A 57,671-nucleotide genomic window follows, 5' to 3' on the forward strand; every position below is an offset into this window, starting at 1 on the left:
TTTTTCATGGACTCGCCCTCGCTGTCGTTGGCTTCTTAAGAATGCCACCGTGGCGCTACTGACGCCTCGGCTTGGGCGAGTCCATCCAATTACGTGATCAAGATCAAGCTTGCAGGCAAACATAAAACCTCCCACAAGGGCTCAGCGCTCGGCTTACGGACCTCAACTCAACTGGCGCCGATGCGCGGGGAAGTGATCGAGAAGTAGTGGCCCCGCTTCGACCAGGGCTACACAACCCGTAGGGCCGGCTTTAGCCGGGAGGGCGTCAGAACATTCGCAGGATATCTTTCGGCAGAAATACCGCTCTCCCGGCTAAAGCCGGTCCTACAAGATCAAGCTTGCAGGCAAACATAAAACGCCCACAAGGGGCCAGCGCTCGGCTTACTGAACTCAACTCAACCGCGTCAAATACCCGGGCACTTCCTGTTCCGGCAACACCGACAGTACTTTCAGGCGTTGCAGCATGCGCTGTCGTGCGCGTAGCAAATGCTCCTTCAGGTTCAGTGCGGCGGCGTCGAATGCACCATGCAGCAGCAGTTCGATAATCAGGCGATGTTCAGCCAGCATCGCCTCGTCGGCACCGATGCCCAATAATCGGTAGAAGATCCGGCTGATAATCATCGGATTTTGACCTTGGCGAATCAGCGTAGCAATCTTGCGATTCTGCAGGCCTGACAGGCAATGCTGGTGCAGGTCTTCCTCGATGCGTTCGATATCTTCAAGGCTACAGTGTTCGGCGTTTTGCGCCTGTACGACCCGTTCAAGCATGGCTTCCAGCGTTTCACGACTCAGGCCCGGTGCTGTCTGGCGCAACGCCTCAGGCTCCAGGCAGGCCCGCAGTTCGTAGTCTTCGGTCACTTCGCGCGCCGTCAGCGGGCCGGCCAGCCATTGCGAGTAGGGTTCCTTTTCCACCAGCCCGCGATCACGCAAGCGCATCAGCGCTTCACGCACCACGGCGCGGCTGACGCCGTAATGCTCGGCAGCGTCTTTTTCGTCCAGCCGGTAGTGCCCGAAGGCCATGCAGCTTGAAAGCGCTGCACTGATTTCATCGTAAACGCGTTCGCCCAGCGGGCGGGTATCCACCAGCTCTTCACTGCTATCCAAGCCAAACTGTTTATGACTGAGGGTCAGGCGCAGTGGCTCAACCTCAATGCCTTCTGGATTGACCAGATACCCACGGCCATCAAACCGGCAGATCAGTCCCTCGTCATGCAGCAGGTTGAGCGCCTTGCGCACCGGCACGCGGCTGGTGCCGAAAAGGTCGGCCAGCGGCGCTTCGAGCAATACCAGGCCGGTGCTCGCCGCCCCGCTGACAATGGCTTCGCGTAACACTTCCCGGATCGTGGCATAGCGTGAGGCCGTGCGCGAATCGTCTCCTGACATCGGTTTCCTGAGCTTCTCTGATGATCGACGGCGGATTCTCGCACAGAAGTCCATTTGTCACCTCGAGCTACGTGCGATGCACATTCATAGGGCTCACTGTTACTAATGTGCACCTAAACGTACCTTTTATAAAATGTACATTTTTTGCGATGAAGATACGTTTTTGCCGGAATGCTCTCCTAAAACTCAATCATCCATCGCGATGAAAGGGCTCTGGCATAGCCATTTGCTGTGATTTAGAAAGTTTTGACGTTGCCGATGCTCGAAAGCTGACTCATATCTGGCATGGATTCTGCCTTTGTTAAATGTATATTTTATTAATAAGTACATTTAATAGGTGTGGCATGTCGATCATCAACACTGCTAGCCAAGGCAGGGCGATGGATGCCAGTGCAATGGCCGAGGAATATGCTTCGGGTCGCAATGATCCGGTGCAGGCCCTCGAACTGGCGCTGGAACAGGCCTTGTGCACTGATCACGTATTTATCTCTCTGAGCGTCGAACGTGCTCGCCGTGAGGCCCAGGCCTCTGCGGCTCGTTGGGGGGCGGGGCAGCCTCTAAGCCCCTTCGATGGAATACCCGTTGCCTGGAAAGACCTGTTTGATGTCGCTGGCACCGTCACCAGCGCCGGTGCCGCCGTGCGTAGCAATCTCGGGGCCGCGCTGCTGGATGCGCCCACTACCGGCCTTCTGGCGCGGGCGGGCATGGTCAGTTTGGGGAAAACCAACCTCAGTGAGTTTGCGTATTCGGGGTTGGGCCTCAACCCGCATTTCGGTACTCCGATCAATCCGTGCAGCGATGATCAACCTCGCATTGCGGGTGGATCGTCTTCCGGTTCGGCGGTCGCGGTCGCCGCGGGCATTGTGCCTATCGCCATGGGGACCGACACCGCAGGCTCGATCCGCATTCCGGCCGCTTTCAATGGCTTGGTAGGGTTTCGCAGCACCACTCGGCGCTACAGTCGGGACGGCATTTTTCCCTTGGCCCATACGCTGGACAGCGTCGGCCCGCTGACCCGCAGCGTACGCGACGTCATCGTTATTGATGATGTGCTGCGTGCTCGTAGCAAGCCGACTTCTCTGGTGCCGCGCAGTCTGGTCGGGCAGCGTTTCTGGGTTGATGAGACGGTTTTGCAGGATGAACGTATCGAACCTGCGGTGCGCAATAACCTGTTGCGGTCGGTGGCGCGGTTGCATGAAGCCGGTGCGCTGGTGGAGATGCGGCCATGCGCAGCCTTCCAGGCCACCTTGCAGCTGATTCAACAGCACGGCTGGTTAGGCGCTGCTGAGGCGTTCGCCCTCCACCAGAACCTGCTCGACAGCGATGCGGCCAGCCAACTCGATCCTCGAGTGCGCATGCGCCTTGAGACGGCCCGGCACATGCCCGCCAGTCAACTACTCAAGCTATATAGCGCCCGTGAGCAACTGCAGGAGCAAATCAGCCTGGAGCTTGACGGCGCTTTTCTGCTGACTCCAAGCGTGGCCCATGTGGCCCCTCCGCTGGCGCCTTTGCTGGCGGACGACGAGCTGTTTTTCCAGACCAATCTGGCCACCTTGCGCCTGACCATGCCTGGCAGCCTGCTGAACATGCCGGGTATTTCCTTGCCTAGCGGGCATGACGAACGCGGGTTGCCAACAGGGCTGTTGCTCAGTGCACCTGCGGGGGAAGACGCGCGTTTGTTGCGCGCCGCGCTGGCCGTCGAAGCGGCAATGACCGAGACCTGATTGACCTCGAACAGCAAAGCACTGGAACCCCGGCAGCCAGTACTGAATGCGTTAGCGCCGGTCTGATCAACAAGCAGGAGTAGCAAAATGGCTAAAGAAATCTTGTGTGCATTTGGCGTCGATGTTGATGCGGTAGCGGGTTGGCTGGGTTCCTACGGCGGTGAGGATTCTCCGGATGACATCTCCCGTGGCCTGTTCGCGGGTGAAGTGGGTGCGCCGCGTCTGCTCAAGCTGTTCGAGCGTTACGGCTTGCGCACCACCTGGTTCATTCCCGGCCACTCCATGGAAACCTTCCCCGAGCAAATGAAGGCCGTTGTCGATGCCGGTCATGAAGTCGGTGTGCACGGTTACAGCCACGAAAACCCGATTGCGATGACCCCGGAGCAGGAAGAGATCGTCCTCGACAAGTCCATCGACCTGATCACACAAATGACCGGCAAGCGTCCGACCGGTTACGTCGCACCCTGGTGGGAATTCAGCAACGTCACCAATGAGTTGCTACTCAAAAAAGGCATCAAGTACGACCACAGCCTGATGCACAACGATTTCCATCCGTACTACGTCCGGGTCGGAGACAAGTGGACCAGGATCGATTACAGCCAGCATCCCGATACGTGGATGAAACCGTTGGTGCGCGGTGAAGAAACCGATCTGGTGGAGATCCCGGCCAACTGGTACCTCGATGACCTGCCGCCCATGATGTTCATCAAGAAAGCCCCCAACAGCCATGGCTTCGTCAACCCTCGCCATCTGGAAGAAATGTGGCGCGACCAGTTCGACTGGGTCTATCGCGAGCACGAGCACGCGGTGTTCACCATGACTATCCACCCGGATGTCTCTGGTCGCCCGCAAGTGCTGTTGATGCTGGAGCGTTTGATCGAACACATCCAGAGTCATGAGGGCGTCAAGTTCGTCACCTTCGACGAAATCGCCGACGACTTTGTCCGCCGTAACCCACGTAACCGCTGATTCATTGCCCTGTACGAGGCGTCACTCATGTCCATTTACAGCAAGCTTGACCTGACTGGCTGGAAACCCCAGCAACTGACTCCAGACCAGGTGCGATTTGCCACCTGGATCGCGTTCTTCGCCTGGGTCTTTGCGGTGTACGACTTCATTCTGTTCGGCACGCTGTTGCCGGAAATCGGTCGGCATTTTGCGTGGAGCGAAGTCGAGCAGGCCGAGATTGCCACCTGGGTGGCGGTCGGGACCGCAGTGGTCGCCCTGGCCATCGGGCCGCTGGTAGATCGCCTGGGTCGACGCATGGGCATTATCTTCACCGTCAGCGGTTCGGCGATCTGTTCGGCGCTGACCGCGATCGGAGGTTCGTGGGGGAAATCACCGTTGATTCTGATTCGTTCTCTGGGTGGCCTGGGCTATGCGGAAGAAACGGTCAACGCGACTTACCTGAGTGAAATCTACGCGGCCTCCGATGACCCGCGTCTGGCTAAACGTCGCGGCTTTATTTACAGCCTGGTGCAAGGTGGCTGGCCAGTCGGGGCATTGATTGCTGCGGGATTGACTGCAGTGCTGTTGCCCATCATCGGCTGGCAGGGCTGCTTCGTTTTTGCGGCGATCCCGGCCATCGTCATCGCGATTCTGGCGCGCAAACTCAAGGAGAGTCCGCAGTTCCAGATCCATCAGCGCATTACTCAACTGCGCAAAGCCGGTGATGTGAGCCAGGCTCAAGCCGTGGCGCTGACTTATGGCGTGGATTACGAAGAGCACCGCACGGCGGGTCTCGCCGCAGCGTTTCGTGGCACATCGCGTCGTGCAACCCTGGTGATTGGTGCGGCCATTCTGCTCAACTGGGCAGCGATTCAGGTGTTCAGCGTGCTCGGTACGTCAGTGATCGTCAGTGTGCATCACGTCTCCTTCGAGAACTCGCTGATCATTCTGGTGTTGTCCAACCTGGTGGGCTACTGCGGTTACCTGAGCCATGGCTGGATGGGCGACAAGATTGGTCGCCGTAATGTGATCGGCCTGGGCTGGATGCTGGGTGGACTGTCCTTTGCTGCGATGCTCTACGGCCCAAGCAACATGCCCGTCGTGATCGGTCTTTACAGCCTGGGTCTGTTCTTCCTGATCGGTCCTTACTCAGCCGCGTTGTTCTTCATCAGCGAAAGCTTCCCGACCAGTATCCGCGCTACTGGCGGCGCGATCATTCACGCCATGGGGCCCATCGGCGCAGTGGTTGCAGGTTTTGGTGCCACCTCGGTGCTGAGCGCAGGCGGTGACTGGCAGACTTCTGCCTTGTACTTCGGCGCGCTGCCTTGCTTCCTCTCCGGCGCGTTGATGTTTGCCGCCCGCCACGTGCGTCCCGAAACCGTGAAATGAGGAATTGCACATGACCCGTAAAGTCGCAGTGATCACCGGTGCCGCCAGCGGCATCGGGCAGGCGCTGGCCGTAGCGTTCGCGCAAAAAGGCGTTGCAGTGGTTGGCGGTTTTTACCCCGCCGATCCTCACGATCCTCAGGAAACCATTCGTTTGGTAGAAGCAGTGGGGGGCGAGTGCCTGATGGCGGCACTGGACGTCACCAGCACGCAATCGGTAGATGCATTGGCCGATCAGGCGCTTGAGGTCTTCGGCCGCATCGACTACGCCGTGGCTAACGCAGGCTTGCTGCGCCGCGCTCCGCTGCTAGAAATGACAGACGAGCTGTGGAACGAGATGCTCGATGTGGACCTGACCGGCGTGATGCGCACCTTCCGCGCCGCGGCCAGGCACATGGGAGAGGGCGGCGCTTTGGTGGCGATCTCGTCTATAGCAGGCGGCGTCTACGGCTGGCAGGACCATGCTCACTACGCAGCCGCGAAGGCTGGTGTGCCAGGGCTGTGTCGATCATTGGCGGTGGAGTTGGCTGGCCGTGGTATTCGCTGCAATGCGGTGATTCCCGGATTGATCGAGACGCCGCAATCCCTGGACAGCAAAAACTCCCTGGGCCCGGAAGGTCTCGCTCAGGCAGCCAAAGCTATCCCGCTTGGTCGCGTAGGGCGGGCTGATGAAGTCGCCTCACTGGTGCGCTTCCTGTGCAGCGATGAAGCCAGTTACCTGACCGGACAAAGCATTGTGATTGATGGAGGGCTGACGGTGCGTTGGCCTGAGTGATGACTCTGCGCAGATGAGGTGTGGGAGATTCCATGTTTGCCTGCAAGCGTGCTCTTGATCTTGTAGGACCGGCTTTAGCCGGGAGAACGGTATATCGCCAAAGAAATCTAGCGAACACCCCCGACGTCCTCCCGGCTAAAGCCAGCCCCACGACATCGCGCAGAACCTGTGGGAGCGAATTCATTCGCGAAGGCGATGTGGGTCACACCGTGGGCTTTATGTCCGCCGGGCTGTGTTCTTCCCTGATAAATCTGTCCCACAGGATCGTGCGCCATTTCAAAAAGGAACCCATACATGCAACAACTCATTAACAAACGCGCTGTCATCACGGGGGCAGGCAGCGGAATTGGTGCTGCCATTGCCCGTGCCTATGCACTCGAAGGCGCAATACTGGTGTTGGGTGATCGTGACCCGCAGAGCCTGGCGCAAGTCGCCCAGGAGTGCCGACAACTGGGCGCGCAGGTGCGCGAGTGCGTGGCCGATGTGGGCAGTGTCGAAGGCGCGCAAGCCAGTGTCGATGCCTGCGTCGAGCATTTTGGTGGCATCGACATTCTGGTCAATAACGCTGGCATGCTCACTCAGGCGCGCTGTGTCGATTTGAGCATCGAGATGTGGAACGACATGTTACGTGTAGACCTGACCAGTGTATTCGTGGCGAGTCAGCGGGCACTGCCGCACATGCTGGGTCAAGGGTGGGGGCGCATCATCAACGTCGCTTCGCAACTGGGCATAAAGGGCGGCGCTGAACTCACGCATTACGCTGCGGCCAAGGCCGGAGTGATAGGTTTTACCAAATCGCTGGCGCTGGAAGTGGCCAAGGACAACGTGCTGGTCAACGCTATTGCCCCTGGCCCGATTGAAACGCCATTGGTGTCAGGCATCAGCAGCGCCTGGAAAACGGCCAAGGCTGCCGAGTTACCGCTGGGGCGCTTCGGTCTGCCGGCAGAGGTCGCGCCGGTAGCGGTGCTTCTGGCCAGTGAGCCGGGAGGCAATCTGTTTGTCGGCCAGACATTGGGGCCGAACTCTGGCGATGTGATGCCGTAGTCAGTCAATGAGGATCACCTGATGTGTGGATTGTGTGGCCTGCTCGGCGAAGACGTGCATTGGAGCGACCCGCTGGGCGGTGAATTGCCTCGGCGGCGTGAGCGCTTGCGGCGTATCGCGGCGATCAACAAAGTGGTGGCGCCATTTCGCCTCAGGGTTGAGGACTTTCAGGGCTCGTCGTACCTGTTGCTCGGTGCCACCGGCAAGCAGGCACTGGCGTCGGGCCTCGATCAACTGTGGGAGAAGGCCGAATTACTGATTGGTCGCCAGCTGGACCCGCTTGACCCCGTCGTGCTGGATCATTTGCAGAGGTCATCATGAGCATCGCGTTGAACGTTATCACCGGCTTCCTCGGCAGCGGCAAGACGACCTTGCTCAAACGACTGCTGCAGGACGAAAACCTCGGTGATACCGCGTTGCTGATCAATGAGTTCGGCGACGTGGGGATCGATCATCTGCTGGTCGAGGAGGTCGCGCCGGACACCGTATTGCTGCCCAGTGGCTGTGTCTGTTGCTCCATTCGCGGCGAACTGAAGGACGCGCTGCTGGGCCTGCTTGCCCGACGCGCCAAGGGCGAGATCCCGCCGTTTCGCCGGGTGATTCTGGAAACCACAGGCCTTGCTGACCCGGCCCCGATCCTCGCGACCCTGAGCAACGATCCGCAACTGCGCGGGCGTTTTCATGTGGGCCTGATCGTGACCCTGGTAGACGCCTGTCACGCCACTTTGCAGGAACGTTTGCACCCGGAGTGGCTGGCGCAAGTCGCGGCGGCGGATCGTTTGTTGCTGAGCAAGACGGATGTGGTGGATGAGCCATCGCTGACTGAGTTGCGAACACATCTACAGGCCCTGAATTTCTCCGCGCTCATGATGGATACCGCGCATGTCCACAGCGGCGATCAGTTATTGCTGGGCGAAGGCGTGCGCGATGCAGAGCCTTCTCAGGAGGTGGCGCGCTGGAAGCTCCATCAAGTGCAATCCAGAGCGTCACGGCATGGTGATGCGCAAGTGTGCTGCCTGAGGTTCGAGCAGCCGCTGGACTGGGTCGGTTTCGGGGTCTGGCTGTCGATGATGTTAAGATGCCATGGCGAACGAATCCTTCGAGTCAAGGGACTTCTCAACGTGAATGCCAGCCAGGCGCCTATCGTGATTCATGGTGTGCAGCATTGCCTGCATGCACCCGTGCACCTGTCGGCCTGGCCGGGGGACGATCACAGTTCGCGACTGGTGTTCATTCTGCGCGGTCTTGACCCTGAGCGGTTGCGTCGTTCGTTTGATGTGTTTGCCCGCAGCTTCGCTCCGGCTATCAGCGAGACGGCGGCATGACCATTACGCTACGCGTCCTGGGTACATCGGTCACCTTGCTTGAATCTATCCGCGAGCGTGCCGAGCAGGAACTGGGTATTCGCCTGGTGTACCAGATGCATGACGTGCAGACCGCGCAACGCATCGCGGTGATGCAGCCCGAGAGTTACGACCTCTACGATCAGTGGTTTCACAACGTCGACTTCGTGTGGCCGGCGCGTGCCATCCAGCCCATCGATACCCGTCGCATCGCTCTATGGCATGAGATCAACGACTTACCCAAGCGCGGCCGGTTGCGGCCCACGGACCGGCTCGGCAGTGGCAGCGTGCCCAGCGAGCGGCTGTTCGTGCAGCATGACGGCACGCTGGGCGGTACGGTGAGCGAGCGCATCAGCATGCTGCCGCTAACGCACAATGCCGACAGTTTTGCCTATCGCCCGGAGCGCTTGCCCGCCGGGCTGGACAGTGCCCATGAAAGCTGGGGCTGGCTGCTTGATCCCGCGTGGGCTGGACGTATTGCCCTGCAAAGCGACGCGGCGATTGGTGCGCTGGACGCAGCACTGGCGGTACAGGGCGCAAGACTGGCGCAGTTCAAAGACATCGGCAACATGAGTATCGAGGAAATCGACACGCTCGCCGATGTCCTGGTGCGTAAACAACAGGGAGGGCATTTCGGCGCGTTCTGGTCAGATGATGAAGAGGCCGCGGAGTTGATGCTTAGCCCGACTATCGATATTCAAAGCCTGTGGTCGCCGACTCTGGTGCGGCTGCATCGCGCTGGCGTGAAGTATCGCGTGGCGGTACCCCGTGAAGGCTATCGGGGCTGGTTTGGCGGTTTGTCGTTGTCGCGGCATGCCAAGGGACCTGTACTCGATGCTGCCTATGCGTATCTCAACTGGTGGTTGTCCGGCTGGCCGGGGGCAATCATGGCGCGCCAGGGTTATTACATCGGTAATCCTGCACGCAGTCGTGACCACCTGAGCGCCGCAGAATGGGATTACTGGTACGCCGGCCTGCCAGCCCGTGAGCAACTGCTCGGCAGCGACGGCCTGCCCCTGATCGATGCCGGAGAGGTACGTGATGGCGGCTCATATGAGCAGCGCATGAGCCATATTGCAGTGTGGAACTCGGTGATGGACGAGCACAATTATCTGGTCAGACGCTGGAGCGATATTTTACGGGCGGGGAACAAGGCTGGGGTTAAGTCGCGGTAGCTAAACGGATTGCTTGAACGAGGTTCTTGGAGGCCGAGCCTGCTCGCGATAAGGACGTTGCTGTCTACCCGTGAAATCACCGAGCCAGATTCGCGGGCAAGCCTCGCTCCGACAGATTCACCACATACCTCTGTATCAGCCGGGCTTGTTCGCGAGGCGTCAGGCCTGAACCACCGAGTCAAACCCTTTCGGCAACAAGTTACCTCCTACCGGACACGCCACTAACTGGTAGGAGCGAACTTGTTCGCGAGGCGTCAGACCGAACCACCGAGTCAACCCCTCTCGGCAACAAGTTACCTCCTACCGGACACGCCACTAACCGGTAGGAGCGAACTTGTTCGCGAGGCGTCAGACCGAACCACCGCGTCCAACCCTCTCGGCAACAAGTTACCTCCTACCGGACACGCCACTAACCGGTAGGAGCGAACTTGTTCGCGAGGCGTCAGACCGAACCACCGCGTCCAACCCTCTCGGCAACAAGTTACCTCCTACCGGACACGTCACTAACCGGTAGGAGCGAAGCTTGCCCGCGAAGAACGATAACGCGGTCCACCTGCCAAACCTCTGTGGGAGTAAGTCAGGCGACACTTCAGGCCGGGTCGAAAAATCTGCCACAAAAAAGGCGGCTATCTTTCGATAGCCGCCTTTTTCATTACCTCAGCGAACCATCAATCCGGCAGTTTGAACGCCATCACGTAGTCGCCTTGCTTGGTGCCCAGCGAGCCGTGACCGCCAGCGACGACGAGCACGTATTGCTTGCCGTCTTTGCCGGTGTAGGTCATCGGCGTGGTTTGCGCGCCTGCTGGCAGGCGGCCTTCCCACAGTTGCTTGCCGTTACGCACGTCGTAGGCACGCAGGTACTGGTCAAGCGTGCCGCTGAGGAAGGCAACGCCACCGGCTGTGGTGAACGTGCCGCCCAGGCTTGGAACGCCCATGCTCAATGGGATCGGAACTGGCGAGCTGTCACGCACGGTGCCGTTTTTGTGTTTCCAGATGGTCTGATGGTTGGTCAGATCCACTGCAGCCACATAACCCCACGCGGGTGCCTGGCAAGGCAGACCCATCGGCGACAGCAACGCTTCGAGGATCACGCCGTATGGCGCGCCTTTGTTTGGCTGCACACCTTCGGTTTCGCTCTTGCGGCCGGGACCGCCTTCAACTTCTGCCGCAGGCACAAGCTTGGAACGGAACGCCATGTAGCTCGGGTTAACGAAGGCGATCTGACGCACCGGGTCAACCGAGATGCCGCCCCAGTCGAACACGCCGAAGTTACCTGGGTAAACAATCGAGCCTTGCAGCGATGGCGGGGTGAACGGGCCATCGTAACGCAGGGATTTGAAGTCGATCCGGCACAGCGCCTGATCGAACGGCGTCACGCCCCACATGTCGCGCTCCTTGAGCGGTGGCGGCATGAAGTTCAGGTCGGATTTAGGTTGAGTTGGCGAAGTGTGATCGCCCGCTACCGCACCGCTTGGGACCGGTACTTCATTAATCGGTACGATCGGCTTGCCAGTGCTGCGATCCAGCACGTAGATGCTGCCTTGCTTGGTCGAAACCAGCACGGCTGGCTTGATGCCGTCAGCGGTTTTCATGTCCATCAGCGTAGGCTGACCACCGACATCCATGTCCCACAGGTCATGGTGAGTCAGCTGCATGCTCCAGCGGACTTTGCCAGAAGCGATGTCCAGGGCCACGATGCTGGCGCTGTATTTCTCCGACTCTTCAGTACGGTCACCGCCCCATTGATCCGGAGTCTGGTTACCCATTGGCAGGTAAAGCATGCCGAGTTTTTCATCGACGGCGAACATCGACCACATGTTGGGCGAGTTACGTGTGTAGGACTTACCCTCTGCAAGCGGAGTCGTATCGTCCGGGTTGCCGCTGTCCCAGTTCCACACCAGACGGCCTGTGTGAACGTCATACGCACGGATCACGCCCGAAGGTTCGTCGGTGGAAACGTTGTCGGTCACGTGGCCGCCGATCACCACCAGGTCCTTGGTCACAGCAGGTGGTGACGTTGAGTAGTAACCACCTGCGGCGAACGTGCCGATGTTGGCGCTCAGATCGACAGCGCCTTTGTTGCCGAAGTCTTCACATACTTTGCCGGTGTCGGCGTTCAGCGCGATCAGACGGGTGTCAGCAGTCGGCAGGAAGATGCGACGCGGGCAAGCATTGCTCCCGGCGGAAGCGACAGCGGGTGTTGCAGGGCTTTGCGCAGGGGCTGCCGCATAGGCCGCGTCATCGTGGTACGACACACCACGGCAGGTCATGTGTGCCCAGCCTTTGAAGTTGGCAGCATTCTGGGTGCTGATCTTCGGATCGTAGCGCCATATTTCCTTGCCGGTGTCCGGATCAAGCGCGATCACCTGGCTATGCGGCGTACAGACGTACAGCATGCCGTTGACTTTGAGTGGCGTGTTCTCGGCCGTGGTTTCGCCCGGATCGTTCGGGCCGGGAATATCGCCCGTGCGATAAGTCCAGGCAGGCACCAGCTTACTGGCGTTATCCGGAGTGATCTGCGCCAGTGGCGAGTAACGGTCACCAAACGCGGTGCGACCGTAGGACTGCCAGTCGCCGTCAGGCATGGCGGGTGCGGCGCTGGTTGTACCTGCGGTGTCGCGATTCAACTCGCCTTTGAGTTCACCTGGGTTGGTGAACTGGCTTGCCAATGCTGTGAGGCCGGCCAGTACCACGGCAACTGCCAATGCGCCGACGCCTTTACCGCCAGGCTGACCCCGCAGGACCGGGCGGCGGAACCATGGCAACAACATCACCAGACCCAGGGCAAACCACAGTGCCAGACGCGGCACGAGTTGCCACCAGTCCAGACCCACTTCCCACAATGCCCAGACGGTGCTGGCAAACAGAATCAGCGCGTACAAGCCGAAAGCCGCACGGCGTCCAGTGACAAGCAAGATGCCCGTCACCGCGAAGCCGATGCCAGCCAGTACGTAATACGGCGAACCGTCTACTTGCAGCAGCTGGACGCCTAAGGCCAACAGGGCAAGGCCCATCAGCACTATCACCAGCCCGAGCAATGTCGGCAGCAGGCGATTTTTACTCAAAGCACCGTCAGTGCTCATAGTGTGAATCTCCAAGGACAGATTTAAGTGATGTAGCTTTGTTATTCGCGCAGGACTCGTTGAAGAAATTCCTGCAATACTTTGAAACTAGTTGTTGATACGAACTAATGACAGCAGAAATCAGCCGTCGGTCAGAACGACGACTGAATTTTCAGGCCTGCCACCAACGCATCGTCCACTTTGTCGACCCCGCCTGGGTGGCGAACGAACTGCAGATTCGGCCGTACTGTCAGCCAGTTGGTCAGGTGCACGCCGTAATACAGCTCGGCGTTGTATTCGGTGTCCTGCAACGGCGTGAAGGCTGGATCGTTGTAGTCGTTGACCGCTGCCGCCTGATTGCGTGCATTCGCATCCTTGCGGTAGGCCGGATTGACGTGGATGCGTGAGACAGCAAGGCCAATATCATCCTTGGGACGGGCATCAAACGGGCCTTTATAGAACGCACCAACGGCGACGTAGTTGTCGACCATGTTGGTTTTCTTGTCGTGCATCGTGCCATTGGCGAACACGCTCAAGCCGCGGCTGTGATCGCCGTCCCGGCGGGTGACTTGCTGCAGCAGGTTCAACCACATGCCGTGTTTGCTCGAAGCACTGCGATAAGTGCCGTCGGTGAGTGCTGCCGACTGACCATTGCTGCTCTTGTAAACGTCCTGGCTGTCGGCGGTGCTGTAGTAATAACCGGCGCGGTATTCGCCTGGCAGACCGTCCACAGTGGGCGACCAGACCAGTTCAACCGGCAGGACCGCCCCTTGGGTGCCGCTGCCGCTCAGTTTGAAGCCGTTGTCGTTTTCCAGGTTCGAAGGGTTCTGCTCGAATGCGCCAATCTGGGCGAAAAATTCCGGAGCGATCTGGTACTTGATGCGCATTGCCCACTGACTGACGGGCCAGTTGTACACCGTGCCGCCATCCCAATTACCCACTTGGGAGCCGCACAGTGAGAGGTTCTGGAAGTCGCAGGGGAAGCTGCCGAAATCCTCGCCCTGATTGAATCGGCCGAGCTTGACGCTCAAGGCCTGATCAAAGAATTTTTGCTGGTACCACAGCTGTGTCAGGCGGGTAACGCTGCCACGGCCCCAGACTTCCTGGGACGAAGACAGCGTACCTGTGCGCGGGTCACTGACGCGGTCGTTGCTGATGTTGTCGCCATTGCGGTTGGTCACGGTCAACTGAAACTCGGCATCCTGCCAGCCGAGGATCTTCTGCAGATCGAGATGCGCGCCCAGAGCGTATTGATCGCTGTAGCGGAACGCGTTGTCGTGGCTGTAACCACCGTGCAGGTTGGAACCCATTTCTGCGGTGTAATCGAGTTTGAAGTCGTAGCCTTGCTGTGACAGCTCGGTACGTTTGCCTGCCCAGTCGCCCAGCATCCAGGGCGATTCACTGTCGTATGCGGGTGCAGCCTGAGCGCAACTGGCCAGACCGGCAACGGCAAGTCCACAGAGCCTTACGGCGAAGCTCAAGTTTGAAGGGAAGGGCAGGGCAAAAGCCAAAAAACGTCTCGGGTTGGCGGACATGGGTATCGTTCTTTTGAGTTATTCAGAAAGGCATGCGGCGCTATGCCGCGGTTTTGCAACGCGAAAGCAGTTGCAAAATCGGTTCAGCTGGCAGGCCGTAATGATAGGGGGCTAACGAGTTAGTGAACAGCAACAAAATTGACATGGATCATTGCGGGGATTGCAACAGTGGGGATGGATGTCTGTTGGAGCGAGGCTTGCCCGCGAAGAACGATCACGCGGTATCCCGGTAGCACCGAGGGGTCCATTCGCGGGCAAGCCCTGCTCCAACAGGTTCTGCGTCATTCCACTATCGGCGCTGTGTTTCGGGCAAATAGCGGAGCTTTTCGGAAGCGTCCTACACTCCTGATAGGCGGAAGCTGACTGCCAAAACAAAGACTTCGCACGCTAAGCTCTTCCCGCTGTCTGAAGGCTCGGCTAAGGTGCGCAGCTTCCGGGAAGTGCCCCCATCCATTGAGCTTGAAGGTTTTGCATGAATACACCCCACTCCAACCCTTTGCACGGTGTAACGCTGAAACAGATTCTCAACGCACTGGTTGAGCATTACGAGTGGTCAGGCCTGGCTGAGCGCATTGATATTCGCTGCTTCAAGAGCGACCCAAGCATCAAGTCCAGCCTGACGTTTCTGCGCAAGACGCCTTGGGCTAGGGAGAAGGTCGAGGCGTTGTACGTGAAGTTGCACCGCAGCAAAGGCTGGTAATTTCGCCCGGTTCCAAGGCCGGGCTCCAAGGAAAAACGATGTACTTCCAATACATGAAAAGTGCGCAAGGACAGCGCTTCTACACGATGATTGCCGCCTGCCTCGGGTGGTCAGGACTGGCCATTCAGCTTTACCTTGTTTTGATTGCACGCTGGGCCGATGAAGCCAGTCTGATAGGTGGGCTGGTGCGGTTTTTCAGCTTTTTTACCGTGTGGAGCAACACGCTGGTAGCGGTGGTGCTGACCTGCGCGCTGACAGCCAGAACCTCGGCCGCGCATCGCTTCTTCCAGCATCCGGTCGTATGCAGCGGGATTGCAGCCAGCATTGTTTTGGTCGGACTCGCCTACAACATATTGCTGCGCCATCTCTGGCACCCGGAAGGTTGGCAGTTTGTGGCTGACGAGTTACTGCACGACGTCATGCCGTTGGCTTTCCTGCTGTATTGGTGGCTTTACGTACCCAAGGGGCTCTTGCGGCTTGAGCATGTGCTGCTGTGGATTCTCTATCCGGTGATCTACTTTTCCTACGTGCTGCTGCGCGGCAGCTCGATTGGTGACTACATGTACCCATTCATCAACGTCGGCAACATCGGCTATGTGCAGGCGTTCACCAACGCGGGTGGAGTGCTGATCGGTTTTATCGTGATTGCGCTGGTGTTGCTTGGTGTGGACAGGTTACGCGCCAGACGCTGAATTTATAGGAGCTGCCCCGGTGTCTATTGCACCGAACAGTCTCGCGGCAAACACAGGACCTGTAGGAGCTGCCGAAGGCTGCGATCGCGGTGTATCAGCAGAAATGTTTCGCAGCCTTCGGCAGCTCCTACAGAAAAAGCATTCCAAATCAGATAGCAGTAGTTTGTTTGATGAAAGCTAGGTGTTCATCACCCCTCGTCACTCCCATCCAACCGCCAGTACCCCGCAGCCTTGACGAACTCTTCCTCCAGCCCGAACTCACCGAGCAGTACCCGGCGCAGTTTGCGCGACAGCAGCGATTCGGTTGCGATCCAGGCGTACAGCTTGCCTTCAGGCATTTCCAGGCGGCGGGTGACGTCCACCAGATCTTGTTCGCCACGCACGATCCAGATCACGTCGACCTGTGCTTTGCTGTCAAAAACCTGCTGCTCACCCGAGTCTGCAACTTCAACGACGACCAGCGCACTGCGATTGGCTGGCAACTCCTCAAGACGCCGGGCAATAGCGGGCAGGGCGGTTTCATCGCCGATGAGCAGATAACTGTCGAAGATATCCGGCACGATCATCGAACCCCGCGGCCCGGCGATATTCAGGAACTGCCCCGGTTGGGCCTGTGCCGCCCAAGTCGCCGCAGGGCCTTCGCCGTGCAACACGAAATCGATATCCAGTTCACCACTGACCGCGTCGTAGCGGCGCGGCGTGTAATCACGCATGACGGGTTTTGGTCCGTCGCTTGGGGCGCCCGGAATAAAGTTATCCAGCGCGGCCTGTTCTTCGGGGGTGGTGGCGAAAATCAATTTCACATGGTCATCGGGTCCCAGGCTTATGAAGCCTTTCAGGTCTGGACCATGCAAGGTAATCCGGCGCATTTTGGGTGTAATGTCCGTCACTCGCAGCACTTCAAGCTTGCGGCGTTTGATCTCATGGCTGACACGATGAATGGATTGCTGTGAATTCATACCGGCTTCTCCGAGGTGACGTGGGGGCCATCGACGATGGCTTTGGCGGTGTTGTTGAGCAGGTCGCGAACCCGGAGGATTTCTTCGGGGCTCCAGCGACCATGGTGCAGTTGCAAGGCGTGGCGCAGGTTATGCACGGCCTCATGGATTTCCGCAGGACGATCATGACCGCGCAACGAGCGCTTACTGACGTCGATACGCATCCTTACGCCATCCAGAGCGACTTTCTGCTCGGCCAATGAGGCACGACCTGCGTCAGTGACGGCATAGTGTTTTTTGCCACCTTGAGCGTCGCCTTCAATCAGCTCACTTTCTTCAAGGAAGGTCAGGGTCGGATAGATCACCCCTGGGCTTGGGCTGTAGGCACCGTCAAACATGCCTTCGATCTGGCGGATCAGGTCGTAGCCATGGCAGGGCTGCTCGGCAATCAACGCCAGCAGCAGTAATTTCAGATCGCCCGGGGCGAACACCCGAGGTCCGCGGCCGCCACGTTCCCGCCCGGGCCGTTTTTCAAAACCGTCTCGCCCATCGCCGTGCTCGCGGTGAGGCGGACGATGGTCGTTGTCGTGAGGGTCATCACGCATTTCTTCATCTCCTGTTACACGTAAGATATACCTTAAGATATATCTTAATAATTATGCAAAGGGATAAAGACGAACGGTTCTCGTTTGCGGTTTTGAGAAAATTTATCGAAATGGTTGTCGCTCACGAGCAACGTGTGGCGCGGTGTTGCCGGTCTGACGCCTTCGCGAACAAGTTCGCTCCTACCGAGTGGCGTGGGTTGGGTAGGAGGTAACTTGTTGCCGAAAAGGGTTAACGCGGTGGTGCTGGTCTGACGCTTTCGCGAACAAGTTCGCTCCTACCGAGTGTCGCGGTGTTGGGTAGGAGGTAACTTGTTGCCGAAAGGGTTAACGCGGTAGTGCTGGTCTGGCGCCTTCGCGAACTAGTTCGCTCCTACCGTGTGGCGCGGTGTTGGGTAGGAGGTAACTTGTTGCCGAAAGGGTTAACGCGGTGGTGCCGGTCTGACGCCTTCGCGAACAAGTTCGCTCCTACCGTGTGGCGCGGTGTTGGGTAGGAGGTAACTTGTTGCCGAAAGGGTTAACACGGTGTTGCTGGTCTGGCGCCTTCGCGAACAAGTTCGCTCCTACCGAGTGTCGCGGTGTTGGGTAGGAGGTAACTTGTTGCCGAGAGGGTTAAACGCGGTGGTGCCGACCTGACGCCCCTCGCGAACAAGTTCGCTACAGTTGCGTTCTGATGGTCGGCTGGCAGAGCGTATGACCACCCGGCTCCAGATACGGATTCAGAATCGGTGCCATGCCCTTGAGCACTTGCACGGGTAAGGCCGAAGTAAACCGAAAACCCTCTGCAGCCCGCCCTGGCACGAATGCGGTCAAGGTGCCGAAGTGGTTATCCCCCAGATAGAACACGAAAGTGGCTGTCCGGTTGATAGCCCGGGAACTGAGGATGCGTCCGCCTGCGCCAATGCTTTCGATACGATTGTCGCCTGTCCCGGTCTTGCCGCCCATGGCGAGGATCGAGCCGTCCTGCAATTTGAAACTGCCGTGCACCCGCTTGGCGGTCCCGCCGTCGACCACTTGCGACAACGCTTCGCGCATGGCTGCGGCGACCTCAGATGGCAACACACGCTGACCCAATTCCGGATTATTGGCGAGGCGGGTTTCGTAAGGCGTCTCGGCAGCAAAATGCAGGCTGTCGATGCGCAGTATCGGCAAGCGAATACCGTCGTTCTGGATGATGCCGATCAACTCGGCCAGCGCGGCGGGGCGGTCGCCAGAACTGCCGATGGCGGTGGCCAGCGAAGGCACCAGATGATCAAACGGATAGCCGACACGCTGCCAGCGTTGATGGATATCGAGAAAGGCCTCGACCTCCATCATCGTCCGAATCCGGCTGTCCCGTGCACTCTTATGGCGACTCTTGAACAGCCAGCCGTACACTTCCTGACGTTCATGTTGGCTGGCAGCAACAGCGTCCTTGAACTGCGCATCCGGGTGCTGCAGCAAGTAACCCACCAGCCAGAGATCCAGCGGGTGGGCTTTGGCGATGTAGCCCTGATCCGGCAGGTTGTACTTGCCCGGCCCGTAGTTTTCATACAAATCCGCCAGACGTTTCTCGCTCAGCTTCGGCCCGGCCTTTTCTTCGGCCATGTGCGCACGGATGAAAGCATTGAAGTTGGCTTGATTGGCACCTGGCAACAGATAACGATGTACAGCCGCCAGCCTTATCGGCGTTGCATTGATACCGTCCAGAAACGTATCGAGCCGCTCCTGAGTGGTTTTGTCCTTGTAACGTTTCCAGAAACGCAGCAGGAATACCGACCCTTCACGGTCAGCGAAGCGACTCAGGTACTCCTGACGACGCGGGTCATCGTCATCCTTGAGCAGCTCGGCGCTATTGTTCGGCCCTTGATAAGTGCTGTAACGCACCACGTCACGCATCAACCGAATGAACGGCAGGTTGATCGACTCGCGTAGTGACTCACGCAGCGTTGGCAGGCGACTGTCGTCTTCCTTGCGGAAGTTGTTGAAGTGATGCATGCCGCCACCGGTGAAAAAGCTCTCTGCCGGGCTCGCCGAGTAGCGACGGTCCAGCGCCGCCGAAAGCATTTTCGACAGGTCACGATCCTTGTTTTGCATCAGATAATCCAGCGCCCAGCGGGTCAGCCGATCCTGATCGGCTACCGGCTCCTTGCCCAGTGCGCTGACGCTTTGCGCAGCGTAACGATCATGCAGTTCGGCGATGATCTCCAGATAGGTCGTCATCACCCGCATTTTCGCGGTGGAGCCCAGTTCCAGTTTGCTGCCTTCGTTGATGTCGAAAGGCTGGTCGGTGCTGTCCGTCTGGACCCTTACCCTTGATCCATCGGGGCCGCGCTCGAACAGCGTAAAGCTGTAGCGCACCTGAGTCGTGCTGACGGGAGTCAACAGGCGCTCGCCCATCAATCCGACCTGTGCAGCGAAGGCCGGGTCCGCCAGATCTTTCAGGTACTGGCTGACGCTGTTTTGCAGCTCGCTTTGCAGCGTGCTGGTTGCCGAAAGATCAAGGCGATCAAGATCGTAAAGCGGACGATTGAGCAGTCCGGAGAGTCGGCTGCGGGCGACGCTGATACCTTTATTGGTCTCTATGGGCTGAATCGTCGGTTGCTCCGCCCAGTTGCGGTAACTCACCGTTGCTTCCAGTGCGGCATTGGCCAATGCGTTACTGATCACCTGATTTTGCGCCAGCAGACGAATGTGGCTGTCAGTCAGTTCCGCCAGCTCGGCGCGACCTTTCGCCAGATAGTGAGAAGGTCGCCGCTGGGCGATGACCAAAGACAGCACTTCGCGTAACGCCAGCCCCTGAGCGGCGATGCTTTGCGGGTCACTGGCGGTAGACGCGAGCAACTGATTGGTCTTCACGAAGTCCGCGCCATACCAGACTCGCAAACCTTCAGCCATGCCGTGCACTTCGCCATGGCCCGGCACCGCCGACAGCGGCACACTGTTCAGGTAATCACGAACAACACGTTGACGTGCCTCAAGGGTTTGCTGGCCAGGTTGATAGGCGCGCACGCTGGCCGAAATCATCTGCCGAAGTTTTTCAGAACCTGACAGCGTAAGACCGTCAGGAGAGTGTCGATACTTCTCCAGTTGAGTCGCCAGCGTGCTGCCTCCTGCCGACTGCCCCGGCAAGCCGAGCAACTTCGCCACTTGAGAAATTGCTGCCTTTGCAAAGCGCGGCCAGTCCACTGCCGGGTTGGCCATTGGCTGTTGTGGATCAAGCAAATCCCGGTTTTCGATGAACAGCAGGCTGTGCACCAAAAGCGGCGGGATCGCGGCAAAGCTTGGGTAAAACTGCTGCGGATAACGAAATTGATAGACGTCGACACCGCGGCAATCGGTGATCGACAGTCCAGCCTGAATCTTCTCTTCATAGGGTACGAAGAAGCCACGCTTTGCGTAGGCCAGCAAGTCGGGGGAAAACCTTACCTGTTCGGTAATCAAATAGTCGCGCTTGAGCAGACGCGGCAGAAACTCGTTCAGTGACGAGTAGCCCAGACGTTTATCGAAGGGGCCTTCACCGGGGTAAAGCATCGAATCACTGGGGCCTGCATGCATCGAGTAGCTCAGATTCGCCGCAAAGCGGCTGAACTCAAGCGCCTGCAAGCGCGAGCTGCGTGACTCGATCACCATCGCCACGGCCAGCGCGCCAATCCCCAGGAGCAGCAAAACCCAGATGACGCGCCACACATAGCTTTTGCGGCGTGGGGGTTTTGGCATGGGAGCTCGGTCGCGACTGTCTGCGGTAATCACAGTCTGTTTGGTATCTGCATGCCTTAAAACGCCCATTTCGATTGGCCCGGTTAAACCTGTTAATCGCACCTGACTCAAGCTTAGTCGCTGACCGGGATTGCGGGAAAAATTGTCTAGGGCTGTAGGACGCTTCCTGAGCAGCGGCGGCTGCTTACCAATCCATGGCGTGCTCAGGCCGCAGGTCCATCAGCGGCTCATCAGGTTTATCGGCAAGACCTGGGATTTGATAAACCCTGGATTCCATGAATTTTCGATACGCCCGTGTTTGCTCATCCTAAAACGTTTAATGCGTCGATAATCAGTTGGATCTGTAAGTTTAGTCGATTTTTTATGTAGGAAAAGCCCTCAAATATAAGAGTCAAGTAAGAAGGTTCTGATTTTGGTTGTTGAATATTGACTCGTATTTTAAACGGTGATTACGTCCGGTTTGTCAGTTGCAAAAGCGTCTGGCTAAAACTTTAATAATTATCAGGATGATAGAGATGAACAAGAATAAAAGATTGAGGGTGGCGAATTTATGTTTGCCGTTAGTGTTGGTTTCCTTTCTTGGCTTTCATGCCCAAGCCGAAGCTAATGGTGTTGAGCAAAGTGAAGCTCTAGTGGATGCAGCAACGGCGGCAGAGCTTGATACTTCCAGTTGTGAACGATTACCGGATCAAGTTAACTTACTTGAGCGGAGCCTCGAAAGTAAAGCTGCTGTTTATTGTTACACTTTTACCTCGAATCGAGGGCAGAAGATGTTGCTTACAGTACCACCTGACGCAGATGCTGAACCGTTTTGGCATGTTGAGTATTACGACGGTGGGTGGAAGGAAAAAACTAGCACAGGTGCACTTGATCTACCTCGGTTGATGCCGGGTGATGAAATCGTCATTAGGGTTTCTCACAAACAGGACAAAACTTATCAAGATAAAAAATATAAATTGGTTTTTGGATCGTACCCGGTCCTTAAGGACGCTTCGCTGACCGCTCCGCCCGTCAGAAATCGTGTCCCTGTCGCCGACTCCGGATGGGTCGCCGGTTTGCAAACCCACGGAACGTTAACATTCGAAGCCACATTTACCGACTCCACAGGGTTTCCATTGAAAGGCGCATTAGCCAGTTTGCCGGTTTATCTTACTCTGAGGTCTGATAAACCAGAAGTAACCCAGTCAGCACAGTCAGACGAGCGTGGAATCGCCACCGCGACATTCACGCTTAACAAATGTTATGGCGGAGAACTGGCCGCTCAGCGCAATGATGCCGGTGGAACCCATCATTGGGTATCTACATATAATGTCGGACGTTGGTTTGTATTTGACGACTTTATCGGTGCGGAAAGCAAATTAGCCGAGTCAGCCAAAATGGCCGGCTTTGCCCATATCTGCACCCAGACTTTGAACAGAGGTCGAATCTAAATATTTCAAGCTGTGAGGGGCAGATGTTGTACATCTGCCCTTTTTTTCGCATCAGGCTTCTATGTCGATTCTGCGTCGATTATTTGCATGGATGCGATCATTTTCCTTCAGTTGTCCAAAAATATTTAGCTTACCCGTGGTGTCTGCCAGCAGTGCAGCGTAATTTACCAAGGCGCCGAAATGCTTGTAGGAGAAGGGTTCCTCTTCTTCAGGGCGCTTCAAAAAGCTTACATAGCTGATAATGGTCTCGGCGTGAGCCATGATGAGCTCTCTAAGTGGTTCATAATCCTGCATGGCCTCTGTAAGGAAGGCAGTTTCAAGGTCGCTCAATAACTCAGAATTTAAAACTTTGACCTTTCCATTTGCATCGACTGTGAAGTCAAATGGTGTGCTTGATAGCGCCGGGAAGTCCTTGGCGATTGTCTGTCTGAAATTTTGCAGTTCAACGCTGATTTTCTCTACCAGGTCGTTAGCCACCCAAGCCAGGTTATCCATATCGCGATGGCGGCATCCCCAGCAGCACTCATCCTTTCTAAGGGCGGTCAGTCTTTCGTTGAACGGGTTTGTTTCTCGGGTAAATATCATATCTGACATAGGAGGCCCCGTAAAAAATGGCCTGCAATTCCATATTCTCAGGGTGGCGTTCTCGCTTTCGTCAGAGGATATTGATGTTCTCTGCCTTACCGCAGACCCCTCCAGAAGCTGCTGCACTTTGGGCTGGTCAGCCGCTGAAAATTTTATCGGGTTCGACGCAACGGCATTGATGTTCACGAGTATTCCCTCTCCGTGTTGTAGGTCTCCCTTGGCGTAACGGCCATGTCCGAAAAAACTTGGCCTGATAATGTTGTGGGAAACTTCCGAGACGGTCTGTTGTTGAGATGCCGTTCTCAAATAGAGACTGAATTTGCGGATTTTGTTCGGCCGAAGATAAAAATGTGAGCGAGTCTTGATTCCTTCGGTTCTCGATGTAAGAACTGATAAGTTTCAATCGTGAGAAATGTACTACAAATAAAATTAAAAGTAGGAAGCTTCTGATTTTTAAACAGCCTTGTTGACTCGGGTTTAAAGCAGTGATTACGTCCGGTTTGTCAGTGCTTAGACCACTTGGCATAAAACGAATTAAAACTATTGAGTCAATTTAGGAGTTTCAAATGCTTAAAAATAAAAAGCTGATTTTGCGTGTGGTTGTGGCTGCTGTTATTTCGGCGGGGCCTCATTCTGCATGGGCACAAACCGTCCCAGAGGGGAGTGCTACACAAACAGCCTCAGCACCGGTAATGGAAGAGCCAGTATTCAATGTGTTGACGGATAAGGTTCACACCGTTGGCACGCGCTTAAACAGCGCTGTCTCCGAGCACTACTACGGTTTTACCGCTGTGAGAGGGCAGGATGTAATACTGGACTTGAAGAGTCAGCAACATATCAAGGTCGAACGGCATGTTGGCGGGGCATGGGTGCCGGTCACCGTTGAAGGTATCAGTGTCCTCAAAAACCTGAAGCCCGGTGAGGAGATCATCATCAGAGTTACGCATAATCAAGCGGTGGCTTTTAATGGTGGGCAATATTCACTGGTATTCGGCTCCTATCCGGTGTTGAAGGATTTTGATCTAAATCCTGAGGAGAATGTTTTACGGATTCCGTATGGCTATAGCGACCCTGCATGGTTGCCCGGTCAAGCTCATAAGGACGCCACAGTAGTGGCGCAGTTTACTGATACAACGGGTGCGCCGTTGGAAGGAGGCATTGTTAGCTTCAGGCTTAATTTCAATGGTGGCTACAGAGAAAATATAAGTGATGCAGTTATTTCGGATGGCTCAGGGAGAGTGACGAAGCTCCTAGAGATCGGGTTATGTCAGGGCGGAGATCAGGCAAGAGATTTCTTTGAGTATCGACAGGGTTACAATAATACATGGAGGACTAACTATCACGTAGGAGAATATTATTATTTAAATTACCTGGTACGAGGCGAGGTATCTGCGAAGTACAGCTTCGGACATATCTGTAATCAGCGTCTGATTAGCAGTAGACGATCCTGAGTCCATAGAATAGCGGCCTGTCAGATATTTCTGGCAGGCCGTTTTCTTAACTAGGCATAAGTGTCAAGCAAGGGGGGCGCGCGTTTTTCCGCGTTCTCTAAAATCTGCCTAGTAAAGAAACTATCGAGAGATGCCCCCATGCCCCCCCATTTTCTATCAAGAATACCTCCATAATCGACAGTGTTCTGAAAGTTATCACTATTAAGGTTAAATCTACCGCCAAATATTTGAGTATCTTTTTCTACCAGTTGGATCAATAGTTTGGAATGCGTGTAGACGTGGTGCTTGATGTCCTTGAATGTATTGATTTCCTCAGTTAGCCAGGATTTATCAGCCTCGCCCAATTTCCCCGAGTCCAATATTCTTATTTTCGAGTTCTCATCCAGCGTGAATCCGAATCCTGCTGAAGCGATATCAGGGCGCAGGTCTTTAAGGCGTTCGTTAAACTCAGCGTACTGTCGGCGAATGTCGAGTAGTCCGAGTGAAGCGTCAAGGATCAAGCAAACCAGTTCTAAAAAATCATCTTTGCACTCCGTCGAGACGTGCTCAAGTAAATTTTCGGTTTGCAGAGGCTCTGCCTTATATTTTTGGTGATCTACGACATCGCTATGTTCCGTATTTTTTGTGCGCTCGGCGGAGCGTTCCTGCTCGTTGATGATCGAAGCGGGTGGTTGAAGATGGTTGAGTCTCATTGCGGAGTTGATATTCACGAATGCATCCTTTCAGGGGTTCCATTTTTCTTTAACGGCCAAGTGAGTGAAAACCTGGACTGAGAAGGTTGTAGGAAACTTCTTGCCGCGGTTATAGTGAGAACCTGTTCCCAGATTGACCTTACCTCCACCCCATCGATAGCGACATATAAACTGCAAAATTATTCACAGAAAAAACTTCTGTCCCGCCTTGCGGCGGGCAGATTCGTTTCGCTATGCGTACGTATTGATTCGCGGTTCTGACCTCATCGGAGCATGGCTCTTTACCAAATCTAAGGCTCTTTTATAAAAATCATGTTGAGATATATTGAGGATGTCTTTGTAATCAATGACCGATTGGAAATTGTGCCTGTTCAGGTTGTACTTGCCACCAAAGTCCTTGGTGTGATCCACTACCGTCATCAGCGCTTTGGAATGAGCGTGAACAGTATTCCTGAAATCCTTGAATTTATTGATTTCATCAGTTAACCACAGTTTGTCCGCTTCATCTAATGGCTGTCGTCCGTCAAGTATCTTTATGTTTGCGTTTTTGTCGAGAGTGAAGCCGTAATTTGTCGAGACAATGTCGGGTCGTAGGTCTTTAATGTATTCGGAGAATTTTTCAAGTGTAGAGTTTATGTCGGTCAGTTTTGAGGATGCTTCACAAGCCATTTCGAATAAATATATTCTATCCTTGAAAGCTTCCATAAACGGATCATCGTACTTTAGCTTTAGCCATGGCGCTTCCTCATAGACGTAATGCTCAATTTCTTCAGCCTTCTCGGGGGCTTTTTCGCCCGGGGCCAAGACGGCTTTCTCCACGCTATTGGTCTTGCCTTCCACCAGGGTGTCCACTTGTGTGGTGGGCCTCATATCTTTGACTTTGCCAGGCACCCATGAACAAAGGTTACTAACGATCCCTGCAGAGTTAATATTCACGATTGCTTCCTCTCAATTGTCTTACCCTTCCTTTAACGACAAAGGGAGTAAAAACTTGCCCTGATAAGGTTGTAGGAAATTTCCGGAGGAGATTGTTTTGATACACCGTTCTCATAAATGAGTTTTTGTTAGTTATACCGTTTCTTGAGGGTTGCATTTCTATTGTCAGAGAAAGGGCAGCCCTAATCTTTACCCAGTGGAGAGTCCTATCACGCTACGCGTATGTATTGATTCGAGGTTCTGATCTCATCGGAGCATGGCTCTTTACCATTTGTAAGGCTCTTTCATAATAATCATTTTGCGAGGTGTTAAGGATGTCTCTGTAGTCAATGATCGATTGGAAGTTTTGCCTGTTCAGGTTGTACTTGCCACCAAAATCCTTGGTGTGATCCACTACCGTCATCAGCGCTTTGGAGTGAGCGTGAACAGTATTTCTAAAATCTTTGAATTTATTGATTTCGTCGGTCAACCACAGTTTGTCCGCTTCATTTAATGGCTGTCGTCCGTCTAATATCTTTATGTTTGCGTTTTCGTCGAGTGTGAAGCCATAATTTGTTGAAACAATATCGGGTCGTAGATCTTTAATGTGTTCGGAGAACTCTTCAAATGCAGAGTTTATTTTGGTCAGTTTTCCGGATGCTTCAGAAATAATGTCGAGTAAATACATTCCATCCTTACACATTTCCATAAGTGGATCATCAAACTTCAGCTTTAGCCAAGGCGCTTCTTCATAAACGTAATGCTCGACTTCTTCCGCCCTTCCGGGGGCTTTTGCGCCTGGGTCCAGCGCGAGTTTATCCACGCTATCCGTCTTGCCGACCACCAAGGTGTCCACCTCTGTGATCGGCTTTTCAATACCCCTGACCTTACCAGGCACCACCGAATAAAGGTTGCTGACGCTCGCTGCAGAATTGATTTCCAAAATGACTTCCTCTTGAGTTTCCTTACCTCTTTCTTAGCGGCCAATGAAGAAAAAACTTGGCCTGATAAAGGTGTAGGAAACTTCTGAGAGGAGGCCTTAATGTGACGCTGGTCTCAAACTGCGACCGCATTTGCAGGTTTTGGTCGGCCAAGGCGTTTGTTCAGGTCGAGCCAGGCGGCCATGAGCATCATCAGGCCGAGACCGAGGAGGGCAGTGCAGACTTGCATTGGCCAGGTATCACCGGCCAGTGCGTTGATCATGTCGGCCATTGGCGCGAGCAAGACGCCCAGGCAGAAGATCTCCAGCGAGTATCGCCCCATTCGGCAGGCTTGTTGCGCGGGCCAGCTTTTCACCCATGTGTTTTGTGCGGGTAACAGTTTGGCGACGCAATACGCCAAGGCCAGAAAATGCAGTAAACGCAGTGGACCCAGATCGGTCTTGTTGATCGGGTAGAGCCCATCGGCGACGAACTGCGGCATCAGGACCGGATGCAGTACCGGGAATTTCCACGAGAATGTCATGACCGCCGCAACTAACAGATACATCGCAGAGATCATGAACAGGGGCTGCCTGGTCAGAGGCCGCGGTTCGATATCGGTTGAGGGTTTCGCTTCGGCAGTCAGTGCACACGCGCCGCCGAGCACGAACAATAATTGCCAGGCCACCGGGTTGAAGTACCAGACGCCACCGCCTTCATAAGCCGAAATATTCCAGCCCAGCAGCGGCACCATCAGATACAGCCCAATCGACAGACCTACCGTCAGGGTCATGTTGCGCAACATCATCGGCAGAATAAGCGGCAAGGCCAATAGCAAAAGGATGTAAAGCGGCAGCGGGTCGGTCAGGTTGGGTTTAAAGCGCAATAGCAGTTGATCGGCCAGGGCTTGCTGCGGGTCAGCGACAAAATGTTGCAGGCCCATTTCCTGAATCATGTCCCGGGTTTCTACGTAATGATTGGCAACGAAAACAATGCCCATCAGCAGCGTCAGTAGAAAGATGTGCACGACATAGAGCACCCAGGTGCGCCGCAGAATTCGTACGGTAGAAACAACAAAGCCGTCACGTCGGGCAATACGGCCATAGGCAAGGATGGCAGCGTAACCCGCCAGGAAGACGAAAATTTCCGCAGCGTCACTGAAGCCGAAGTTGCGTACGGTCAATTGGGCAAGGGGGTTGTCAGGCACGTGATCCCAAAAAATGAAGATCAGCGCCAGGCCCCGAAAGAAGTCGATGCGCAGGTCGCGTCCGTTAGTCATAACGGTAGGCTCTTTAATGTTGTAAGGGATAAAGATCAGCCGCGAGGGCTCTAGGTTCCGCGCCGCCGGTCACTCAAGGTGGCCTGGCTTGTCCGGCGGCGCGGCAGGGTGGAGGATTTTCAGTGCAAATGCAAAGGCAGGCTAATTACAGAATGTCTCGATACCGTCAGGTGCCTGGAGAGGGCCTCCGACCATTGGTCATACGCCATTGATGGTGGTGACCTTTAATTAGTTTGTCATCCAGTGGTGCTGTCGGTTGTCAGGGAAGCCGGTAAGTGATGTGAAGCCAGGGTGATGCCCGCATGACACCTGATCTAAGAGGATTTTCACGCTATCTGTTGATAGGCATCTGCAACACTGTTATCCATTGGACGGTGTTTCTTGTCTTGTGCCTGGGTTGGTTCGCCCCTCAATCTTTGGGCAATCTGGTCGGCTTTGTTGTAGCTGCTTCTTTCTCGTTTTACGCCAATGCTCTTTATACCTTCAGCGCTCGATTGTCATGGTCGGGCTATCTGCTTTTCATGTTCTTCATGGGGGCGATGAGCTTTATTGTTGGCCATATATCGGATGGGCAAGGGACACCTCTGCTGGTGACGCTTGTTGTTTCTTCAGGGCTTAGCTTGAGCCTTGGCTATTGCTGCTCCAGGTATCTGATTTTCAGGAGGCACCCTTGAAAATCTCCCTGATAGCGCCGGTTTTCAACGAAGCGTTGGCTATTCCACTATTTTACCAAGCTGTCAGGCAGGAACCCTGGTTGCACGGAAACACCGTGCAGATTGTCTTTATCAATGACGGCAGCACCGATCAAACCGAACAGGTAGTTCGGGCACTGATTGCGGGTGATGACGAAGTGCTGCTGATAAACCTGTCCCGGAACTTTGGCAAAGAAGCCGCCCTTCTCGCTGGCCTCGAATACGCCAGTGGCGATGCCGCCATTCCAATAGACGTCGATTTGCAGGACCCGATCAGCGTTATTCCACGCATGGTCATTGAGTGGCAAAGAGGAGCCGATGTGGTGTTGGCCAGGCGCCAGGACCGCTCGGTTGACAGTCGTTTGAAACGTTACGCGGCCGCGTTTTTTTATCGGGTCATGAATGTCATTGGTAGTACACGGATTGAAGCAAACGTAGGTGACTTCCGCCTGATGGATCGCAAGGTCGTGGACGTTATAAAAGCACTGCCGGAGCATGAATTGTTCATGAAAGGATTACTTTCCTGGGCGGGTTTTCATACCGTGATTGTTGACTATGAAAGAGCCGCCAGGGTTGCCGGGCAGACGAAATTCAATGCCCGCAAACTTTGGCATCTGGCCCTGGATGGCGTTACTTCTTTCAGCACCGTACCGCTCCGGATATGGACCTATGTGGGCTGTACGCTGTCGTTAATTGCGGTGTGCTACGGGTTTTACCGTGCGGTGGACTGGTTGATGTGGGATAGCGATATTCCTGACTATTGGCCGCTGATGACGGCCTTGTTATTTTTTAGCGGTATTCAACTTATCGGGATTGGTGTTTTAGGAGAGTATGTTGGTCGCATTTATATAGAGGCCAAGCGCAGGCCTCGGTATGTTGTGAATAGCGTCGCCAGTCGTCGCGCATATTCGGTGGTCACGCCCACGGGCGAATATAGCCGAGGGGATGAACATGCCAAACCTATTGAATAGAGAACTGTCGCAGGCAGAGCTGTTTTTATTTTTCATCATTGCATTGGCTGTGTTTGTTTTTCCTGTTATTCAATCCGATTATCCTAATTACGATGATCGGGCTCGCGCGTTGGTGTTTCCTGAAAATAATTGGACTCCCGAAGGGCGAGTGTTGACTGAAATTTTAGTTAATGCGCTTAGCTTTACTTCCAAGACACCAAACTTTTTCCCTTTTTCATATGTATTCGCATTACCTGCAGCTGCCCTGGCCCTACGAACGCTCGTAAAGCATTATTATGCTCGATGTCAGCTATCAGATTGTCTTGTAGTATTGCCGTTATTTTACAGTCCATTTTTACTGGGGATACTGACTTACCAGTACGATGGGCCAGCTTTTATGATTGGCCTTTCAGCAGTGATTTTATCCGTCACTTATGATTCACCCACGTCTGGAAAGAAAATACTGGTCCCCCCCGTAATGCTCGCTATTGGGTTGGCGTTCCACCAGCTGACGTTCAATATATTATTAGGGCTCCTGTGTATTGAAATGGCTGAGTATATATCACGCGGTTTTTCGTTTCGTGCAATGACCCAGTGGCTGGTCAAACGAGTCGTGCACATAATATTGGCGTTGCTGATATACGGTGTCACCGTCTATCCGCTCATGAGTGAAGAGCGTACCGCGTTTCTCGCTTTTGATTCGCAGTGGGCAGGCACTGTCGCAACGCGGCTATGTGTGGTCTATGACCGGGTAGCTTTACTGGTGACATCAGGAAATCGATGGCTTTGTGTGGGCGTCCTGACCGGAGCGGTAATCGGCTATGTCTGGACGTTGTTGTGTATTTTAAACTGTAAAAATTCCTTGAAAGAAAAGGTCGCTTTGGGGATTGCCTATTGTGTCTCAATGCCTCTTCTACTGCTCACTATTCCAGGGTTTACCTTATTGCTGGATTATTTTGATCCGGCCGCCAGAGTGCTGCTCGGGCTGGGTCCCGTGTTGGTGGGTCTCCTGCTCTTTGCGCATAAATTCCTAAAATTACTGGCCCCGTGGACTACTATTATTTTGATGATTCCCGTGCTGTGCATGTTGTCATTTTCTTATATGTACGGTCGCGTTTTAGTAACGCAGAAAGCGCTGGAAGACAGCGTGCTGCACTCATTGGCTTATGATATTAACTCTCGTCCCGAGCTTAGAAAGCTTGATGTGATATATTTGGTGCAGCCACAGAATTCAGCGCGATGGCTGCCCGCCAGCGCTGGGGTGCTGGAGGAAATTCCGGCCCTTGGTTATATCTTAAATAAAACACGCATTTTGGCAGTTGCGCACTTTCCAAGTGTGGGTGTTGAGAATGTCAGGCATGGGCAGTGGGCAGTGTTCCCTTCCCCAGCGGGAAAGCAACAGGTAGTTGAGAACAGATATTATGACATTCATGTGTTGGACCATAACGGTTATATTTATATGAAGAATATAATCGGCGTTGAGCACTGAGTTGGAAGCTGCTCATCGCCGTGGCCACGTTGCTTATGGGACTCTTTTTTCAAGCGATATTATTAGGCTCAAAACTATCAGCCCGCGCCATCTGCCACATCGTTGAATAGAAACTGCCGTCCATCTCGCCATTCAATAACTGCCCCGGCTCAAGGAACACATGGGACTGGGAAAACAGTTTGATTTCAGTGGCCGACATCCGCCGTACCAGATGTTTGGCCTCCAGTTGCGAAGGATGATCCAGACCCGCAGCCGCGAGCATTTCAGCCAGCCCCTTAAGCGTATTGCGATGGAAGTTGAAGACTCGCTCGGCTTTGTCCGGCACCACCAGTGCGCGCTGGCGCAAGGCGTCTTGAGTGGCGACCCCGGTGGGGCATTTGTTGGTGTGGCAGCTTTGCGACTGAATGCAGCCGATGGCGAACATGAAACCCCGTGCGGAGTTGGCCCAGTCTGCGCCGATGGCCAATACGCTGGCGATGTCGAAGGCGCTGACGATCTTGCCGCTGGCGCCCAGTTTGATCTTGTCTCGCAGATTCAAGCCGACGAGGGTGTTGTGCACGAACAACAAGCCTTCGCGCATCGGGACGCCCATGTGGTCGGTGAACTCCACCGGCGCAGCGCCGGTACCGCCTTCGGTACCATCTATCACGATAAAGTCAGGGAGAATGCCGGTGTCCAGCATGGCTTTGGCAATGCCCATGAACTCCCATGGATGCCCCAGGCAGAACTTGAAGCCCACCGGTTTGCCGCCCGAGAGTTCACGCAGTTGAGCGATGAACTGCATCAGTTCACCAGGCGTGGAGAACGCGCTGTGGCGTGACGGTGAGACGCAGTCCTCGCCCATGAGGATGCCGCGGGTTTCGGCGATTTCCTTGGTGACCTTGTGTTTGGGCAGGATGCCGCCGTGGCCCGGCTTGGCGCCCTGGCTCAACTTGATTTCTATCATCCGGACTTGCGGATCCTGTGCTTGCGTGGCGAAGCGTTGCGGATCGAAACGGCCATCTGCCGTCCTGCAACCGAAATAACCGCTGCCCAATTCCCAGGTCAGATCGCCGCCGTATTCCCGATGATAAGGGCTGATGCTGCCTTCACCCGTGTCATGGGCAAAATTGCCAAGCTTGGCGCCTTTGTTTAGCGCACGAATGGCATTGGCGCTGAGCGAACCAAAGCTCATCGCCGAAATGTTGAAAATCGAGGCCGAGTAAGGCTGCGTGCATTGCGGGCCGCCGACGGTGACCCGGAACGCATTCGGATCGCTCAGTGGGGCGGGGCGCATGGAGTGGCTGATGAACTCGAAGCCGGTCTGGTAGACATCAATCAGCGTGCCGAAAGGCTTGTCCGCTGATTCGTTCTTGGCGCGGGAATACACCAGCGAACGTTGTGCGCGGGAGAAAGGCAGGGCGTCGCTGTCGGATTCCAGCAGGTACTGACGGATCTCTGGGCGTATGGCTTCTACGGCGTAGCGAATGTTGCCGAGAATCGGGTAGTTACGACGCACCGAGTGAGGCGACTGCAGCAGATCGATTATCCCTACCAGCGACAGCAAGGCAGTCAGCAACGTAAAGGGCCACAGCCATTCGTGGTGCCAGAATGGCACGCTGAGCAGGGTAAAAAGCACACAACCAACGAAGAAGGCGTAACGACTGAGAATCGACAGACTCATACGGTTTCCTGGGGGCTAAGGACGGGGTTTTCGATCTGATTTTTTTGGGATGTTTCTGGCACGGCGCTTTTACTGCGGCGACAGTCGCTGTGGTCATTCAGCAGGTCGCGAGTCAGAGGGCAGCAGGTCTTCTGTCTTCTGAAGACTATCGGCAGAATTGAGGATAGCTGAACGATAGGGATCGAGCCGGACAGGCGGCGAATTCAGTCCGTCAGAACCCAGGGTTTGATATGGCGAATACGCTCGGCCATTTCGTAGACATCCTCTCGCCCTTCATGGCTGGTCCAGCGCAGGTGTTCGATCAGCGCCTGTTCCCTGGGGTTTAGCGCGACGAAACCCAGCTCATCGGCTTTGCGCATGAAGGTATCGCGAGGTTGCGAGGGGGTACTGGCGGCGATCACTTCCTGCAGCGCGCTTTGTAGCATTGAGACATAGCCGACCAGCATCGACGGGTTGCACAGCACGTCGGTCTTGTTGACGTAGCCGTCAAGCAGGCGCAGCGAATCCCTTGCTTCGATCAGGCGGCTGTAGGCGTGGGGGGAGATTTGGTAATGATCGGGTTGAGACATGGCTTGCTTCCATCCGGCCGGTGCGCCAGGAGACCAGTCCCGGACCGTTGATCCAGCAACGGCGGGTCGAACCTTAGCGGCTAGTGCCTACCTAATCAAGTTCACGAATGATGCAAGTCACGACAATCGATTTTGGTCTGAATAGGGTGATATGTTATGTTGTAACTCAAATTCACTCAGTGATTCGGAGACATCATGAAACCTGATATCCACCCTGCTTACCGTCAAGTGCTGTTCCATGACACGGCAGCTGATGCGTTCTTCCTGATCGGTTCGACCGTCGATACTGATCGCACGCAAAAACACAGCGATGGCGAAACCTATCCCTACGTAGCACTCGATGTGTCGAGCGCTTCACACCCGATGTACACCGGGCAACAACGTAAAACCACCACTGAAGGCCGAATTGCGGGCTTCAACAAGCGCTTTGCCACGTTTGGCTCTGGCGCGAAAAAAGACACCGCCGAAGCTGAATGATGCGGTTCTGTCTCACGGGATGGACGATCAGAACCTGATCCTCCATTCCGTGAGATTTTTTTTGCCTTTTTTTGACTTCGACGACCATCTGCGCGCATCGCTACTGGACTAACGCGCGATTTTGCTTTTGACTCTGCGGCCTGAAAATCAGGAGTTGCCGCTTTGAAAAAATCAGTCGCTATCCTCTTCGGAGGACAATCCAGCGAACACGAAGTCTCGCTGCAGTCAGCCAGGAACGTGATCAACGCGATCGATCGCGGCACCCATGATCTGACGTTGATTGGCATCGACAAGTCGGGCCGCTGGCTGTGCTTCGATGAAAGCGATTACCTGCGTAATGCCAACGATCCGGCAAAGATCAGCCTCAGTGCTTCGGGCAAGCGCCTGGCGTTGTTGCCGGGCAGTGCTGGCGGGCAGTTTGTCGATGTCGAGTCGGGTGTAGAACTGCCACGCATAGACGTCGTATTTCCCTTGATCCATGGCGCGTTCGGCGAAGACGGTTGTTTGCAGGGTCTGTTGCGCATGCTGGCGATTCCCTGCGTGGGGCCGGATGTGCTCGCCTCGGCGGCCTGCATGGACAAAGACGTGACCAAGCGCCTGCTGCGTGACGCCGGTATTGCCGTGGCTCCGTTCGTGGTGGTCAGTCATGGAGAGTCGGTGGAGTACGCGACAGTCGTCGCACAGCTTGGCTTGCCGATCTTCGTCAAACCGGCGAGTCAGGGCTCGTCGGTAGGTGTCAGCAAAGTTACTGATGAAGCCGGTTACAGCGCCGCGCTGAAACTGGCCTTCGAATACGACCACAAGGTGTTGATCGAAAAAGGCATTGTGGGTCGAGAAGTCGAATGTGCAGTGCTCGGCAACCGTCAGCCGCAAGTCAGTGTCTGCGGTGAAGTGATCGCCAATGACGAGTTCTATGCCTACGACACCAAATACCTGAACGGTGATCAGGCGCGCATCGCGATCCCTGCCGAACTGGCGTCCGATGTCAGCGACGAGGTGCGTGAAGTTGCGCTACGTGCTTATCAAGTACTGGGCTGTGCTGGTCTGGCCCGGGTGGACTTCTTCGTCACTGAGGCGCGTGACATCATCATTAATGAAGTGAACACGATTCCCGGCTTCACCTCGATCAGCATGTACCCCAAGCTGTGGCAGGCCACGGACTTGTCCTACGCCGGTCTGATTGATCGTCTGATCGCGCTGGCACTGGAGCGTGCTGATGAAGCGCGTCAACTCAAGACCGAGATATTTTCATGAGACTGATTCATATCGCTGCAGCGTTGTTGATAGGGCCAGACGGACGGACCTTGCTGGTACGCAAGCGCGGCACTCAGGCGTTCATGCAGCCGGGTGGCAAGATCGACGCCGGTGAGTCCGCTGCCGAAGCGCTGGCGCGGGAGCTTGAGGAAGAGCTCGGGTTGCGGATCGATCCAGCCAACGCGGGTTATCTCGGTTCTTTCGCGGCGCCTGCCGCTAACGAGCCAGGGTTCGAAGTGCGCTGCGAGCTGTTCGAAGTGCGCATCAATGTCGAGGTCGTTCCCGCTGCGGAGATCGAAGAAGTCGTCTGGATCAGCGCCGACAGCCACCCGGATCTCAATCTGGCACCGCTGACCCGGGACACCATCCTGCCGATCTACCGGAGCATGCTCGCCGAGGCCTGATCAGCATCAGGCTTTTCCGGGAATCCCGTATTTGCGCAAGCGATGGGCAATGGCGGTGTGCGAGGTCTGCAAGCGCGCCGCCAGTTGCCGGGTCGACGGATAGTCGGCGTAGAGCTTTTCCAGCAAGGCTTTTTCGAACGTATCGACAGCTTTTTCCAGGCTGCCGACTTCGCCATCAATTTCCCCGGCGACGGCTGTGCCGGCGATGTCCAGATCACCGATGTCTACCAGATTGCTTTCACTGATGGCCGCCGCGCGGAAAATCACGTTCTGCAATTGACGCACGTTGCCCGGCCAGCGATTGCCCAGCAACGCCGGATAAGTGCCGGTAGCAAGTCGGCAGACCGGGCGCTGAATCTGTGCGCAAGCCTGTTCCATGAAGTAGCGCGCCAGTAACAGAATGTCCTGTCCGCGATCGCGCAAGGGCGGGACTTCCAGATTCAGCACATTCAGGCGGTAGAACAGGTCTTCGCGGAAGGTGCCTTCGCTGACCATTTTTTCCAGGTTGCGATGCGTTGCGCTGAGGATGCGCACGTTGACCTTTACTTCCTTATCCCCGCCGACACGCCTGAAGCTGCCGTCGTTGAGGAAACGCAATAGCTTGGCTTGCAGATACGGCGACATTTCGCCGATTTCATCGAGAAAAACAGTGCCCTGATTCGCCAGCTCCATCAGCCCCGGTTTGCCACCTCGTTGCGCCCCGGTGAATGCGCCGGGGGCGTAACCGAACAGTTCACTCTCGGCGAGGTTTTCCGGCAGGGCGGCGCAGTTGAGTGCCAGAAAGGGCGCGCTGTGTCGGGCGCTGGTCGCGTGGCAGGCGCGAGCCACCAGCTCTTTGCCGGTGCCGGTTTCACCCTGGATCAACAGTGGCGCGTCCAGCGCAGCAACCCGCTGTGCGCGGGCCTTCAAGGTGCGGATAGCCGTGGACTCGCCCAGCAGCGCATCGAAGCCTTCGGCATGGTCGTGATGCAAGGCCGACAGACGCTCACCGATACGGCTTGGCTGGTAAAGGGTGAGCAATGCACCCGCATCGGTAATCGGCGTAGCGTCCAGCAAGAACGCTTCGCCGTTGAGCGTGACTTCACGTAAAGGCAGGCGAAAGCCGTTTTCCAGCAATGCGCTGTGCAGACCCGGATCGGCAAACAACTCGGCCACCGGTTCACCGGCAGGCTCGCGCCCGATCAGCGCGATCAACGCCGGGTTGGCCAGCAGCACATGCCCGGCACTGTCCAGCGCCAAAACCGGATCGGTCATGGCTGCCAGCAATGCATCGAGCTGCAAGTGGCGACGCTGGCCGGGCAGAATATCAACGACCGTAATGGCTTCAACGCCACGCACCCGGAACAGTGCGTCCTTGAGTTCTTCAAGGACCTGATGGCTGAGGGTCGGTGCGTCGATGTAAACGTTGGGCGGCACCATTTCCACCGCATCCAGATTCAGATTGCGCCCACCCAGAATGGCCAGGACTTCCTGAGTGATGCCGACGCGGTCGATGAAGCTGACGTGGATACGCATGGGGCGCTAATGGTTCTGGGTGAAGAGGGGGGGCATTATGCCAGTAAAACCGGGGTGCAACGCTCAACTGGAATGAGTCTGGCGGGGTAACTGTGGTTTGAGATGCCACGGTCGCCTACCGTAGACCGCCTTTTCACAGCATTCCGTTGGAGCGAGGCTTGCCCGCGAATCAGCCGACGCGGCAGGGCAGACGAACCGCATTATCGTTCTTCGCGGGCAAGCCTCGCTCCAACAGTGTCTCCGCGCCCTATCTCAAACCAAATGCTCAGGCTTCACCGGCTCGCCCGGTTCGATGCCCAGCTTGTCGTGAACGTCCTTGAACATACGATCATATTCTTCATGCATCGCCAGCGGCACCAGGGCCGTGTGCGGCATGCCGTGTTTGACTGCGATCTGATTGGCGTGATGAGCAAAGTTGCAGGCCAGATCCTTGGGCAGTTCGAATTCATCCTCGAACGTGTTGCCTGCGACTTCGCCCTGCATCGTGAAATGCATGGATTTACCTTCCTCAGGATGCTCGCTGACTTCGTAACGGATATGAATGTCGTAGCCGAAATCCGATGCTTGCAGTGGCGCGCGAGTGATATGCAGATGGCCTGGTTCGAACATGTCATTGCCCCTTGGCTGGTCGATGAGTGTCACGGTAGACCCGGTAAGGTCCGTTGACGTTCAGGGAATGTGAAGATTCAACCTTAGGCCATGTCGAGTGACAGGAGCGTGACGAGGATCAGTGCTCAGGACTTGCTGCTGACTGGCTCTGGCCGCGACCATATCCACAGGTTACCTAGCAGCATGCCGCCAACGGCGGCATACACCGGCCAACCGTGCATCAGATAAAGCATCAAACCCGCACAGAGCAGCATGCTGATGGTCGCGCTGATCTTGGCATTGCGAGTCACCCGCCGACCATTGCGCCAGTTGCTCAGGATCGGGCCAAACAGCTTGTGATTTTCCAGCCACGCGCTCAGGCGCGGCGAGCTTTTGGTCGCTGCCCATGCCGCGAGAAGGATGAACTCGGTCGTCGGCAGGCCCGGAATGAAAATGGCGACAATCCCTATGCCCAGACTGACGTAGGCGAGGATGCCGAACAGAAGGCGAGAGAGTCTGGTACCGGGTGGTTTGGAGGTCATGGTCACTACAGGCAGGTTCAGAAAGCCCGGCCAGCTTAACAGCACCGGGCGTTTTTTCATGCTTGAACCGACTCCAACTTTGGCGCATGGGCATAGGCGTGCTGGAGCAGCACATTGAAGCGTTCGAACGCCGCGATTGCGCCTTGATCCGCCTGAGCCTCTTCCTGCTCGGTGAAGTCCAGCCCGTCCAGGGTTCTGATAAAGCTTTTCCAGCCTTCCGCCCGGCCGCCTGCTGGCTCGCCCAGATGCCGGGCTCCGAAGCTTTCGCTCAGGTTCAGCGCAGCGGCACGCTTGATCAAAAAGGCCGCGCCCAGTTTGGAGCCCTCGGACACAAACAGCCAGCCCATGGCCTGAGCCCTGGTCGGTTTGTGCACCGCACCGGAGATAGTGGGTGGAGTGTCAGTGTTCAGATCGGCAAGATCGGCTTTGGCCTGTTCTGCGCGGCACCGTGCAGGCAGGTCAGGGACGATTTTCTTCAACTCGGGATCGTTATACAGCGCCTGCAGCTCTGCCTGAAACAAATACTGGGCGACGAGGAAGCGTTTGTAGCTTTCCAGCGTTTCAAAGGGCGCGTTGGCTTTTACTGCCTTGTCGAGCTGCTCGTGCGGCGCGTGGGTAATCTGATTCAAGCGCTGGGAACGCAGGGCTGGGCGGTTGTGCTCGGAGGTCATTGGGTTCTTCCCTGGTAAACATTGAGAGGATGTTAAATAGACGAATGACTCACCCTTGAAGCGTAAAAAAACATGCCGCCGAAGATCATCGACGGCACGCTTTCAGGGGTTGATTGCTTAGATATCCCAGACCACGTTGACGCTGAAGTTGCGGCCGGGCTGAGTCAGGCGGTCAAGGTTGGCCGGAGCGGTGACGGCCGCTTCTCCAGCGCTGTCATAGCCGCGCACGTCGTCCCATAGCCAGTATTTTTTGTCGGTGAGGTTGTACAGGCCCGCATTCACGGTTACGTCGTTGGTGACCTTGTAGTACCCGCTAAGATCAAGCACACCGAAGCCCGGCGTTTTAAACTGGCTTGATGAACCGTCTGGCTCATTGAATTCAAGGTCACTCACACGGTCCTTGCGTTTGACCAGCGTCCAGCTGAGCAGCCCGCCATAGTTATCCTGTTCGTAGCCCAGACCGAACACGCCCGTCAGTGGGTTGATGCTATTGAGCGGCTCGCCACTGTCGTTGTTACGGCCATACAGGTAGGTAATGGCGCTTTGGGTAAAGAGGCCTTTTGGAGCGCCAAACGTATCCAGATTCAGGCGACCTTTGAGTTCAACGCCCTTGATGGTCGCATGAGCGATGTTGTTCGCCCGGAAGGTCGCTCCGGTAGCAGTGCCAGGCTGAATCTGGTCTTCATCAATGAAGTCGCGGTATTTGTTGTAAAACACTGCAACGTCGAAGGTGCCTGCTTCAAAGCGGCCACGGAGGCCGGTTTCATAGCTCTTGCTCTTTTCCGGCTCCAGATCAGGATTAGGCTCGACGGTGTAGCCGCTTTGCAGGTTTTCGAAACGTCCGTAAAGCGCTTTGGCGCTTGGCGTGCGGAAGCCTTCCGCATATTGGCCGTACCACGTGTACTGATCATTGAAGGCATAGGTCACGCCCAGCTTGGGCGACACGCGATGCCATTTCTGGCTTTCGTCACTGACGCTGTCCCGATCCTCACCCACCGTGTTGAGAAACTCTTGAGTGATGTGCGGATCCAGACGGGTGTAGTCATAGCGGACGCCTGGCAGGAACGTCCAGTCGTTCCAGCGGATTTCGTCCTGTGCAAACAGGCTGTAGGTACTGATAGTGGGGTCCGGGAAGTCACTGGAAGGGGCCAGGGTGTTTTGAGGCAGTACCTGGCCGACTGCCCTGCAAGTACCGAACCCCGCCGTCGACGCGCAGACTTCACCGCCGCTGCGCTGGCCGGTGACTTTCTGCTGCTTGAGGGTGGTGCCATAAGTCAGCAGGTGCTCGGTGTCGCCCATACTGAAGGCCTTGTCCAGTTGAGCATCGAGAATCCACTGACGTTCCTTGTAGGTGGTTTCTCGAGAGCGCCACACATCCCGGGTGATCGGGAAGTAGCGCTCGAGTGTCGTTTGATCGGTCTTGGCAATCTGATAATTCAGACTCCATTTGACGTTATCCGCCAACAGGCTGTTGAGCTCGAAGCTGTTTTCCAGACCAAACCGCTCGCGGCTGATGGTGTCGTTCCCGGTGCGTCCACGGTAAAAGTTCAGGCCGGTACCGACCCCGCCAGTGAACAGCCCGCCGACAGCGCTCTGCTGGTCAGTGTCCCGGTCATCTTTGTATTTTTCGTAGGTCAGTCCCAGGCGTGAACCCTCGCCATAGTTCCAGCCCAGCTTGGCCAGAATGTTGGTGGTGCGGGCATCCTCGGGGTTGGCTTGCGTCCGCTCCAGGCCGGTACCGCCCGTGCTGCCATAAGATTCGGTCTCGTGGCCGTTGCGCTGGCTCAGGTGCAGCAAACCGTCAAAGTCACCCTGGCGTGCGGCGAATGTCCCAGAGGTGAGCCAGCTTTCATCGGCCGAGCTGTAGCCGGTCTTGAGGCGCGCGCCGACGTCCTTGCCGTCCTTGATGATGTCGTCGGCATCAAGGGTGTAGTAGCTGACCGCGCCGCCGATGGCGCTGCTGCCATAAAGGGCCGATGCCGGGCCACGCAGAATCTCGACGCGTTTGACGATTTCCGGGTCGACGTAATTACGGTGGGTGTTGGCGTACGGACCGGAGAAATAGTTGTCAGGCACTTCGACGCCGTCCACCTGAGTCAGGATCCGGTTGCCGTCGATGCCGCGAATGTTATAGCCGGTGGTGCCCGAACGTTGACCGGCACCGCCCACGGAAACTCCCGGTTCATAGCGCACAAGGTCACGAATAGTATTCACGTTCTGCCGATCCAGTTCCGCACGTTCATGGACCGAAACCGAACTGGGTACCGACGCAATATCCTGAGCCTGGCGAGTAGCGCTGACCGTGATCTGGCTCAGTGCAACAACTCCGTCGCTGCGTTTTTCCAGCACCACATTGTTGTTTCCCATCGTGCGGTAGCTCAGGTGCGAACCGGCCAACAGTTTTTCCAGTGCGTTGGCAGGTGATAGCGAACCGCGTGCGCCGGGGGAAGTGACGTTGTTGGCCAGCTCAGAAGAAACCCCTACCTGCCAGCCAGTGATGCGGCTGAACTCGTTAAGCGCCGTAGTCAGTGGTTGTTGCGAGATGTTGAATGCGTAAACCCCGGCAGTCCGGGTCGATGCCGTTGTTGTGTCGGCTTCGCTGGCGTTGGCTGCGTGCAAAGCGCCGGACCAGCCAGCAGCGGACAGAACCGCCAGGGTCAACAGCGAGAGGGCGGACTTGTGCAGCCCTGCGGTGCGGGACGCATGGGGCGTGACGGGATTACGCATTGTCGATGGGGCTCCGTTGTGCAGTCTTTTTAGTTTTAGCAGCTGCCGTTAATACGAATCAGTTGCATTGGCTAAGACGAGACGCGCGACGGATGACTATCGAGTAAAAATAAATCGGCTCAGTTGAGAATGACCAGTGCAGGCAGTTCATGCAGCTGGGAAGAGGTGATATGCGCGAGCGACCGGACCACGTCCATTGGATTGTCCAGGCGGTAATTTCCGGTCACCGCAACGCTTTCCAGTTTGCTGTTGGTGTTGACGATCCAGCCGGGATAATAGCGTCGCAACTCGGCGAGGACCTCACCCATCGGGCAATTATCGAACACCAGACGACCTTGAATCCAGGCCAGATCCTTGCCCGGATCAAGCTTCTGGCGATGACTGAAACCTTCAGGCCCCACCCGGATGCTGTCACCTCCTGCGAGCTTCACTGCGTCGTTGCCTTGCGGGGCGCGCACATCCAGTGCCCCGCGTTGCACCTGAATCTGCGCAATGCCATCCAGGTAGCGCACCGCAAAGGCGCTGTCATTGGTGCGCATGCTCACCGCGCCCGCCTGTACCTCCAGTGGCTGACCCTGGCTGACCGGTACTTCGAAGAAGGCTTCGCCTTGCAGCAATTTGGCGACCCGGCTCTTGCCGGTCACATCACTGGAAAATGCCGAGTTGGTGTTGAGCAGCACCTTGGAGCCGTCATCGAGTTGCAGTCGCTGACGTTCACCGACCACCGTCAAGTGATCAGCCTGCAGGCGAAGACCCAGGTTACTGAAACTGAACACGCCGATCAGCAGCATCGCGGCAGTTGCCACAGGTATCCAGCGGGAGCGCAGGCGGCGCCAGCGTGATGGCTGACTGGCGTTCAATTCGACTGCCGCCAGGGCAACCGGTTTTGAGTGCCAGATCGCCTGAACCTTGGCAAACGCCTCCCGGTGGGCAGAGTCGGCCGCCAGCCAGGCCTGAAAACGGGCTTGCTGTTGCGCGTCACTGCCATCCAGCTCAATCAGCCAGGTCAAGGCTTGATCCATCACGCTGTCGCTCAACACCTCTTCAGCGATGGTGCGCGCGCGATGGAGGTCAGGGTCCTTCACGGGAAGTCCTCGGTTATTCTTGTGTGTCGTCGGCCGATGCCGGATTTGCCGCAGACTGCTGGAACGCTCAAGGGTGGTCAAGCCTTGTTGCAACCGCCACACAGATCGCCATGATCAATTTCAGCTCTTTCTGCACGGTGCTTGCGGACACGCCGAGTTGCTCAGAGATTTCCACATAACTGAGACCCCGGAGGCGGCTCAGGCTGAAAATATGCTGTTGGCGAGGTGTCAGGGTCGCGATGCTTTTACTGAGCACTTCGACCATTCGCCTGGCGTGCATCGCATCTTCCAGCGACGTCGTCGAGGCGCTGACGTTTTCCATGTCGGCGGTCGTTGTGTCCTCGGCCAACAAGCGTTCCCGCACGCGCCGGGCGCGCAAATGGTCCAGCGCGAGGTTGCGGGCGGTCTGAAAAATGAATGGCTCAAGGTGCTCGATAGCGCGATTGCTCAACGCGCCAGTCACGCGCAGATAGGTTTCCTGAAGCAGGTCTTCTGCGGTGCTGTGATTGCTGACAATCCGCTGCAGGGTGCGCAGCAGAATAGGTCTGTGAGAGACGAATACTTCGTTTAAACGCGATTGACTCACCGGGGGAGTACTCGACCGAGAAAAGCAGCGGATGATAATGCTTCTCATCCGCTTGTTCGGTCAAGGGGTGTTCGATGTTGTTGTCTGTAGGAAAGGTGCGGTGTGATGGACCTGTAGGAGATCGCCCTTTGTCCCTGACGTAGCGCTATCGCGCAGTAAGCACCGGACCTGTAGGAGTGAGCTTGCTCGCGATTCGGTCTGTCAGTCGATGTATATATCGGCTGTGCTGATGCTATCGCGAGCAAGCTCACTCCTACAGAAATGCATTCCAATTCAGGAATGATGATTCCTCAAACTGAAAGTTTTACTCCGCGTTATGCAGCGCCAGGCAGTTGTCCAGCATACGGTTGGAGAACGCCCATTCGTTGTCGTACCACGCCAGGACTTTCAGCAACTTGCCGCTGACCTTGGTGTGACTGGCATCGAAAATCGACGACAACGGGTTGTGGTTGAAATCGTGAGAAACCAGCGGCAGCGTGTTGTAACCCAGCACCTTGGAATGCTGGCTGGCTTCTTTCATCAACGCATTGACGTCGGCAGCGGTGGTGTCCCGCGTTAATTGCACGGTCAGGTCTACCAGTGACACATTGATCACCGGAACGCGAACGGCCATGCCCGTCAGTTTGCCCGCCAGCTCCGGCAGTACCAGGCCTACCGCCTCGGCAGCACCGGTCTTGCTCGGGATCATCGACTGAGTGGCTGAACGCGCGCGGTACGGATCGGTGTGATAGACATCGATCAGATTCTGATCGTTGGTGTAAGCGTGGATAGTGGTCATCAGGCCGCTTTCGATGCCCAGTTCACGGTGCAGCACTTGCGCCACCGGAGCCAGGCAGTTGGTCGTGCAGGATGCGCTGGAAATGATTTGATGCGATTTACGCAGCGTGTCGTGGTTAACGCCATAGACGATGGTCGCGTCGGCACCTTGAGCCGGGGCCGAGATAATCACCTTGCGAGCACCGGCAGTCAGGTGTGCAGCGGCTTTGTCGCGGCTGGTGAACAGACCGGTGCATTCGAACACCACGTCAATGTCTTGTGCCTTCCACGGCAGTTCGGCAGGGTTGCGAATGGCGCTGACCGCAATACGGTCACCATTGACCGTCAGGCTCTCGCTGTCACACTCGACCGTGCCGGAAAAAGGCCCGTGAACCGTGTCGAAACGCAGCAGGTGAGCGTTCATCTCACTGTCGCCCAAATCATTGATGGCGACGACCTGCAGGTCCTGGCGGTAGCCTTGGGTATACAGTGCGCGTAGGACGTTGCGGCCGATGCGGCCAAAACCATTGATTGCGATACGAAGAGTCATACAGCCGTCCTTTCTGAATTTGTTGTTGGAATTACAAGATTATTCGCATAGAAATAGAAAACAAGCCTTTTTAGTGGCAATATTTTGTTTTATCTACAACGAGAAGCCTGTAAGGCCAAAACAGTTGATCGAGATCAAGCTTTTACAGATAAGGCCTGTGCCTCGAAATCTGCAAGGTCTGAAACGGGTGACCACATACGTTAGCCTGGAGTTCAGCACATGCATCCCCGCATCCTTGAAGTAACCGAGCGGCTGATAGCCCGTAGTCACGAAACCCGGCAGCGCTATCTGCAACTGATTCGAGGCGCCGCCAGCGACGGCCCGATGCGCGGCAAGCTGCAGTGCGCCAACTTTGCTCATGGCGTTGCAGCCTGTGGTCCTGAAGACAAAAACACGCTACGCATGATGAACGCCGCTAACGTTGCCATCGTGTCCTCCTACAATGACATGCTCTCGGCGCATCAGCCGTACGAGCACTTCCCGAATCAGATCAAACAGGCTTTACGTGACATTGGTTCGGTCGGTCAGTTTGCCGGTGGCGTACCGGCCATGTGTGACGGTGTGACCCAGGGCGAGCCTGGCATGGAGATTGGTATCGCGAGCCGTGAAGTCATTGCCATGTCCACCGCCGTAGCGTTGTCCCACAACATGTTCGACGCCGCCTTGATGCTGGGTGTCTGCGACAAGATCGTGCCGGGCCTGATGATGGGCGCGTTGCGTTTTGGCCACTTGCCGATGATTTTCATTCCGGGCGGGCCGATGGTTTCCGGTATTTCCAACAAGGAAAAAGCCGACGTCCGTCAACGCTATGCCGAAGGCAAGGCTACCCGTGAAGAGTTGCTGGACTCCGAGATGAAGTCCTATCACGGCCCGGGCACCTGCACCTTCTACGGCACCGCCAACACCAACCAATTGCTGATGGAAGTCATGGGCCTGCATTTGCCTGGCTCGTCATTCATCAATCCGTACACCCCGTTGCGTGATGCGCTGACCGTCGAGGCCGCACAGCAAGTGACGCGCATGACCATGCAAAGCGGCAACTTCATGCCCATCGGCGAAATCGTCGACGAGCGTTCGCTGGTCAACTCGATTGTCGCGTTGCACGCCACGGGCGGTTCCACCAATCACACCCTGCACATGCCTGCCATTGCTCAAGCCGCAGGTATTCAACTGACCTGGCAGGACATGGCCGACTTGTCCGAAGTCGTACCGACTCTGACCCACGTCTATCCGAACGGCAAAGCCGATATCAACCACTTCCAGGCCGCGGGCGGCATGTCGTTCCTGATTCGTGAGTTGCTGGAAGCCGGTCTGCTTCATGAAGACGTCAACACGGTGCTGGGTCGCGGCCTGAGCCGATATACCCAAGAGCCATTCCTGGAAGACGGCAAGTTGGTATGGCGCGAAGGCCCGATCGAAAGCCTCGATGAAAATATCCTGCGCCCTGTCGCCAAAGCGTTCTCCCCTGAGGGCGGTCTGCGGGTGATGGAAGGCAATCTGGGGCGCGGCGTGATGAAGGTTTCGGCCGTCGCCCTCGAGCATCAAATTGTTCAGGCCCCGGCCAAGGTCTTCCATGATCAGCAGGATCTGGCGGATGCGTTCAAGGCTGGCGAACTGGAATGTGATTTCGTGGCAGTCATGCGCTTTCAGGGGCCGCGCTCCAACGGCATGCCCGAGTTACACAAAATGACACCATTTCTTGGCGTCCTCCAGGACCGTGGTTTCAAGGTAGCTCTGGTCACGGACGGACGCATGTCCGGCGCCTCGGGCAAGATCCCGGCTGCCATTCACGTCTGCCCTGAAGCCTACAGTGGTGGCCCTTTGGCACTTGTGCAGGATGGCGATATTATCCGTGTGGATGGCGTAAAAGGGACCTTGCAAGTTTTGGTCGAACCGGCAGAATTGGCCGCCAGAGAACCCGCTGTGGGTCATCTGGACAATGCGGTCGGCTGCGGTCGCGAACTGTTCGGTTTCATGCGCATGGCCTTCAGCTCCGCCGAGCAGGGCGCCAGCGCCTTTACCTCGAGTCTGGAGACGCTTAAGTGAAGTTGGCCCTGGTCGGTGATATTGGCGGTACCAATGCACGTTTTGCCATTTGGGAAGACGACAAGCTGCATTCGATCCGGGTATTCCCGACCATCGACTACGCCAGTCCGGAGAAGGCCGTTGAGGTCTATCTTCAGGATCTGGAGCTGCAACGGGGTGACGTCGGCTCGGTCTGTCTGGCGGTTGCCGGGCCTGTGGACGGCGACGAATTCGAGTTCACCAACAGCCACTGGAAACTCAGCAAGTCGGCGTTTTCCGCGAAGCTGAAAATTGATGATCTGCTGTTGATCAACGACTTCAGCGCCATGGCGCTGGGCATGACGCGTCTGGCTGACGATGAATACCTGACGGTCTGTCACGGCATCAGCGAGCCGGACCGTCCGCGTGTCGTAGTGGGACCCGGAACGGGTCTTGGTGTCGGCACCTTGCTCAGTGTTGGCGTCAATCACTGGATGGCCTTGCCGGGCGAGGGGGGTCATACCGACTTGCCTATCGGCAATGCGCGCGAAGCCATGTTGTGGATGCGGCTGATGGCTGAACATGAACATGTCAGTGCGGAAACCGTACTCAGTGGCGCAGGTCTTCTGGGGTTGTACCAGGTCAGTTGCGCGCTGGATGACATCGAGCCGGTGCTCAAGTCTCCGGCGGCTATTACCTCGGCAGCCGTCGCTGGCGATCCGGTTGCGGCGGCGGTACTGGAGCAATTCTGTGTCTTCCTCGGGCGCGTGGCAGGCAACAATGTGCTCACCGTCGGCGGTCGCGGCGGGGTATATATCGTCGGCGGCGTGGTGCCGCGCTTTATAGAATTCTTCATGAACAGCGGTTTCAAGCGCGCTTTCGCCGAGAAGGGCGTGATGAGCGATTACTTCAAGGGCATCCCGGTTTGGCTGGTGACTGCCGAGTACCCAGGTCTGATGGGCGCCGGTGTGGCGCTGCAACAAGCATTTGGTGAAGGGCGCGCGGTAGAACTGTAAAGCTGCACGGGGGACGATGAAACCTGTAGGACCGGCTTTAGCCGGGAGGGCGATGTATCTGATCGAGCAGAAGTACCGGATGCAATGGCCCTCTCCCGGCTAAAGCCGGTCCTACGGGTAGAGGGGCCGATTCCGCGGGTAGCCAAGTGCGTTGTTTCAAGATCCACCCCTAACAATAACGATCCATAGCAACGAAGGACGATCCCAGTGAGTTCAGTCAGTAAATCGATCCTGCTGGTCGATGACGACCAGGAGATTCGTGAGTTGCTGCAAACCTACCTGAGCCGCTCCGGTTTTCAGGTACGTGCCGTCGGCGATGGTGCGGGCTTTCGTCAGGCGTTCAATGACGAGCCCGGCGACCTGCTGATTCTCGACGTGATGCTGCCTGACGAAGACGGCTTCAGCCTCTGCCGTTGGGTGCGTCAACATGTTCGCCATCCTCATGTGCCCATCATCATGCTTACCGCCAGTTCCGATGAAGCAGACCGCGTCATCGGTCTGGAACTGGGCGCGGATGATTACCTCGGCAAACCCTTCAGCCCACGAGAGCTGGTTGCGCGTATCAAAGCCCTGTTGCGCCGTGCGCAGTTCGGACAAGAGCGCGTCGGCGGTGACGTGCTGACCTTCGATGAGTGGCGGCTGGACATGGTCAGCCACCGGCTGTTCCACAGCGACGGTGAGGAAGTGATCCTGTCCGGTGCCGACTTTGCGCTGCTCAAGCTGTTCCTCGATAACCCGCAACAGATCCTCGATCGCGACACCATCGGCAACGCCACCCGTGGCCGCGAACTGATGCCGCTGGAGCGTATTGTCGACATGGCGGTCAGTCGTCTGCGTCAGCGCCTGCGTGATACCGGCAAGTCGCCGCGCCTGATCCGGACCGTACGCGGCAGTGGTTATCTGTTGGCTGCCAATGTGATGTGCCAAGCCAGCAGTGGTTACTGAGTGTTGATCTACGAAGCGCCAAAACGCTCGTTGCCGCTGCCGCGTTCCCTCCTCGGGCGCATGTTGCTACTGACCCTGCTCGCGGTGTTGCTGGCTCAGGCGTTATCCAGTGTGATCTGGCTGTCGCAACTGCGTGCCACGCAAATGGAAGGTCTGGTCACCAGTGCGCGCAGTCTTGCGCACTCCATGGCCGCCAGCGTCAGTTACTTCCGTTCCTTGCCGTTGGCGTATCGCCCGTTGGTGCTCGACCAACTGCGCAGTATGGGCGGCACGCGCTTTGTCGTGTCCCTTAACGATCGCCCGCTGGACATGAAAGTGCTGGATGCCACGCCACGCAAACAGGCGGTGCTGACCGCCGTCGACGAGGTGCTGCGTCAGCATCTGGGTAATGATCCGGCCATCGCAGTATGGTTCGTGCGGCCTGAAGACTTGCGCATCTTCAACAGCGGTCTGACCCTCGATGAGCTGCCGCGCTCCTGGGCGCACTACGCACTCACTCTGGAGCCAGTGAACCCGCCCGTGCTGGTGACGCAGATCGAGCTGGCAGCGGGGGAGTGGTTGTACATCGCGTCGCTGCTGCCCGAGCCCTACACCACCCTTGAAGAGCAGGACCTGCCGCTGCAGCAGGTCTGGTTCATCCTGCTCACCAGCGGTTTTCTGTTGTTGTTCATTGGGCTGTTGGTGCATTGGCAGAGTCGGCCGCTCAAGCGTCTGGCGCTGGCTGCGCGGGACATGTCCCTGGGAGCGGACGTCGAGCCGGATGTCGAAGGGGGCGCCAGTGAGGTGGTGGAAGTCAGCAGGGCGTTCAGCGCCATGCGCACTCGCATCAGCCGTTATCTGACCGAGCGTGGTCAATTGTTCAGCGCTATCTCCCATGACTTGCGCACACCGATCACCCGTTTGCGCCTGCGCGTCGAGCTGCTTGAAGACGAGGCCCTGCAAGCCAAATTCACCCGCGATCTTGATGAGCTGGAGTTGTTGGTCAAAGGCGCGCTGCAATGCGTCAAGGACACTGACATTCACGAAAACATCGAGGCGGTGGACCTTAACCACGTGCTCGATTGCCTGGTTGAGCCTTACCTGGCGCCTCATGGGAATGGCAACGCCACGCAGGAGGGCAAGGCGCTTGGGCCTTACCCCGGCAAACCGCTGGCCCTCAAGCGCTGCATCGGCAACCTGATCGACAACGCTCTCAAATACGGCACCAAAGCTCACCTCAAGATCGAGGACAACCTCCAGGCCTTCGTCCTGCACGTGGACGATGAAGGGCCGGGCGTACCCGAGCAACGCCTTGAACGGGTTTTCGAACCGCACTTCCGGTTGGCGGGCAATCAGCAGCAAGGTTACGGCCTTGGTCTGGGCATCGCCCGTAACATCGCCCACAGCCACGGCGGCGAAGTCAGCCTGCAGAATTTGCGCGGTGGTGGATTGCGCGTGACGTTGTATTTGCCGCGTACGGTGGAGTGATCCCGAAAATTCTAGTAACCCCCTGTAGGACCGGCTTTAGCCGGGAGGGCGTCAGGATATTTGCTAAACCTCTTTCGTCAGAAATACTGCCCTCCCGGCTGAAGCCGGTCCTACGGAATGGCGCGAGTGGCAGATTTTCACCCAGCTCTCGAATGTAACCATCCTGTGACCATCGCGCGTCCCTTCGTTACTGTTCTTTCAAAACCCTTGGTTAGACTCCATGCAGCGCAAGCACAGACTTGCTCATGCATAACAACAAGAAAGGTTAAATCGATGAATTCAATCTCCCGCCTCGCAGCTGTCATCTCTGTTGCCTCGTTGTTCCCTCTGAGTGCTATTGCCGCTGATTCGAAGGGCACCGTGGAAGTCGTCCACTGGTGGACTTCCGGTGGTGAAAAAGCAGCTGTGGATGTGCTCAGGGCTCAGGTCGAGAAAGACGGCTTCACATGGAAGGACGGCGCAGTCGCCGGTGGCGGTGGCGCTACGGCGATGACGGTGCTCAAGAGCCGTGCCGTAGCAGGTAATCCGCCTGGTGTTGCGCAGATCAAAGGTCCTGATATTCAGGAGTGGGCGTCTACTGGCTTGCTGGACACCGATGTTCTCAAGGACGTCGCCAAAGAAGAGAAGTGGGACAGCCTGCTCGACAAGAAAGTCTCCGACACCGTCAAGTACGACGGCGATTATGTGGCCGTGCCGGTCAACATTCACCGCGTCAACTGGCTGTGGATCAACCCGGAAGTCTTCAAGAAAGCCGGTATTGAGAAAAACCCTACAACCCTCGAAGAATTCTACGCCGCTGGCGACAAGCTGAAAAAAGCCGGCTTCATCCCGCTGGCACACGGTGGCCAACCGTGGCAGGACAGCACCGTATTTGAAGCCGTCGTGCTGTCGGTGATGGGTGCGGATGGCTACAAGAAAGCACTGGTTGATCTGGATAACAGCGCGCTGACCGGGCCTGAAATGGTCAAGGCCCTGACCGAGCTGAAGAAAGTCGCAACTTATATGGACGTTGACGGCAAAGGTCAGGACTGGAACCTGGAAGCAGGCAAGGTCATCAACGGCAAAGCCGGTATGCAGATCATGGGTGACTGGGCCAAGAGCGAGTGGACCGCGGCCAAGAAAGTCGCCGGCAAAGACTACGAGTGCGTAGCGTTCCCAGGTACCGAAAAAGCCTTCACCTACAACATCGACTCACTGGCCGTCTTCAAGCAGAAAGACGCCGGTACGGCGGCTGGTCAGCAGGACATCGCCAAAGTCGTGCTGGGTGAAAACTTCCAGAAAGTCTTCAGTATCAACAAAGGCTCGATCCCGGTTCGTAACGACATGCTCAGCGACATGGGCAAGTACGGTTTTGATTCCTGCGCACAAACCGCTGCCAAGGACTTCCTGACTGACGCCAAAACCGGCGGTCTGCAACCAAGCATGGCGCACAACATGGCGACCACGTTGGCTGTGCAGGGCGCGTTCTTTGATGTCATCACCAACTACATCAATGACCCGAAAGCTGACCCGGCCGATGCTGCGAAGAAACTCGGTTCTGCTGTCAAGGCAGCCAAGTAATTCGTTTGCGCAGGCGCTAAAACCACCCCAGTCGCAGTCCGTGCTCATGACATCGTATTCCGGTGTCGGGCACGCCTGCGGACTGGAAATGATTTGTTCAATGTGAGTGATTCGATGAGCTCTGTCGCTGCCCTCAGCAAAGCCTCGCCGCTTGATGCGCTGCAACGCTGGCTGCCCAAGTTGGTGCTGGCGCCGAGCATGTTCATCGTGCTGGTCGGTTTTTACGGTTACATCCTCTGGACGTTCGTCCTGTCGTTCACAACCTCGACTTTTTTGCCCAGCTACAAGTGGGCCGGTCTGTCGCAATACGTGCGCCTGTACGAGAGCGACCGCTGGTGGGTGGCGAGCAAGAACCTCATGGTCTTCGGTGGCATGTTCATCGCGATCAGCCTGGCAATCGGCGTGCTGCTGGCGGTGTTTCTTGATCAGCGCATTCGTCGTGAAGGCTTTATCCGCACCATTTATCTGTACCCGATGGCGCTGTCGATGATCGTGACCGGCACCGCCTGGAAGTGGTTGCTCAACCCGGGCATGGGCCTGGACAAAATGCTCCGGGACTGGGGCTGGGAAGGCTTCCGCCTGGACTGGCTGGTAGACCCGGATCGCGTCGTGTACTGCCTGGTGATCGCTGCTGTGTGGCAGTCGTCGGGGTTCATCATGGCGATGTTTCTCGCGGGGCTGCGTGGCGTTGATCAGTCGATCATCCGTGCCGCACAAATCGACGGCGCTAGCATGCCGAAAATCTACTGGAAAGTGGTGCTCCCAAGCCTGCGCCCGGTGTTCTTCAGTTCGGTGATGATCCTCGCCCACATCGCAATCAAGAGCTTCGATCTGGTGGCGGCGATGACGGCTGGCGGACCGGGTTATTCCTCGGACTTGCCCGCGATGTTCATGTATTCGTTCACCTTCAGCCGTGGCCAGATGGGCATGGGTTCGGCCAGTGCGATTCTGATGCTTGGCGCGATTCTGGCGATTCTGGTGCCGTACCTGTATTCCGAGCTGAGGACCAAGCGCAATGACTAGTCATGTCGGCAAACCCGCCCTCAGCTTCGGTCGTATCGCTATTTATGCGGTGTTGATCCTCGCTTGTTTCCTGTATCTCGTACCCCTGGTGGTCATGTTGCTCACCAGTTTCAAAACACCTGAAGACATCGGCACCGGCAACCTGCTGAGCTGGCCGACCGTGGTCACCGGGATTGGCTGGATCAAGGCCTGGGGGACGCTGGATGGCTACTTCTGGAACTCGATCAAGATCACCGTGCCCGCCGTTCTGATTTCCACGGCCATCGGTGCGCTTAACGGTTACGTGCTGTCGATGTGGCGTTTTCGCGGTTCGCAGCTGTTCTTTGGTCTGTTGCTGTTTGGCTGCTTCCTGCCGTTTCAAACGGTCTTGCTGCCAGCGTCCTTCACGCTGGGCAAGATGGGACTGGCCAGCACTACAACCGGTCTAGTGTTCGTCCACGTGGTTTACGGTCTGGCGTTTACCACGCTGTTCTTCCGTAACTACTACGTGAGCATCCCGGATGCGCTGGTCAAGGCTGCACGACTGGATGGTGCTGGCTTCTTCACGATCTTCGGCAAGATCATTCTCCCGATGTCGACGCCGATCATCATGGTCTGCCTGATCTGGCAGTTCACCCAGATCTGGAACGACTTCCTCTTCGGCGTGGTGTTCTCCAGTGGTGATTCGCAGCCTATTACCGTGGCGCTGAACAACCTGGTCAACACCAGCACCGGTGCCAAGGAATACAACGTTGATATGGCGGCCGCGATGATCGCCGGGCTGCCGACTCTGCTGGTCTACATCGTCGCCGGCAAGTATTTCGTGCGTGGGCTAACGGCCGGCGCAGTCAAGGGGTAAACATGGCAACGCTCGAATTACGTAATGTAAACAAGACCTACGGCGCGGGCCTTCCGGACACGCTGAAGAACATCGAACTGCAGATCAAGGATGGCGAATTTCTGATCCTGGTCGGTCCGTCCGGCTGTGGTAAATCGACCCTGATGAACTGCATCGCTGGGCTGGAAAACATCAGTGCCGGGTCGATCCTGATCGACGACGCCGATGTCAGCGGCATGAGCCCCAAGGATCGCGACATCGCCATGGTGTTTCAGTCCTACGCGCTGTACCCGACCATGAGCGTGCGCGAAAACATCGAGTTCGGCCTGAAGATTCGCAAGATGAGCGCGGCGGCCATCGACGAAGAAGTCACTCGTGTGGCCAAGCTGCTGCAGATCGAGCATCTGCTCAATCGCAAACCGGGGCAGTTGTCCGGCGGGCAGCAGCAGCGTGTTGCGATGGGCCGGGCGTTGGCGCGGCGGCCGAAGATTTACCTGTTCGACGAGCCGCTCTCCAACCTTGACGCCAAGCTGCGGGTCGAGATGCGTACCGAAATGAAGCTGATGCACCAACGCCTGAAAACCACCACCGTTTACGTGACCCACGATCAGATCGAAGCGATGACCCTGGGCGACAAAGTGGCGGTCATGAAGGACGGCATCATTCAGCAGTTCGGCACGCCCAAGCAGATTTACAACGATCCGGCCAACCTGTTTGTGGCGAGCTTCATAGGTTCGCCGCCGATGAACTTCATTCCTCTGCGCCTGCAACGCAAGGAAGGGCGCCTGATCGCATTGCTTGATAGCGGTCAGGCGCGCTGTGAATTGCCATTGGGTATGACCGATGCCGGTCTGGAAGACCGCGAAGTGATCCTGGGTCTGCGCCCTGAGCAGATCGTGCTCGCGCCTTCGGAGGCCAATGGTTTGCCGACCATTCGCGCTGAAGTTCAGGTCACCGAGCCGACGGGTCCGGACACCTTGGTATTCGTCACTCTTAATCAAAGCAAGGTCTGCTGCCGCCTGGCACCGGACGTCGCGCCACAGGTGGGCGAAAGCCTGACGCTGCAATTCGACCCCGCCAAGGTGCTGCTTTTTGATGCCGCGACCGGCGAGCGCCTTGGGGTGCTTGCCAGCCAGCCGGTTGTCGAGCGTGCGGGGAATGTCACCCAGATCAACCGTAACTGACCGGGCACTGCTGGCCGGGCGCTCACTGCCATAAGCGCGTCCAGCCAGCGAACACGAAGTAGTCGATGTCAATGCCGTAGAAGCTAATAACAATAAAATGAGGATCCAAGGGATGAAGAAGCTACGTAATAAATCGCTAAATCACTTCCAGCGTATCGGTGGTTTGTCCGTATTGAGTGCGCTGGTTTTCTCCAGTGCGGCCTACGCCATCGAGCCCTACAACCCCAACGGGCATATGACCGGAGACTGGGGTGGTTTGCGCAAAGAGCTGTATGACAAGGGTTATGATTTCTCGCTCGAATACGTTGGTGAGATGGGGTCCAACGTTCACGGCGGTTACAACACAGACAAAACGGCACGCTACAGCGATCAGTTCGCCCTCGGCGTCAACATTGACCTGCAGAAGGCTTTCGGCTGGAACGATGCCGAGTTCAAGCTGGCAATCACCGAACGTAGCGGCAAGAACATCTCCAATGACCGTCTCGGCGATCCACGTGTCGGCACCCTGAGTTCCTCTCAGGAAGTCTGGGGTCGTGGTCAGACCTGGCGCCTGACGCAAATGTGGGTCAAACAGAAATTTCTCGACGGCAAGCTCGACATCAAAGCCGGCCGCATGGGCGAGGGTGAGGACTTCGGCAGCTTCCCTTGCGACTTCCAGAACTTGACGTTCTGCGGTACCCAGGCTGCGAACTACGTGGACACCTGGTACAACTGGCCCGTCAGCCAGTGGGCTCTGCGTGTGAAGTACAACATCACACCTGAGGTGTACGCGCAGATTGGTGTTTACGAGCAGAACCCGTCTTATCTGGAAACCGGTAATGGCTTCAAGCTGAGTGGCAGCGGTTCCAAAGGCACGCTGGTGCCAGTTGAAGTGGTGTGGTCGCCGACCGTCAATTCGCTGCCTGGCGAATATCGTCTGGGCTACTACTTCAGCAGCCCGAGCGCCGACGACCGTTATGAGGACGTCAATGGCCAGCCTCAGGGTCTGACCGGCGCGGCATTCAAGTCGCGTAACGAAAAGACTGGCTGGTGGGTTGTGGCACAACAACAGGTCAGTACCTTCGGTGGCGATCCGTCCCGCGGCCTGAGTCTGTTTGCCAACGCCACCGTGCATGACAAGGACACCAACTTCGTCGACAACTTCCTGCAAGTCGGCATGGTCTTCAAAGGACCTTTCGATGCGCGTCCGAAAGATGACATCGGTATTGGTGTTTCGCGTATCCACGTCAACGATAACGTCTCTGATCGTGCCCGCCAGATCAATGCCGTCAACGGTGTCGATGATTACGACAACCCGGCTTACCTGCCTATCCAGAAGAGCGAGTACAACTCCGAGATCTACTACGGTGTGCACGTAACTGACTGGCTGACCGTTCGTCCCAACCTGCAGTACATCAAACACCCGGGTGGTGTTGATCAGGTTGATGACGCACTGGTTGCGGGTATCAAGCTGCAGACCAAGTTCTAAACGCTCAAGGGTCGTGTGTGCTTTACGGGCAGCCTGGCTGCCCGTTTTTTTGAGTGATGGAACGCCATTTTCTGTAGGAGCTGCCGAAGGCTGCGATCGCGGTGTGTCAGATCTACCGCATCGCAGCCTTCGGCAGCTCCTACACATGCAGGTGATTCAAAAAGCAATGACCACCAAACACCCACAAACATCCGAACACCCCCTACAGCGATTCTTCACATCCCGACGTACCCGGCCGACTTTTGAGTGGGAGCGTCATCAGCACCGCGATGTGCTGCTGATCAATCATCCGCTGTGCCAGGCCGCCTTCAGTCGTCAGGGGGCTCAACTGCTGCATTTCCAGCCCACGGGGCAGAAACCCTGGCTCTGGTGTGCGTCGCGCTGGCCGCAGGTGGGCGCGATTCGCGGTGGAGTGCCAGTGTGTTGGCCCTGGCATGGAAAGCACCCGAATGAACCCGGCTGGCCTGCGCATGGCTGGGGGCGATTGGTGGACTGGAAGCTGATCGACAGCCACGAGAGCGAGTCCGGCGTCAGCCTGCACTGGCGTTTGCAGCTGTGTGACTGGCAGGCTGACTTGTATGCCGAACTGGGGCAGGGCATGAACCTGCGGCTCAGCACCTGTCATGAAGACAGCGAGCCTTGCCAGTTTGGCCACGCTTTGCATGCCTACTGGCGCATCAGCGATGTGGAGGATATTGCGTTGCAGGGGCTGGAAGGCGCTCAGGGCTACGATCAGTTGAATCGACGGGTGTGTCGGCAGGAAGGCGAGCTACGCGTTGCTGGCGGCTGTCAGCGGGTGTTTGAACACACCGGGGCGCTGCAACTGGAAGATCAAACCTGGCAGCGCCGCCTGGGGATCAACAGTCGTGATAACGCCAACACAGTCGTATGGCATCCCGGTAACAGGCCGCTGCTAGGCGTGGCGGGCAATGAGGCATCCGGTTTTGTCTGCGTCGAAGCGGCGTCAGGCGGCGATGAAAGCCTGAGCCTGGCACCGGGTGAGCAGGTCGAGCAGAGCTTGCAGGCGTGTTTGCTGCATTGAAGTCAAACACAGGAGCCAACATGCAGCTACTGGATTGAAATGCGTTTTCTGTAGGAGCTGCCGAAGGCTGCGAAGCATTTATCCTGATACGCCGCGATCGCAGCCTTCGGCAGCTCCTACAGAAAGCTTTAAGCGCTACCCCTGATCCTCAACCGGATACCGGCTGTCATTCAAGCTTTCCTTGATCTTGCGCAGGTGCGGCTGGAAGTCCACGCCGCGGCGAAGGGTCATGCCGGTAGCCAGCACATCGAGCACGGTGAGCTGGATGATCCGCGAGGTCATCGGCATGTAGATATCGGTGTCTTCCGGCAGCGGGATATTCAGACTCACTGTGCTGGCCTGCGCCAGC

General features: G+C 56.5%; 50 protein-coding genes (1 of these 50 running past the window's edge). 28 read left to right on the plus strand and 22 right to left on the minus strand.

Translation table 11 applies throughout. The features are described 5' to 3' along the window. Nucleotides 1-390: 390 nt before the first annotated feature. Entirely contained in the window at nucleotides 391-1,383 is a 993-nt protein-coding gene (locus AO242_RS02395; RefSeq protein ID WP_099267532.1) for a GntR family transcriptional regulator, read from the minus strand. Nucleotides 1,384-1,727: 344 nt separating this feature from the next. Here AO242_RS02395 and AO242_RS02400 point away from each other — a divergent pair, with 344 nt between their 5' ends. From AO242_RS02400 to AO242_RS02440, 8 genes are all read left to right on the plus strand, one after another. Then, nucleotides 1,728-3,107, plus strand: coding sequence for an amidase (locus AO242_RS02400; RefSeq protein WP_176560559.1), 1,380 nt, complete (start codon nucleotides 1,728-1,730; stop codon nucleotides 3,105-3,107). Between the two features lie 87 nt (nucleotides 3,108-3,194). Further along, nucleotides 3,195-4,076 (plus strand): polysaccharide deacetylase family protein, encoded by an 882-nt coding sequence (locus tag AO242_RS02405; RefSeq protein WP_027899792.1) that lies wholly within the window; start codon nucleotides 3,195-3,197, stop codon nucleotides 4,074-4,076. Between the two features lie 27 nt (nucleotides 4,077-4,103). Continuing rightward, nucleotides 4,104-5,444 (plus strand): MFS transporter, encoded by a 1,341-nt coding sequence (locus AO242_RS02410; protein ID WP_099267534.1) that lies wholly within the window; start codon nucleotides 4,104-4,106, stop codon nucleotides 5,442-5,444. A 10-nt stretch (nucleotides 5,445-5,454) separates the two neighbouring features. Continuing rightward, nucleotides 5,455-6,216, plus strand: a complete 762-nt coding sequence (locus AO242_RS02415; protein WP_099267535.1) for an SDR family NAD(P)-dependent oxidoreductase — start codon at nucleotides 5,455-5,457, stop codon at nucleotides 6,214-6,216. Nucleotides 6,217-6,510: 294 nt separating this feature from the next. After that, entirely contained in the window at nucleotides 6,511-7,260 is a 750-nt protein-coding gene (locus tag AO242_RS02425) for an SDR family NAD(P)-dependent oxidoreductase (protein ID WP_099267537.1), read from the plus strand. Between the two features lie 21 nt (nucleotides 7,261-7,281). After that, on the plus strand, nucleotides 7,282-7,581 hold the full coding sequence (locus AO242_RS02430) for a hypothetical protein (RefSeq protein ID WP_099267538.1): 300 nt from the start codon (nucleotides 7,282-7,284) through the stop codon (nucleotides 7,579-7,581). After that, nucleotides 7,578-8,585 carry a CobW family GTP-binding protein gene (locus tag AO242_RS02435; RefSeq protein ID WP_099267539.1) on the plus strand — a complete coding sequence of 336 codons (1,008 nt, stop codon included), beginning with the start codon at nucleotides 7,578-7,580 and terminating at the stop codon, nucleotides 8,583-8,585. The genes AO242_RS02430 and AO242_RS02435 overlap by 4 nt, the downstream gene beginning before the upstream one ends. Continuing rightward, a complete protein-coding gene (locus tag AO242_RS02440; protein ID WP_099267540.1) occupies nucleotides 8,582-9,778 on the plus strand; it encodes an ABC transporter substrate-binding protein in 1,197 nt (398 codons plus the stop codon). Before AO242_RS02435 ends, AO242_RS02440 begins: the two co-directional genes overlap by 4 nt. Nucleotides 9,779-10,446: 668 nt before the next feature. On the opposite strand, the gene AO242_RS02445 is transcribed toward AO242_RS02440, so the two are convergent. Continuing rightward, nucleotides 10,447-12,861 carry a glucose/quinate/shikimate family membrane-bound PQQ-dependent dehydrogenase gene (locus AO242_RS02445; RefSeq protein ID WP_099267541.1) on the minus strand — a complete coding sequence of 805 codons (2,415 nt, stop codon included), beginning with the start codon at nucleotides 12,859-12,861 and terminating at the stop codon, nucleotides 10,447-10,449. Nucleotides 12,862-12,992: 131 nt separating this feature from the next. Continuing rightward, complete coding sequence (locus AO242_RS02450; RefSeq protein ID WP_099267542.1) at nucleotides 12,993-14,375, minus strand: carbohydrate porin; 1,383 nt, start codon at nucleotides 14,373-14,375, stop codon at nucleotides 12,993-12,995. 472 nt (nucleotides 14,376-14,847) lie between these two features. On the opposite strand from AO242_RS02450, the gene AO242_RS02455 reads away from it, so the two are divergent. Both AO242_RS02455 and AO242_RS02460 read left to right on the plus strand, forming a co-directional pair. Beyond that, nucleotides 14,848-15,075 (plus strand): VF530 family DNA-binding protein, encoded by a 228-nt coding sequence (locus AO242_RS02455; protein WP_099267543.1) that lies wholly within the window; start codon nucleotides 14,848-14,850, stop codon nucleotides 15,073-15,075. 38 nt (nucleotides 15,076-15,113) lie between these two features. Beyond that, nucleotides 15,114-15,767, plus strand: a complete 654-nt coding sequence (locus AO242_RS02460; protein WP_099267544.1) for a Pr6Pr family membrane protein — start codon at nucleotides 15,114-15,116, stop codon at nucleotides 15,765-15,767. A gap of 188 nt (nucleotides 15,768-15,955) precedes the next feature. Here the strand turns inward: AO242_RS02460 and AO242_RS02465 are convergent, their stop codons facing one another. The 3 genes from AO242_RS02465 to AO242_RS02475 form a co-directional block, all read right to left on the minus strand. After that, nucleotides 15,956-16,726: a siderophore-interacting protein gene (locus tag AO242_RS02465; RefSeq protein WP_099267545.1), complete on the minus strand. Its 771-nt coding sequence runs from the start codon at nucleotides 16,724-16,726 to the stop codon at nucleotides 15,956-15,958. Continuing rightward, the gene (locus AO242_RS02470) at nucleotides 16,723-17,310 is read right to left on the minus strand and encodes a PadR family transcriptional regulator (protein ID WP_099267546.1); all 588 of its coding nucleotides are present in this window, start codon (nucleotides 17,308-17,310) and stop codon (nucleotides 16,723-16,725) included. Before AO242_RS02470 ends, AO242_RS02465 begins: the two co-directional genes overlap by 4 nt. 654 nt (nucleotides 17,311-17,964) lie before the next feature. Next, on the minus strand, nucleotides 17,965-21,075 hold the full coding sequence (locus AO242_RS02475) for a biosynthetic peptidoglycan transglycosylase (protein ID WP_099267547.1): 3,111 nt from the start codon (nucleotides 21,073-21,075) through the stop codon (nucleotides 17,965-17,967). A 446-nt stretch (nucleotides 21,076-21,521) separates the two neighbouring features. Here AO242_RS02475 and AO242_RS02480 point away from each other — a divergent pair, with 446 nt between their 5' ends. Then, nucleotides 21,522-22,436 carry a hypothetical protein gene (locus tag AO242_RS02480; protein ID WP_099267548.1) on the plus strand — a complete coding sequence of 305 codons (915 nt, stop codon included), beginning with the start codon at nucleotides 21,522-21,524 and terminating at the stop codon, nucleotides 22,434-22,436. A 51-nt stretch (nucleotides 22,437-22,487) separates the two neighbouring features. On the opposite strand, the gene AO242_RS02485 is transcribed toward AO242_RS02480, so the two are convergent. Continuing rightward, entirely contained in the window at nucleotides 22,488-23,207 is a 720-nt protein-coding gene (locus AO242_RS02485; RefSeq protein ID WP_099267549.1) for a hypothetical protein, read from the minus strand. A 380-nt stretch (nucleotides 23,208-23,587) separates the two neighbouring features. Between AO242_RS02485 and AO242_RS02490 the strand changes: the two genes are divergently transcribed. Beyond that, nucleotides 23,588-24,472, plus strand: a complete 885-nt coding sequence (locus AO242_RS02490) for a hypothetical protein (RefSeq protein ID WP_099267550.1) — start codon at nucleotides 23,588-23,590, stop codon at nucleotides 24,470-24,472. A 50-nt stretch (nucleotides 24,473-24,522) separates the two neighbouring features. Here the strand turns inward: AO242_RS02490 and AO242_RS02495 are convergent, their stop codons facing one another. From AO242_RS02495 to AO242_RS02510, 4 genes are all read right to left on the minus strand, one after another. Then, on the minus strand, nucleotides 24,523-25,182 hold the full coding sequence (locus AO242_RS02495) for a hypothetical protein (RefSeq protein WP_099267551.1): 660 nt from the start codon (nucleotides 25,180-25,182) through the stop codon (nucleotides 24,523-24,525). A 213-nt stretch (nucleotides 25,183-25,395) separates the two neighbouring features. Next, the gene (locus AO242_RS02500; protein ID WP_099267552.1) at nucleotides 25,396-26,100 is read right to left on the minus strand and encodes a hypothetical protein; all 705 of its coding nucleotides are present in this window, start codon (nucleotides 26,098-26,100) and stop codon (nucleotides 25,396-25,398) included. 214 nt (nucleotides 26,101-26,314) lie between these two features. Beyond that, on the minus strand, nucleotides 26,315-27,022 hold the full coding sequence (locus tag AO242_RS02505; RefSeq protein WP_099267553.1) for a hypothetical protein: 708 nt from the start codon (nucleotides 27,020-27,022) through the stop codon (nucleotides 26,315-26,317). 113 nt (nucleotides 27,023-27,135) lie between these two features. After that, nucleotides 27,136-28,278, minus strand: a complete 1,143-nt coding sequence (locus tag AO242_RS02510; protein ID WP_099267554.1) for an OpgC domain-containing protein — start codon at nucleotides 28,276-28,278, stop codon at nucleotides 27,136-27,138. A 302-nt stretch (nucleotides 28,279-28,580) separates the two neighbouring features. On the opposite strand from AO242_RS02510, the gene AO242_RS02515 reads away from it, so the two are divergent. From AO242_RS02515 to AO242_RS02525, 3 genes are read left to right on the plus strand one after another with little or no spacing between them, the layout of a single operon-like run. Further along, nucleotides 28,581-28,952 carry a GtrA family protein gene (locus AO242_RS02515; RefSeq protein ID WP_099267555.1) on the plus strand — a complete coding sequence of 124 codons (372 nt, stop codon included), beginning with the start codon at nucleotides 28,581-28,583 and terminating at the stop codon, nucleotides 28,950-28,952. Next, entirely contained in the window at nucleotides 28,949-29,941 is a 993-nt protein-coding gene (locus tag AO242_RS02520) for a glycosyltransferase family 2 protein (protein WP_099267556.1), read from the plus strand. The genes AO242_RS02515 and AO242_RS02520 overlap by 4 nt, the downstream gene beginning before the upstream one ends. Beyond that, nucleotides 29,922-31,409, plus strand: a complete 1,488-nt coding sequence (locus AO242_RS02525) for a hypothetical protein (RefSeq protein WP_141562177.1) — start codon at nucleotides 29,922-29,924, stop codon at nucleotides 31,407-31,409. The genes AO242_RS02520 and AO242_RS02525 overlap by 20 nt, the downstream gene beginning before the upstream one ends. 49 nt (nucleotides 31,410-31,458) lie before the next feature. Here the strand turns inward: AO242_RS02525 and AO242_RS02530 are convergent, their stop codons facing one another. Together AO242_RS02530 and AO242_RS02535 are read right to left on the minus strand one after the other, a co-directional pair. Continuing rightward, nucleotides 31,459-33,072, minus strand: a complete 1,614-nt coding sequence (locus tag AO242_RS02530; RefSeq protein WP_099267558.1) for an FMN-binding glutamate synthase family protein — start codon at nucleotides 33,070-33,072, stop codon at nucleotides 31,459-31,461. Between the two features lie 203 nt (nucleotides 33,073-33,275). Further along, nucleotides 33,276-33,641 carry a hypothetical protein gene (locus AO242_RS02535; protein ID WP_027899812.1) on the minus strand — a complete coding sequence of 122 codons (366 nt, stop codon included), beginning with the start codon at nucleotides 33,639-33,641 and terminating at the stop codon, nucleotides 33,276-33,278. Between the two features lie 195 nt (nucleotides 33,642-33,836). Here AO242_RS02535 and AO242_RS02540 point away from each other — a divergent pair, with 195 nt between their 5' ends. The 3 genes from AO242_RS02540 to AO242_RS02550 all read left to right on the plus strand — a co-directional run bounded on the left by AO242_RS02540 (nucleotide 33,837) and on the right by AO242_RS02550 (nucleotide 35,776). Further along, on the plus strand, nucleotides 33,837-34,118 hold the full coding sequence (locus AO242_RS02540) for a type B 50S ribosomal protein L31 (RefSeq protein ID WP_099267559.1): 282 nt from the start codon (nucleotides 33,837-33,839) through the stop codon (nucleotides 34,116-34,118). 162 nt (nucleotides 34,119-34,280) lie between these two features. Then, on the plus strand, nucleotides 34,281-35,372 hold the full coding sequence (gene ddlA, locus AO242_RS02545; RefSeq protein ID WP_099267560.1) for a D-alanine--D-alanine ligase: 1,092 nt from the start codon (nucleotides 34,281-34,283) through the stop codon (nucleotides 35,370-35,372). Then, nucleotides 35,369-35,776, plus strand: coding sequence for an NUDIX hydrolase (locus AO242_RS02550; RefSeq protein WP_099267561.1), 408 nt, complete (start codon nucleotides 35,369-35,371; stop codon nucleotides 35,774-35,776). Before ddlA ends, AO242_RS02550 begins: the two co-directional genes overlap by 4 nt. Nucleotides 35,777-35,782: 6 nt before the next feature. On the opposite strand, the gene AO242_RS02555 is transcribed toward AO242_RS02550, so the two are convergent. From AO242_RS02555 to gap, 8 genes are all read right to left on the minus strand, one after another. Next, nucleotides 35,783-37,291 carry a sigma-54-dependent transcriptional regulator gene (locus AO242_RS02555; RefSeq protein WP_027899816.1) on the minus strand — a complete coding sequence of 503 codons (1,509 nt, stop codon included), beginning with the start codon at nucleotides 37,289-37,291 and terminating at the stop codon, nucleotides 35,783-35,785. Between the two features lie 252 nt (nucleotides 37,292-37,543). Beyond that, nucleotides 37,544-37,900 (minus strand): DUF5064 family protein, encoded by a 357-nt coding sequence (locus AO242_RS02565; RefSeq protein ID WP_099267562.1) that lies wholly within the window; start codon nucleotides 37,898-37,900, stop codon nucleotides 37,544-37,546. A gap of 125 nt (nucleotides 37,901-38,025) precedes the next feature. Next, entirely contained in the window at nucleotides 38,026-38,481 is a 456-nt protein-coding gene (locus tag AO242_RS02570) for a YbaN family protein (RefSeq protein ID WP_095094182.1), read from the minus strand. Then, nucleotides 38,478-39,092 carry a biliverdin-producing heme oxygenase gene (locus tag AO242_RS02575; protein WP_099267563.1) on the minus strand — a complete coding sequence of 205 codons (615 nt, stop codon included), beginning with the start codon at nucleotides 39,090-39,092 and terminating at the stop codon, nucleotides 38,478-38,480. The genes AO242_RS02570 and AO242_RS02575 overlap by 4 nt, the downstream gene beginning before the upstream one ends. 117 nt (nucleotides 39,093-39,209) lie before the next feature. Beyond that, nucleotides 39,210-41,819, minus strand: coding sequence for a TonB-dependent receptor (locus AO242_RS02580; protein ID WP_099267564.1), 2,610 nt, complete (start codon nucleotides 41,817-41,819; stop codon nucleotides 39,210-39,212). A gap of 119 nt (nucleotides 41,820-41,938) precedes the next feature. Beyond that, entirely contained in the window at nucleotides 41,939-42,904 is a 966-nt protein-coding gene (locus AO242_RS02585) for a FecR family protein (RefSeq protein ID WP_373562189.1), read from the minus strand. A 67-nt stretch (nucleotides 42,905-42,971) separates the two neighbouring features. Continuing rightward, nucleotides 42,972-43,490, minus strand: coding sequence for an RNA polymerase sigma factor (locus AO242_RS02590; protein WP_099267565.1), 519 nt, complete (start codon nucleotides 43,488-43,490; stop codon nucleotides 42,972-42,974). A 304-nt stretch (nucleotides 43,491-43,794) separates the two neighbouring features. Further along, nucleotides 43,795-44,796 (minus strand): type I glyceraldehyde-3-phosphate dehydrogenase, encoded by a 1,002-nt coding sequence (gene gap, locus AO242_RS02595; RefSeq protein ID WP_099267566.1) that lies wholly within the window; start codon nucleotides 44,794-44,796, stop codon nucleotides 43,795-43,797. Between the two features lie 219 nt (nucleotides 44,797-45,015). Here gap and edd point away from each other — a divergent pair, with 219 nt between their 5' ends. From edd to AO242_RS02645, 10 genes are all read left to right on the plus strand, one after another. Continuing rightward, nucleotides 45,016-46,842 (plus strand): phosphogluconate dehydratase, encoded by a 1,827-nt coding sequence (gene edd / locus AO242_RS02600; protein WP_099267567.1) that lies wholly within the window; start codon nucleotides 45,016-45,018, stop codon nucleotides 46,840-46,842. Beyond that, complete coding sequence (locus tag AO242_RS02605) at nucleotides 46,839-47,816, plus strand: glucokinase (protein ID WP_099267568.1); 978 nt, start codon at nucleotides 46,839-46,841, stop codon at nucleotides 47,814-47,816. The genes edd and AO242_RS02605 overlap by 4 nt, the downstream gene beginning before the upstream one ends. Nucleotides 47,817-48,023: 207 nt before the next feature. Then, the gene (locus tag AO242_RS02610) at nucleotides 48,024-48,761 is read left to right on the plus strand and encodes a response regulator (protein WP_027898728.1); all 738 of its coding nucleotides are present in this window, start codon (nucleotides 48,024-48,026) and stop codon (nucleotides 48,759-48,761) included. Nucleotides 48,762-48,821: 60 nt separating this feature from the next. Then, on the plus strand, nucleotides 48,822-50,228 hold the full coding sequence (locus tag AO242_RS02615) for an ATP-binding protein (RefSeq protein WP_099267695.1): 1,407 nt from the start codon (nucleotides 48,822-48,824) through the stop codon (nucleotides 50,226-50,228). A 273-nt stretch (nucleotides 50,229-50,501) separates the two neighbouring features. Then, nucleotides 50,502-51,788: an ABC transporter substrate-binding protein gene (locus tag AO242_RS02620; protein WP_099267569.1), complete on the plus strand. Its 1,287-nt coding sequence runs from the start codon at nucleotides 50,502-50,504 to the stop codon at nucleotides 51,786-51,788. 114 nt (nucleotides 51,789-51,902) lie between these two features. Further along, nucleotides 51,903-52,811 (plus strand): carbohydrate ABC transporter permease, encoded by a 909-nt coding sequence (locus AO242_RS02625; RefSeq protein WP_027898725.1) that lies wholly within the window; start codon nucleotides 51,903-51,905, stop codon nucleotides 52,809-52,811. Beyond that, nucleotides 52,804-53,649, plus strand: coding sequence for a carbohydrate ABC transporter permease (locus AO242_RS02630; protein WP_027898724.1), 846 nt, complete (start codon nucleotides 52,804-52,806; stop codon nucleotides 53,647-53,649). Before AO242_RS02625 ends, AO242_RS02630 begins: the two co-directional genes overlap by 8 nt. A gap of 2 nt (nucleotides 53,650-53,651) precedes the next feature. Beyond that, nucleotides 53,652-54,812, plus strand: coding sequence for an ABC transporter ATP-binding protein (locus AO242_RS02635; protein ID WP_099267570.1), 1,161 nt, complete (start codon nucleotides 53,652-53,654; stop codon nucleotides 54,810-54,812). 112 nt (nucleotides 54,813-54,924) lie between these two features. Further along, nucleotides 54,925-56,280: a carbohydrate porin gene (locus AO242_RS02640; protein WP_027898722.1), complete on the plus strand. Its 1,356-nt coding sequence runs from the start codon at nucleotides 54,925-54,927 to the stop codon at nucleotides 56,278-56,280. A gap of 166 nt (nucleotides 56,281-56,446) precedes the next feature. Beyond that, nucleotides 56,447-57,322, plus strand: coding sequence for a D-hexose-6-phosphate mutarotase (locus AO242_RS02645; protein ID WP_099267696.1), 876 nt, complete (start codon nucleotides 56,447-56,449; stop codon nucleotides 57,320-57,322). Nucleotides 57,323-57,457: 135 nt separating this feature from the next. Here the strand turns inward: AO242_RS02645 and AO242_RS02650 are convergent, their stop codons facing one another. Then, nucleotides 57,458-57,671 carry the 3' end of a MurR/RpiR family transcriptional regulator gene (locus tag AO242_RS02650; RefSeq protein WP_027901054.1) on the minus strand. 653 nt of this gene lie beyond the right edge of the window, so only the last 214 of its 867 coding nucleotides appear in the window; the start codon falls outside the window, past its right edge — the gene reads right to left on this strand; its stop codon occupies nucleotides 57,458-57,460.

The sequence above is a fragment of the Pseudomonas sp. ICMP 561 genome (assembly GCF_002699985.1).
In the GTDB taxonomy this organism is placed as follows: domain Bacteria; phylum Pseudomonadota; class Gammaproteobacteria; order Pseudomonadales; family Pseudomonadaceae; genus Aquipseudomonas; species Aquipseudomonas quasicaspiana.

Coding starts and splice junctions, on each gene's coding strand:
- AO242_RS02645 (WP_099267696.1), top strand. CDS start 56,447: ATGACCACCAAACACCCACAAACATCCGAACACCCCCTACAGCGATTC.
- AO242_RS02465 (WP_099267545.1), bottom strand. CDS start 16,726: ATGAATTCACAGCAATCCATTCATCGTGTCAGCCATGAGATCAAACGC.
- AO242_RS02640 (WP_027898722.1), top strand. CDS start 54,925: ATGAAGAAGCTACGTAATAAATCGCTAAATCACTTCCAGCGTATCGGT.
- AO242_RS02445 (WP_099267541.1), bottom strand. CDS start 12,861: ATGAGCACTGACGGTGCTTTGAGTAAAAATCGCCTGCTGCCGACATTG.
- AO242_RS02530 (WP_099267558.1), bottom strand. CDS start 33,072: ATGAGTCTGTCGATTCTCAGTCGTTACGCCTTCTTCGTTGGTTGTGTG.
- AO242_RS02550 (WP_099267561.1), top strand. CDS start 35,369: ATGAGACTGATTCATATCGCTGCAGCGTTGTTGATAGGGCCAGACGGA.
- AO242_RS02475 (WP_099267547.1), bottom strand. CDS start 21,075: ATGGGCGTTTTAAGGCATGCAGATACCAAACAGACTGTGATTACCGCA.
- AO242_RS02620 (WP_099267569.1), top strand. CDS start 50,502: ATGAATTCAATCTCCCGCCTCGCAGCTGTCATCTCTGTTGCCTCGTTG.
- AO242_RS02625 (WP_027898725.1), top strand. CDS start 51,903: ATGAGCTCTGTCGCTGCCCTCAGCAAAGCCTCGCCGCTTGATGCGCTG.
- AO242_RS02555 (WP_027899816.1), bottom strand. CDS start 37,291: ATGCGTATCCACGTCAGCTTCATCGACCGCGTCGGCATCACTCAGGAA.
- AO242_RS02455 (WP_099267543.1), top strand. CDS start 14,848: ATGAATACACCCCACTCCAACCCTTTGCACGGTGTAACGCTGAAACAG.
- AO242_RS02410 (WP_099267534.1), top strand. CDS start 4,104: ATGTCCATTTACAGCAAGCTTGACCTGACTGGCTGGAAACCCCAGCAA.
- AO242_RS02400 (WP_176560559.1), top strand. CDS start 1,728: ATGTCGATCATCAACACTGCTAGCCAAGGCAGGGCGATGGATGCCAGT.
- AO242_RS02510 (WP_099267554.1), bottom strand. CDS start 28,278: ATGACTAACGGACGCGACCTGCGCATCGACTTCTTTCGGGGCCTGGCG.
- AO242_RS02580 (WP_099267564.1), bottom strand. CDS start 41,819: ATGCGTAATCCCGTCACGCCCCATGCGTCCCGCACCGCAGGGCTGCAC.
- AO242_RS02515 (WP_099267555.1), top strand. CDS start 28,581: ATGACACCTGATCTAAGAGGATTTTCACGCTATCTGTTGATAGGCATC.
- AO242_RS02540 (WP_099267559.1), top strand. CDS start 33,837: ATGAAACCTGATATCCACCCTGCTTACCGTCAAGTGCTGTTCCATGAC.
- AO242_RS02480 (WP_099267548.1), top strand. CDS start 21,522: ATGAACAAGAATAAAAGATTGAGGGTGGCGAATTTATGTTTGCCGTTA.
- AO242_RS02415 (WP_099267535.1), top strand. CDS start 5,455: ATGACCCGTAAAGTCGCAGTGATCACCGGTGCCGCCAGCGGCATCGGG.
- AO242_RS02430 (WP_099267538.1), top strand. CDS start 7,282: ATGTGTGGATTGTGTGGCCTGCTCGGCGAAGACGTGCATTGGAGCGAC.
- AO242_RS02635 (WP_099267570.1), top strand. CDS start 53,652: ATGGCAACGCTCGAATTACGTAATGTAAACAAGACCTACGGCGCGGGC.
- gap (WP_099267566.1), bottom strand. CDS start 44,796: ATGACTCTTCGTATCGCAATCAATGGTTTTGGCCGCATCGGCCGCAAC.
- AO242_RS02525 (WP_141562177.1), top strand. CDS start 29,922: ATGCCAAACCTATTGAATAGAGAACTGTCGCAGGCAGAGCTGTTTTTA.
- AO242_RS02615 (WP_099267695.1), top strand. CDS start 48,822: ATGTTGCTACTGACCCTGCTCGCGGTGTTGCTGGCTCAGGCGTTATCC.
- AO242_RS02575 (WP_099267563.1), bottom strand. CDS start 39,092: ATGACCTCCGAGCACAACCGCCCAGCCCTGCGTTCCCAGCGCTTGAAT.
- AO242_RS02490 (WP_099267550.1), top strand. CDS start 23,588: ATGCTTAAAAATAAAAAGCTGATTTTGCGTGTGGTTGTGGCTGCTGTT.
- AO242_RS02395 (WP_099267532.1), bottom strand. CDS start 1,383: ATGTCAGGAGACGATTCGCGCACGGCCTCACGCTATGCCACGATCCGG.
- AO242_RS02440 (WP_099267540.1), top strand. CDS start 8,582: ATGACCATTACGCTACGCGTCCTGGGTACATCGGTCACCTTGCTTGAA.
- AO242_RS02470 (WP_099267546.1), bottom strand. CDS start 17,310: ATGCGTGATGACCCTCACGACAACGACCATCGTCCGCCTCACCGCGAG.
- AO242_RS02565 (WP_099267562.1), bottom strand. CDS start 37,900: ATGTTCGAACCAGGCCATCTGCATATCACTCGCGCGCCACTGCAAGCA.
- AO242_RS02630 (WP_027898724.1), top strand. CDS start 52,804: ATGACTAGTCATGTCGGCAAACCCGCCCTCAGCTTCGGTCGTATCGCT.
- AO242_RS02425 (WP_099267537.1), top strand. CDS start 6,511: ATGCAACAACTCATTAACAAACGCGCTGTCATCACGGGGGCAGGCAGC.
- AO242_RS02535 (WP_027899812.1), bottom strand. CDS start 33,641: ATGTCTCAACCCGATCATTACCAAATCTCCCCCCACGCCTACAGCCGC.
- AO242_RS02460 (WP_099267544.1), top strand. CDS start 15,114: ATGTACTTCCAATACATGAAAAGTGCGCAAGGACAGCGCTTCTACACG.
- AO242_RS02405 (WP_027899792.1), top strand. CDS start 3,195: ATGGCTAAAGAAATCTTGTGTGCATTTGGCGTCGATGTTGATGCGGTA.
- AO242_RS02450 (WP_099267542.1), bottom strand. CDS start 14,375: ATGTCCGCCAACCCGAGACGTTTTTTGGCTTTTGCCCTGCCCTTCCCT.
- AO242_RS02570 (WP_095094182.1), bottom strand. CDS start 38,481: ATGAAAAAACGCCCGGTGCTGTTAAGCTGGCCGGGCTTTCTGAACCTG.
- AO242_RS02435 (WP_099267539.1), top strand. CDS start 7,578: ATGAGCATCGCGTTGAACGTTATCACCGGCTTCCTCGGCAGCGGCAAG.
- edd (WP_099267567.1), top strand. CDS start 45,016: ATGCATCCCCGCATCCTTGAAGTAACCGAGCGGCTGATAGCCCGTAGT.